Here is a 57,671-nt window from a genome sequence, read left to right as displayed (position 1 = left end):
CCTACCTTGAGCACGGCAGCCGCGAAGAGGTCTTGAGTGAGGCCGGGCTGGATTTAGCGGGTATCGGCCGGGCCATCCGGGCGCGTTTTCCCGAAGCCGTGGCATTGAACTTGGCTAACGCCTGAGCTAGGGATGGCAGTCCCAGCTGTTTTCCCGTGCAGCCCCCTCCCCGGAGGCTGGGATTACATCCCAGCCTACAAGGCAAACCGGCTTGCCCCGCGCGCCCTTTGCCCTCAAACAAAGGGGGAGTTAGCTACGCCTAAGGGAAAGCTGCGCGTTATGCACTATCCTTAACGTTTTTCATACAGACTTGAGGAGCGGCTGAGCCCGTGACCGAGTTCATCGTCCGATTGGTTCAATTCTGCCGACGCTACGCTTTGGCCGTGGTGCTTGCTTTCTTCGCTCTCGCCGGGCTGGGCATCTGGGTCGCGGCCGAACGCTTGAGCGTCGACACCAACACCGACAACCTGTTCGCCAGCACGCTGCCATGGCGCCAACACGCGACGGCCTTCGACCGCGAGTTTCCCCAGTTCAACAATGTGTTGGCCGTCGTGGTGCGCGGTGTAACGCCGGAAGAATCCGACGAAACCGCCGCGGCGCTGGCCAAGGCGCTGGCGGCGGACAAAAAACACTTCATCGACGTGAATCGGCCCGATGCCGATCCGTTCTTCCGCCAGGAAGGCCTGTTGCTGCTGGATCCGAACGACCTGGGCAAAATGCTCAGCTCGCTGATGAACGCACAACCGCTGCTGGGCCCGCTCGCCGCCGATCCTTCGGCGCGCGGCCTGTTGAACGGCGTGTCGTTGATGGCGGCGGGCGTGCGCATCCAGCATGCCGATCTTTCGCCATATAAGCCGGCCCTGGACCAGCTGACCCAGGTACTGAACAACGCAGCCGACGGCCACCCCACACCACTTTCTTGGCAGAGTCTGCTCGGTTCGGACGTGACGCAGCAGCCACAGAACGTGCGTTTCGTGCTGACCCATCCGGTACTCGAAGACGGCTCGCTGCAGCCCGGCCTCGCCGCAACGCAAGCCCTGGAACGCGTAGCCGCCGACCTACCGGACGTGAAAGCCGGCCGCGTGCGTGTCGACTACACTGGTTCCGTCGCCCTGGCCGACGTGCAATTCGGCGCACTTACCAAGGGCATCGTCGCCAGCACCTTGGTCAGCCTGTTCCTGCTCGCGTTGTGGCTATACCTGGCGATGCATTCGTTCCGCCGCATCATTCCGATCCTGCTTACGCTGCTGGTCGGCTTTGCCTTGACCACCGGCTTCGCCGCGCTGGCCGTGGGCACCTTGAACGTGATCTCGGTGGCGTTCGCGGTACTGTTCGTGGGGCTCGCGGTGGATTTTTGCATCCAGTTCGCGGTGCGCCTGCGCGAGCAACGCATGCTGCATGACGACATCAACACCGCTCTGGCCGAAGGCGCACGCGTATCCGGCAGCCAGATCGCCGTGGCCGCGGCTGCCACCGCATGCGGGTTCCTCGCGTTCTCACCGACCAGCTTCGTCGGCGTGGCGGAACTGGGCACCATCGCTGGCGTGGGCATGGGTATCGCGCTGGTGTGCACGCTTACGCTGCTGCCCGCCTTGCTGATCCTGATGAAGCCCACGCGCCAGAGCAAGGAATTGTCGCTGCCGTTCGGCCCGAAGCTGGATTCGGTCCTGCATTGCCACTACAAACCGGTACTGATCGTGTTCGCGCTGCTCGGCATAGCCGGAGTGGTGGCGGGTGTGCGCATGCCGTTCGACGCCAATCCGCTCAACACGCAGGACCCCAATTCCGAACCGATGCGCACGCTGCGCAGCCTGGCTGACAATCCGGTCACCAATCCGTTCAATATCAACATCATGGTGCCCAAGCTGGACGACGCCCGCACGCTGTCGGACAAGTTGTCAAAGCTACCGGAAGTGTCCAGCGTCATTTCCGCAGCCACCTTCGTGCCGGCCGATCAACAGGCATCGCTCGATCAGCTCAACCAGGCGCAAGTGTTGATGTTGCCGTCGCTGGATGTCGACCCTTCGGCGCCGCAGGTGACACCGCAGGCCTTGCGCTCGGCCATCAGCGACACGCTGGACGCCATCAACGACGCCAAGCCGGAAATGACGGCCGATTCGCCGCTGCACAGCATCGAGGCTGCGCTGCAAAAGCTCGCCAAGGCGCCGGACGACCGGCTGATGGCGATGAATGCAGCGGTGAGCCGCTTCCTGCCCAAGCAACTGGACAGCTTGCGCGATGCCTTGAACGCCCAGAGCGTCACGCTTCAATCGCTACCGGAGACGATCAAGCGTGACTGGGTGAGCCCAAACGGCCAGGTGCGCATCCAGGTATCGCCCACCGTGAACGAACAGGACACGGCCGGCCTGCGCAAGTTCGTGGAAGCTGTGCAGCGCATCGCACCCGAAGCAGGCGGCCCCGCCGTGACCACCATTGCTTCGGCCGATACCATCATGGAAGCGTTCAAGCAGGCCGCGACCTTGGCGATCATCGCCATTGCCGTTGTCTTGATGCTGGTGATCCGTCGCGTGAAGGACGCCAGCATCGTGCTGCTCACGCTGGCCATGTCCGCGCTGCTCACGGCGCTGCTCGCACGGGCATTGGGCATGGCGATCAATTACGCCAACATCATCGCCCTACCGCTGCTGTTGGGTGTGGGTGTGTCGTTCAATGTGTACTTCGTGATGAACTGGCGCGCAGGCATGCGCCGCTTTGTGAGCTCCGCCTCCGCTCGCGCGGTGCTGTTCTCCGCACTCACCACCGGCACCGCGTTCGGCTCACTGGCGTTGTCGCATGACTTGGGCATGGCCAGCATGGGTCGCATGCTGCTGGTCAGCCTGGTGGCGGTGTTGCTGGCAACGTTCATCTTCCTGCCCGCCTTGCTTTATGCGATCAAGCCGCCTCAACAGATCAGCGGAAAAGGGCATTAGCTCGCACTTTTGAAATCAATTCCTGCGCAAAACTCATGCGTCACCAGCTGTTGACGCATGTTTTATAAACGCCATGGTATTTGCTCGCGTGCTTGGCGCTTCCGCCCAGCGTCCATCTCGAGGAGAAAACTATGGCAACCAACGCTACGGTTAATCCAAGTCACGCTAAGCCAGGTGGGAAGATCACGCTTACAGGTGAAGACATCAACACCATCCGCGAGATCGATTTCCGACTGAGCAACAGCAACTACCACCAAACCACCATGGTTCAGGCCGTAAGCAACAACAAGCTCGAAGCAACCATCCCCAATGACTGCCCCACCGGTAGCCAAGTGGACTTGGTCGGGCTCGACAAAAAGGGCCATGAAATCGGCAAGCTCGGCCGCATCGTGGTCGATCCTGCCAGATAGCTGAAGACAAAGCACGTTCCGTAGCCGGAGGTGCCCTGATCCGAGGGCAACTCCGGCATTCGCATCAGAACGGCACGTTGAATGCCACCCCTACCGTCCGTGGCGTCGACATCTGCACCAGCATCGGTCCGCCCACCGTAGCGAGGAAATTCACCGCTTCGTCGTTCAACGTACCAATCGGAACTTGCCGGTTGAGCACATTGCGGACGTAGAAATCGATATTGGCTCCGCCACGCAGGTTCACGCCCAGGTTGAGGTCCAGGAACATGAAACCTGGCAATTTGAAGTTCGGGTCGCTGGCATCGCCGTCGAAACCCGCATTGCGGTGGCTGGAAGCGCGAACCGCGGCGCCGACGTAGGCGCCCGTCCCGGCCACCATGAACTTGTACTTGCCGTTCAACGTGCCCGTCCAACGAGCCGAATACGGCAAGGGGGCATTCGGCTGGATTCCCAACTGAGGCGCGCCATTATTGGTAAACGCATCGGTGTAGGCGCCGGACACGCCGACCTGCCATGGACCGTCCGAATAATTAGCCTGCATCTCTATGCCTTTGATGCGCGCATCGCCCGCATTCTGGATGATCGTATTGCCTAAGGTATAGGTGTAAAGCTGCATGTGATGCCATTCGATGTCGTAGCCATCGATCCCGGTAGTCAAATGGCCGTCCAAATGACTGCTCTTGTAGCCCAGCTCGTAACTTTCCAGATTATCCGAACCGAAGGTATTGGTAGCACTGGGGTTCGGCACCAATAACGTGCTTTGCAATGGCGCCTGCAGGCCTCCCGGGCGATAGCCGGTGGAAGCGCGCAAGTACAAGCTGTCTTTTTGTGTAGGCCGCCAGGTCAAGGTAATCATCTTGGTGATGTCCTGGTTGTTGGCATGTTCGCGAAAACCTCCCGGGCTGCCGGCGAATGGCCCATCCTCGAAGTTCGAAAGCTGCTGGCTGTTGCCGCTGGCACGCGCGCCGACGGTGAGATCCAGACTTGGATCGATGTGCCAGGTGAGATCCCCATAGCCTGCGTATTCGGAGAATCGTGCATGCACGGTTTGCCCGATCAACCCAGTGGTGCCCGGTGGCGGCAGGTTATCGCCCTGCAACGCGTATTGCTCCCACACGTCCTCGCGGTTGAGCCACAAACCCAACAGCCAATCGAACGTTTCGTTCTTGCGCGAGGTGAGGCGGATCTCCTGCGAAGACTTGTGCACCGTGTACTGGGAATCGACATACAGCGAACTCAGCGGCTGATTGACGCCGAACAAAGGGCCGATCAGATTGAGCAGCCCGAGAAACGAATCGGGATAATCCTGCACGCTATGATTGACGAAATTCTGGTACGAACTGATCCAGTCCAGCGTAGCCCAGTCGAAGTCATAGCCGGCATGGAACGAGTAAAGCTGAAGAGTCTGCGTGAAAGGTTCACGATGATTGAGAGCGCGCTTGTACGGGCCTCCCGAAATGGTTTGACCCTGCAGATTGAAGTCGCCCATCGATAAACCATCCGCCGCGATCTTCTGCGCCATCACGGTCACGTTCATACTGAGCTTCTCCACCGGATCGACTTCCAGTTGCACGCGCACACCCTTGGTGTGGGTGCGATCGGCACCACCCGCTGGCGTCTCTCCCACTGCCTGATACACGCCAGTGACGTGCTGGTCCACCGCCGATACGCGCAGCGCAGCCTTGTCCTTCAGCAGCGGAATATTGAGCGACGCATGCTCGGAATAGCTGGTGCCGCCGCGATTCGTATTGGATACGTCTCCACCCACACTGCCTGAGAAGCCGCTGAGATCGGGCTTTACCGTCACGTATTTCACCAGTCCGCCCATCGAACCGGCCCCATACAAAGTGCCTTGCGGCCCATACAGGAACTCGATGTGATCCAGGTCGAGCAGGGCCGGGTCAAACACGAACGTGGCCGCAGCGGCGTACACCGTACTGCCGCCCACGGGCACGTCATCGATATACAGCGAAACGGTCGGACTGGTCTGGTTGCCGGTCGATACGCCGCGCATCACCAGTTCGCCCTCGCCTGCGCCCCCTGCGCTTGCGAAGAATACGCCGGGCTGGTACGACACATAGTCATTGAGATTCTTCGCGCCCAGCTGCTGCAGGCTTGACGCCTGCACCGTATCCACGTGCATGGGCACATCACGCTGCGGTTCACGGCGGCGGTTCGCAGTGACCATCACTTCATTGAGCGTCACTACCGGGGCGCCGCTGCTCGACGCGGACGCTGGCGCCATGTTGCTTGAAGATGCCGGTGGCGGCGTGCTGGTTTGCGCAAGCACGGCGGGAGCAGCAAAAGCCAGCAGCAATATGTGAATCGTCCGCGACAACGTGCGCTGCACCAACGGACGGGTAGCAATGACGAAACGGCGATGATTCATGGCGATGTGTCCGGAGCAGACAAGGATCATTGATGCCCGGATGCGCCACATGAATCCGGACATCAGTTACGGCTGGAGTGTACGCCGAATCAAGAACAACCGGCATCGACCGGCCATCGACCGGCGCTGACACGATCCCGTTGCTCCAGATCGCGCTCGGTTGAAAGCTCCACGAAACCTGCGTGACGAAGCAGCTCACGCACCGCCTCTGCTTGATTCCATCCGTGCTCGAACAACAACCACCCACCTGGCACGAGGTGACGGCCAGCATCACGCACGATGCGTCGAATGTCATCAAGTCCGTCTGCTCCCGATGCCAGTGCACGCATTGGCTCGAAGCGCAGATCACCCTGCTGCAAATGCGGATCAAGGCTTTCGATATAGGGAGGATTGGAAACGATGAGATCGAACGGCTGGCCGTCCACAGGCACAAACCAGTCGCCTTGCGCGAACCCGACGTTGGCAATGTGATGGCGCCGTGCATTGCGCTGCGCCACTGCAAGCGTGTCGGCACTGACATCCGTCGCCATCACCTGCGCTTGAGGCCGCTCATGGGCAAGCGCCAAGGCAATGGCGCCCGAGCCAGTACCAAGATCCAGCACGCGACAGGTTCGATCCGTCGGCAGATGCTGCAGCGCGCGTTCAACCAGCAGCTCGGTTTCCGGGCGAGGAATGAGCGTCGCGGGCGTCACTTCCAGATCGAGTGACCAGAAGCCCCTGCGCCCGGTGATATAAGCCACCGGCTCGCCTGCTTCGCGCTGTTCGATCAGCACGGTATAGGCCAATAGATGCTCCACCGGAAGCACATCGTCCGCGTGTGCGATCAGCCAGCTGCGCGGTTTGCTCAAGGCATAGCAGAGCAGTACCTCGGCGTCGACGCGGTCGCCCAGCCGACGCGTGGCTTCAGTCAACGCACTACGCACATCAGACATCACTAGGAGCATCCGTAGCAGGTTCGGCGGGCAAGGAGGGTACCGGGCGCTTCGGCTCGCGTTTACGCCAGTAGCCACCTTTGGTCCACGCCTCGAAACCCCAGCGCAACCAGCCGATCAACGCGTTGGCCAGCCATATGGCCCATGCCAGCATGGCGATTTTGTAGAACCACAGCGATACGCTGATCACGCCCGCATTGGGCAAGGCATTGTGGGTTTGATCCGCAAACCAATTCAGATCCCACGCCGTGGAGTCATTGCCCGCCACGTGCATGTCGGGCAATCCGAGCAGGCCTTTGGGTACGGCTGAAACCAAGGTGATCAGCGCTAGCACGGTCACCACCACCAATGCGGCTTGCAGCAGATTGAATTTCCCCCCCGCAAGCCCTGCTACCGCTGTTTCATGGCGTGCGCGCAGACCCAGCAGGATGAGCCAGAGCACAACGAACGCCAGCGCGCTCCAGGCGAATGCGGAAAAACCAAGCCCCAGCAGCAACCAGTGATGAAAGCGCAGCGGTGTCGGCGCATAGCGACCCAGCAGCCATGCCGCCACCAGCAGCACGATCAACTGCGACCAGTAAAGCACGGCAGGGCCCGAGCGCGGCCCCCACGTCCACAGTACCCAGCGATCCTGAGGCAACTGCAAGTTCAGCGCGATATTGGCCGACGGCGCGCCAAGAGCGACTACGGAAGTGACGGTGCTTACACCGATACCATGCGGGATCCGCAAGCGTAGCGAATAGTCGTGCTTGCCCGGCAACAGGGGCAGGCTGAGCTTGCCATCGCGCACAGCCAGGCTCAGCGATTCATCATCCCGCGTTGCTTCAAGCAGTTCCGTGCCGGCGGGCAGCGTAATTTCGTGCTCGCCACCGCGCGTGCTGCGGGCTACAAGCGTCAGCGTCGTTTCCGTGGCTCGATCGCCAACCTCCGAACTGGCGCCCACGCCGTCGAACGCCAAGCTATCGCCTTCCACCGGCGTGGGGCGATTGATGGCAAGTTGTAGCGTTTCGTTCGGCAGCGGCTCGAAACCAAGCCCATCGTTAACGTCGTTCACCGGCACGCCTTTGGCCTCGACATGCCAAATCGGCGCCGCATGCAGTTGCCAGGTTTCCGCGCGCTCGCCGAGCGGCGGCGCCTTGAGCAGTACGCGATCAGTGTGGTCCAGACGGCTATTCCAGCTCGCCTCCTGCTGGCCGGCGACAAAGGTGACCCGGATACGCCCGTCGTGCACGCGTTCGCCATCGCCCAGCGGATGCTCGCCCGCGAGCAAGGGGATATCGACAGTAAAGCCACCATCATTCGGAGCGATCCGCTCGACCGTATTGATCGTCGTCCAATCCACGCCCAGCACGATATTTCGCTTGACGCGAACATACGGTGGAAATGTCTGCTGCGGCAGGGCGACTTGCTTGCCATCGGTGGATGACCGTACTCGATTAAGCGTCAGGCTGTCTCCGAGCAAACGCCCACCGTCCATGCCGTCGGGCATCCATCCTTCGCCGCTGAAAGCAATCCATTGGGGACGCAGCCCGAAATTCAGGGTAACGCTGTCCACCGGCTGGAATCGATAGCTCAAAACGACGTGATGCACGCCCGGCTCCAGTCGGACAACGGGCAGATCATCGCGCCTTGCGAGCGCGCCATCATTTCTCCCATCGACCTTCACATCGAGCAATTGCAAGCCTGCACGGGTTTGTGGCAGCGGCATGGCGACGGCCGCGCCAACGTGCGTTTCAAGATCCAGCGTAGCCTGATCGCCCGTAGCGTGCAGCGTAGCCGCAGCAACCACCGCACAAGCAGGTGCACATTTCGGCGCTTCCAGCAAGCGATTGCGCAATTCATTCAGCACGTTGGGAGAGGGCGTGGCTTGGGCATGACCAAGATGCGGCAGGCATAGGAACAGCAACGATGCTGCCGCTGCGCGCCAAGGACGCCAGCTCCCAAGCTTGTCCGACGGCTTGAGCAGATCGCGTGCCATTCGGCCAAGCAACAAGACAAGCGATACAAGCATCGCCACGCGCAAAAGGCGCACGAGCCAGGATGGCACGATGATCAGCCGCATGGTTTGCGCCGGTGTAATCGGGCCTGACCAGGCCAGGTGATAGTTGTTGTCGACATTCCAGCTCGGCTCGCCGGCGCCGGCTTGGATGACGCTGCGGGTGTCCGTTTCATTGGCAGCCGAGTTGTCCGATATTGGACTTCCTGTCACGACGACAGAGTAGAGCTTCCGCGGCTCTTTCGCTGCGGAAGGAACAGGAGGTGGAGGAGCGGGTGCCGCGGACTGAACAGGTTCTTCCTGCATCGCCTGAGGTGGCGCGGGCAGTGCCGGCTGTGGCTTCACTTCCTGCTTCTTCGCGCCAAACAGATCGTCCATCGCTTCCACCGCAGCATAACCGCCGCCACCCTCAAGCTGCGGATGCAAGGCATTCTCCAGCTGTGTCTTGGCGAACGGCAATGTCCACAACACCGCCGACGCCAGGGCAACCGATGCAGCTATCTGCGCAAACCGCCGCAACTTCCCTGCAGGCAAGGCGCGCATCAGCAAGGCGAATGCCAACGCCAGGCCCAGCGTCCAGCGCGGGGCTCCGCCTTCATGTTGCGACAAGACGAGGAACAACGCCCCGAGCACCGCCCAGCGCCATCCGAGCAATCTCCCCGCCAACAAGGCGATCAGGGCGACGATGAAAAGATCCAGCAGGCTCCATTGCCCGATCCATGAATCCGGCGAACGATCCACACCGCTCGCGCCAAGCAGCCGATAACCATAGGGAAGGTGCAGCACGGCGTCGATGTCTTCCACCGGCAGCTGCCAGCCAGTGCTTGGCAAAGCGCCGCCGCGATTGTCGATGCGCAGACCTGCGTGTAAATCCAGATCAGCACCGCGCAATTCCATCCCCGTGCGTCCATCCCCCGAGCCGGTGATCAGCAGGGCAGTCTCGTTTTGGCTCGCACGCTGCAGTATCCAGGGCGCAACAACATCCAAACGCTGCGCATGCTGCAGCTTGCCGGTGAGATGATCGCTGATGCTGAAACCTTGCCCGTTGAAATCCAGCCATATGGCTCGCTGCAGATGGATCTGGTCACTGGCTCCGCCCTCGCCGCCCCGCAAGCCCTGCTCAATCGTCAAGCCATTGGCCTGGTCCAGCGCGAAAGCCGGCAGCTCGCGCCACTCCGATGGAACGCCAGCCTGTCCGGCGTCGGTCGCGCGGCCATCGGCGTGCGTACTGCGCAGTTCGGGGTCATCGCTGTAGCTCCATGTTTCCTGCTTCGGCCAAGGCTCCACCGGCGAGCCGAGATTCACCGCGTGCAAAGTGTCGATGCTGCGCGCGGCGAGCGTCACCGTCCATTGCCCGGGACGCAATTGCAGGCGCAAGCGTCCGTCGCTATCCAATTGCGCGGGCAAGTCGCTGTCCAGCGAGGTCGCCACGAAGCCTTTCGGCAAGGCCGGCCCCAGCGATTGCTCGCGCGCGCTGCCGGTCACGTTCAACTGAACTTGCGTCTCCAGCATGGCAGGCATGCCATCGCTGAGATTGCGGTACACCTTCACCGCAATCGCATCCGCCTGGCGCTGCGCCGCGGCGGCTTCGCCCAGCGTCAGCTGATCGCCATTGCGTTCGATACGCTCGATCGTCAGGCCATCCAGGCTCAGCGAAACCAGACCCATGGCCGGCGGCACCCGCAAACGGGCCGGGCGCGAATCCCATGGAAGATTGCCGTGCACCGCGTAGCTGCCAGGCTCCAGCCAGAGCGCAGGGTGACCATCGCGGCTCAGCACCGGCAAAGCCTTGTTGTTCGCCGTCACCTGTTGCGGCCAGCTACGCTCGTCGCCAGGGAGTTCCACCCAGGCCGGCGCATCCACCCGCACGTCGAGGCTGAAGCGACCGCCGTCCTTACCCGCCTCCACACCCAGGCGACCTGGCCAGATGCATTGATAACTGCCCGCAGCCGGGTTGCCATTGGCCAGGAACGGACAGGCATGCTGCGGATGGTCGTGCAGCACCCAGCCCTGCCAATCGCGCAATGCATTGGGTACGTCTTGAGCCTGCAAGGAGGCAGCCACGGCAAACAGCAGACCGAACATCCATTTTCGATGGCGCATACGCCTTTCCCCTGGTCGAGTTCGCAAGGAGTGTAGAGGGAATCGGTCGTAGTGCCTTCTCCAATCCTGCCAGGATGAGGATGCCCAATGCGGCCGCCGGGCTGGGCTTGTATTACCAGGAACAATGGTTAACATAAAGTCCATAGTTCAAGTCTATGGAATGGCGAGCCCTCCCCATGAACCTGCGCGACCTCCACTACCTGGTGTCCCTGGCTGAGCATCGCCATTTCGGCCGCGCCGCCGAGGCCTGCTTCGTCAGCCAGCCCACGCTGTCCACCCAGATCAAGAAACTGGAAGACGAGCTGGGCGTGGCCTTGGTGGAGCGCACCCCGCGCAAGGTGTTGCTGACCGATGTAGGCCGGGAGATCGCCACCCGCGCACGCGAAGTACTCAACGAAATCGAGCAGATCAAGGGCATCGCGCGGCGCACGGTGGACCCGGAATCGGGCACCGTGCGGCTGGGCATTTTCCCCACCCTGGGGCCTTATCTGCTGCCGCACGTGGTGCCGATGGTGCGTGAGCGTTTTCCGCGGTTGGAGCTGCTGCTGGTGGAGGAAAAAACCGAAGTAGTGTTGCATCGCCTGCGCGAAGGCAAGCTCGACGCGGGCATCCTGGCGTTGCCCATTCACGACGACAGCCTGCACACCGAGTTCCTGTTCGAAGAGCCGTTCCTGCTGGCGGTGCCGCAATCGCATCCGCTCGCCAAGCGTACGCAGTTGAAGCTCAACGATTTATCCGACCAGAGCCTGCTGCTGCTGGAAGACGGCCATTGCCTGCGCGACCAGGCGCTGGAGGTGTGTCACATGGCCGGGGCCGGCGAAAAAAGCGGCTTCCGCGCCACCAGCCTGGAAACCTTGCGCCAAATGGTGGCCGCCAATGTCGGCATTACGCTGCTGCCCACGCTGGCGGTAAAACCCCCGGTAGCGCAGGCGCCCAATTTGCATTTGATGGAATTCAGCGGACATGCGCCGAGCCGCCGCATCGCCATGGTGTGGCGGAAGAGTTCGGCCATGGGGAGCTTCCTGAAGCAGCTGGCGGAAGTATTCAGGAGCCTGCCGCACGACCTGCTCGATCCTCACAGCATCAACACTGCTCATGCCAAGCGCCGTCGCACGGCTTGAGCGTGAGCCATAGCCGCAGTCAATCGGCTTCATAAGAACAATCAATTTCATACTTTTCCGGCGCAGCGCTACGCTGCGCTGCAAGGCCCACCATGAGGCCGCTTCTGCATTCCCCTCTCAAGCCCAACGCCACGAGGTGATGTCATGAGCAACTTGAAAGGCTCCAAGACGGAGCAGAACCTGAAAGACGCATTCGCCGGCGAATCGATGGCCAATCGGCGGTATCTGTACTTTGCTTCGAAAGCCGACGTCGAGGGCTATAACGACGTATCGGCCGTATTTCGCTCCACGGCCGAAGGCGAGACAGGCCATGCCCACGGGCACCTGGAATATCTGGAGCAATGCGGCGACCCGGCCACGGGCAAACCGTTCGGCCCCACTCGCGAGAATCTGCAAAGCGCCATCGCTGGCGAAACCCACGAATACACCGACATGTATCCGGGCATGGCCAAGACCGCGCGTGACGAAGGCTACGATGAAGTGGCCGACTGGTTCGAGACATTGGCCAAGGCCGAGCGCTCGCATGCCAATCGGTTTACCAAGGCGCTGAACGAGCTGGTTTGATGCTCAAGCCCGCCGCCCCTCCCCGCCGAACCGGGGAGGGTACGGCGCAGTGGGTCATTGCGACAGTACGGATTCACGCATACGGAAACACTCGGCCATTCACCGGAGAGTATCCATGGCAGAACCTATCGGCAGTACGCGCGAAGGCAGCCTTGAAGCGCCTACGCGCCATCCGCTGGACTGGACCAGCCCCGAATTCTGGGACCGCCAAGCGCTTGATGCCGAAATGGAACGCATCTTCAACATCTGCCACGGCTGCCGCCGCTGCGTCAGCCTGTGTCATGCCTTTCCCACGCTGTTCGACCTGATCGATGCTTCGGAGTCGATGGAAATCGATGGGGTGAAGAAAAGCGACTACGCAAAAGTCACGGAGCAGTGCTACCTCTGTGATCTGTGCTATCTCACCAAATGCCCTTATGTACCGCCTCATCCTTGGAACGTGGATTTCCCGCACCTGATGCTGCGCGCCAAGGCAGTGGACTTCCGTGAGCATGGCGCGCCAATGTCCGCGCGCATCCTTTCCAACACCCGCGCCGTCGGCAAAATCGCCTCCATTCCCGTCGTCGTGCAAACCATCAACGCGGCGAACAAGAACCAAACCGTGCGCAAACTGCTGCAAAAGACTATGGATGTGGATGCGCAGGCACGCGTACCAAGCTATCACACGCCGACTGCGCGTAAACGGCTGCGCAAGCTCGACGGTGAGGGCACAGCGAAACCAGCCGGACGCACGCGCGGCAAAGTCGCCATCTTCGCCACCTGCTACTGCGACCACTCCGAGCCGGGCGTGGTGGAAGATCTCGCCGCTGTACTCAAGCACAATGCCATCCCTGTGCGGCTGGTGGAACAGGAGAGCTGCTGTGGCATGCCCAAGTTCGAATTGGGCGACCTGGATACGGTACGCAAATACAAGCAACAAAATATTCCCGTACTGGCGAAAATGGCACGCGACGGCTGGGATTTCATCGCAACGATTCCTTCCTGTGTACTGATGTTCAAGCAGGAACTACCACTGATGTTTCCGGCCGACGAAGACGTTGCGCTGGTGCGTGACCGCTTCTTTGATCCATTCGAATATCTGGCCGAGCGCCATAAGGCCGGCCTGTTGCTCACCGACTTCAAGCAATCACTGGGTAAAGTCGCCTGGCAGGTTCCCTGCCATCAACGCGTACAGAAGATCGGCCCGAAAACCGCGGAAATCCTGCAACTTGTACCGGATACGAACGTCACCGCCATCGAGCGCTGCTCGGGTCACGACGGCACTTATGGCGTAAAGCATAAGACCTATGCGCTGTCGCGCAAGCTCGCCAAACCCGTGGAAAACCGCGTAACCCAAGCCGGAGCGGCACACTTCACCAGCGACTGCCCGATGGCCGGTGGCCACATAGCACACGGCTTGGACGACAAGCCCGCAGCGGAACATCCATTGAGCCTGCTACGCAAGGCTTACGGCATCTGATCAACCATGAACACACCACTCTCGCCGGTTACCATGAACAAATTGCAGCGCCACGACCTGCTCACGCTCGAAGCCTATGCCGCCCAGCGCAGCGAATTTCGCGCTCGCGTCATGTTGCATAAAAAAAACCGCAACGTTCATATGGGCGAGTATCTCGCGTTGAGCTTCGAGGATCGGCTCACCATTCAATACCAGGTCCAGGAAATGCTGCGCATCGAGCGCATCTTCGAAGCTAGCGGCATCAATGAGGAGCTGGATGCCTACAACCCGCTTATTCCGGACGGCAAGAACCTCAAGGCGACGCTGTTCGTGGAATACCCTGATGTGGAACAACGCAAACGCGAGCTCGCACGCCTGGTGGGGATCGAGCATGGCATCAAACTGGCTGTCGTGGGCCACGCGCCAGTCACCGCTGTGGCGGATGAGGACATGGATCGCAGCACCGACGAAAAGACCGCGGCGGTGCATTTTCTGCGCTTCGAACTGGATGAAGGAATGATCGAGGACTGGAAGCGCGGAGCCATGGTAACGCTCGCCTCGACGCATCCGGAGATGCGCGAAACCGTTACGCTGTCGGAAACGATGCGGCGGACCTTGGCAACGGATTTCACGTAGACTGGGATCGTCATCCCAGCCTACGCGCGGCGACAGTCAGTAATGCAGCAGGCTATGCAACGGAACGTTCTGCGGCCAAATCGCCCTGCCCTGCAAGGCAAGCAGCTCGATCACCACCGACGCGCCCACCAGCTCTGCTCCGAGCTGACCGACCAGATTGCGCGCCGCGCCGAGCGTTCCACCCGTGGCGAGCACATCATCCACCAACAGTACGCGCTCACCCTTACGCAAACTGCCGACACGCGCTTCAAGCCGATCGATGCCGTATTCGAGCTGGTAATCGGCATGCATCACCGGGGGCGGCAGCTTGCCCGGCTTGCGTAGCGGCACGAAACCCGCCCGCAGTTTTTGCGCCATCGCCGCGGCAAAAATGAAACCGCGCGATTCCACACCACACACGGCCTGCACACCGCTATCCAGCCACGGTTCGACCATCGCATCGATGCAGCGCGCGAATCCGGCGCCATCGGCCAGCAAAGGCGTGATGTCGCGGAACGTGACGCCAGGCTTCGGGAAATCCGGCACGGCGCGGATCAAACTTGCAAACTCGGTCATGCAACACTCCAATTCAAGCACGCCGGCTAGCATACCTGCCCGTGCCCCAGCGTCCAGGCTGGGATGACTATCCAAGCATCTGCATGCGTGTGGAAAGCTGGAATTGGCATCCCAGCCTACATTCAAAAGGCAGGCTCATTAGCCGGGCTGCGCAACCAGGTTGTCCGGATCGTCATCCAGTTCGCGGATCGCCAGCCTTGCCTCGGCCAGTGCGTGGTCGATCTCGCGCACGATCGCCTCGGCCGTGTCGACGCTAGAGTCCGGTACCAGAACGGCAACGTAGTCGAGTGCCGGCAACTGCCCGACGCCACCGGTCAGATACTCGCCTGAGATGAAGGCGGGCACTTCCGCGCCCTCCAGGGCGTCCTTCACCAGATGGGCGTCGATCAAATTCTGGGCGCGATAGACGATACGCATCCCCGCACGCTACCGCTGCCTGCGCCGGTCGGCAAGCTCAGTCACCAAAATGAGCCAATACCCGCAACGCCCTGGGCGCCATGCCGACGTGCCTGTTCGGCCAGCGTGGGTGCCATGCCGCCGAGCGCATAGACCGGCAGCGCCGCGGGTTCGGCCAGCCCTTGAAACCGCGGCCAGCCCAGGGCGGGCGCATCCGGATGACTGGCCGTGGGAGCCACCGGCGAAAGCGTCGCAAAGTCGGCCAGATGCACGCTGAGCGAAAGCTGCGCCGCATCGTGGCAGCTGGCGCCGATCAGCTGTGACCAGGGCAATGGGCGGTCGGTCAGCGCATCCAGCTGCGCCGCCTTCAAATGCACGCCGACGCCTGGCCCGAGCCGGCGCGCTCCCTCGATATCGCCGTTGAGCAACAAGCGCGCCCGATGCTGCAGCGCGAGCGGCTGCAAGCGCTCGGCCAGGTCGCGCACCTGTTCGGCCGGCCAGAGCGGAAAACGCAGTTGTATCAATCGCGCGCCACGCTCGATCGCGTCAGCGATGTGCGCATGCCACGCATCGGCATCGCATGGCGATACGTCGGCGGGCGTGATCGCATAGACCGAAGGCAGGCGCAACGCCTGCAGGATGGGGCGATCGGCAGGCGCCAGCGTGGTCAGATCGACCTCCCATGGCATCTGCCAGTTCAGTGCCTGCCCTTCCAGCGGCATCGGCGTACCCCGCCAGCGGGTGAATTGCCAGGCATCGAGCAGAAGGCCGCGATCACCGTAATGCCACGGGATGCGGATCAGGGGAACGCCATCTTGCGGCTCGACCAGCACGCCCAGCTCTTCATTCAGCTCGCGCACCAGGGCCGGCTGCGGCGGCTCGCCGGGTTCCAGCTTGCCGCCGGGAAACTCCCAGAAGCCGGCGAGATGCTTGCCTGCCGGACGCTGCGCCAGCAGCACCCGGCCCTGCGCATCGCGCAGCACCCCGGCCATTACATGCAGCGGTATGCTGTGCGTGTCGTTCATTAAGTCAGCGATTGCGGATGTACTCGACCATGTCGAAGTCATAGCCGTGCTGCGCATCTTTCTTGTGGTGCGTGCGCTTGACTTCGGTCCAGTCGCTGAAGTGGATGCCGGGGAAGAACGTATCCGCACCCTCCACCGCCGCGCCCACCCAGGTGAGATAAAGACGTTGCGCCATCGGCAGCGCATCGTGAAACACCTTGCCGCCACCGATCACCATCAGGCCGGTACCGTCGGCGCGCGCCTGAGCTTCCTCGATCGAGCGCACCGTGATCTGGCCGGGAAAAGGCGCCTCATGCCGATGCGACAGCACCATGTTCACGCGGTCCGGCAGCGTGCGGCCAATCGATACGGCGGTGTTGTAGCCCATCAGCACGTGCTTGCCGACAGTCAGCTGCTTGAACCACCTCAGATCGTCCGGCAGATGCCAGGGGAGCTGGCCCTTGCGACCGATTGCAAAATTCTCGTCGAGGGCGGCGATCAGCGAAATGGCCATGGAAGCTCCGGAAGCGGTGACTGTCACAAAGGCCAGGGCTTGCCCGGCCGACCGCCTATTATAGCGTCGCAGAGCGCTGGCTGGGATGCCAATCGAGCTTATTCCTGGCCCTCTGACGGCGGGATTGGCGTGCCAGCCTTAAACCGCCACCGGCGCCTTGATCGCGGCATGCGGGTGGTAATCCTCGATCACCACATCGTCGAACTGGAAATCGAAGATCGATGCCACGTCAGGATTGAGTTCCAACCTCGGCAGCGAACGCGGTTCGCGCGTCAACTGCAGGCGCGCCTGTTCCAGGTGGTTGTTGTACAAATGCGCATCGCCCAGCGTATGCACGAAATCGCCCACGCCCAGCCCGCACACCTGCGCAAGCATGTGCGTGAGCAAGGCATAACTGGCGATATTGAAGGGCACGCCGAGGAAAATATCGCCGGAACGCTGATAAAGCTGGCAACTGAGCTTGCCGTCGGCAACGTAGAACTGGAACAGCGCATGACAGGGCATCAACGCCATTTTCGGCAGCTCGCCCACGTTCCACGCGCTCACAATGAGGCGGCGCGAATCCGGGTTGCGCTTGATTTCCTCCACCACCCAGCGGATCTGGTCCACCGCATGGCCATCGGCCGCCGGCCACGCGCGCCACTGCTTGCCGTAGACCGGACCGAGATCGCCCTGCTCGTCAGCCCACTCGTCCCAGATACTGACGCCATGATCCTTTAGATACGCGATATTCGTATCGCCCTGCAGAAACCAGATCAGCTCGTGCACGATCGACTTCAGGTGCAGCTTCTTGGTCGTGACCAGCGGAAAGCCCTGGTTTAGATCAAAACGCATCTGCCAGCCGAACACGCTGCGCGTGCCGGTACCGGTGCGGTCGGTTTTCTCCGTGCCGTGTTCCAGCACGTGGCGAAGCAGGTCTAGATACTGTTTCATAAGATCAAGTTTACGCCGACTGCGTCGAATCCGCCTTCGCCAGCGGCAATACAGGCGCTTTGCGCGAAAGCCACAGCAAGCCAAGCCCGATCGCGATCAGCGGCAGCGACTGGATCTGTCCCATCGTGAGCCAGCCCCATGCCAGGTAGCCGAGCTGCACGTCCGGCACGCGCACGAATTCCACCGCGAAGCGGAAGCAACCGTACATCAGCGCAAACAGGCCGGAGATGAGATAGCGCCGGCGTGGCTTCATCGACACCAGCCACAGCACGGTGAACATCACCACACCTTCCAGCGCCAGTTCATACAACTGCGAGGGATGGCGTGGCAGGCCGCCGTATTGCTGCATGAGTTGCGCCAGGTGCGGATCACTTGCGGCAAGCGCGGTGTCCTCATCGCGAGCATTGGGAAAGATCATCGCCCACGGCACGCTGCCCGGCTTGCCCCACAGCTCGCCATTGATGAAATTGCCGAGTCGCCCCAGCCCCAGACCCAGCGGCACCAGGGGCGCCACGAAATCCACCGTATCGAAGAAGTGCAACCGGTGCCGGCGCGACCACCAGAAGCCCGCTACCAGCACGCCGATCAGGCCACCATGGAAGCTCATGCCGCCATCCCACACGCGGAACAGCGCCAGCGGATCGGTCCAGATCCAGCGAGGGCCGCCCGCGTAATAGAACAGCATGTACCAAATGCGGCCGCCCAGGATGATGCCCATCATCACGTAAAAGATCAGATCGCCCAACGCATCGCGGCTGACCGGCAGGCGCCCCTGCTTGCGACGGTATTCCCCCAGCAGCCAGCCCCCGAGGAAGCCGAACAGGTACATCAGCCCGTACCAATGGACCTGTAGCGGTCCTAGATGCACGGCGACCGGGTTGAATTGCACGACTAAGGGCTGCGTCATGGGGTGATTCGATCAAGCCTAAAGCCGGGGAGTTTACCGGCCCAGGGGTGAACTCGTCAGGACACTGCCTCGCCTCGGGCGACTTGGCTACGCTCGGCCGGCGCGGACCATGGGGGAGTGCCGGGTCGCGCCGGACATTGCCTTTGTCATTGGCAGAATCAAAAGACGCACCCCATGAACCGGCTTGCCACCGTTTCCGCCGCTAACGCGCAAACGGTGGCAGCGCTGGATCAACAGCTACAGGTCAGAACGTGTAACGCACGACCAGATTGGTGGTACGCGGTGCTTGCAGCGCGGTAACAGTGAGGAAACTGGGATCGGGCGTCGGCAAGCCATTGCTGCCGAAATTGCCGGTATCTGCCGACACGTAGCGCGTGCGTACAGTCTGGCGATTGGTCACGTTGGTGAAGTTCAAAGCAAGGTCCAGCGAGTGGCCACCGGCCATCGCCCAGTTGTAGCCCACGCCAAGATCCCATTGCCAGCTGAACGGATAGCGGCCCAATCCATTCATGGGAACCAGTACACCGTTGCAATAATGCGTCACCGAAGCAAGGCTGGAATTGTTCTGCACGGCCGTCGCATTCGGATAGGTACCGAAGCAACCGTAGGGCGTCCCCGTCCGCGCGGTCAGCAACGACGACACGCGAAATCCGCTCGGCCAGAAGTAGATGCCGGAGACAACCAGTTTGTGCCGCGTATCGGAGGCCAACGGTCCGGAGGAACCCGGAATCTCCTGCGGATAGTTGAAGTTGCCGCTGCGCCCCGCCGTCTGCAGCACGCTGGAGCTGGTTGCATCGCCGTAAATGACACGCGACTCGCTGGAATAGCCGTCCTCGTTGCCGTAGATGTGCGACCAGGTGTAATTGACCGCCAAGTAGTAGGGTTCCTGCTCCGATTTGGCATGTTCGAGCTGGAAGTTCAAATCGTAGGAGGTGCGCTTGGCTTTCGGCACGCCGAGATAGGAGTTGGGAATCACGATGCTGGCAAGCTGGTTGCCTCCACCCAGGTAATCAGTCAGCACGATGTCACGGCCGGGATTGAACAGCATTCCGCCGGTGCCGAGTCCGGCATAGTTCGGATACCCGTGCGCGTGCACGTAGTTGGTGAGCTGGCCGGCGGAATCGCTGATGAAGTCGACGATGTTGTCCAGATGATTCATGTCGAACTGGCCGAGGAACGACCAGGACGGCGTCAGCTGCTGCTGCACATACAACTGAAAGTTGCGCTGCGAGGTGTTCTTCAGATTCCGGCTCGACAGCGTGACTGGATTGGGCACCGCGCCGTTCTCGTAGACAACGGGATTGCCGACCTGAGTCAAGCCCAACGGAGCGTGCGTCGTCGGATCCAGGCCGGTGTAGGTGTAGTAGGTACCGGAAATGTAGTTGGCACCGCCAACGAAGTAGTTCAGCCCCGAAGGCATCGGCAAGGTGTAAACGCCATAGTTGAAACCAAGCTTGAGCGAACTGTCGCCACGCACATCCCACGCCGCGCCGATGCGCGGCGAAAGCTTGTACAGGTTGAGGAAGGGGCCGCCGCTAGCCAGCTCGCTGACATTGTGATCCCAGCGTACGCCTCCGCTCAGCACCACATTGTCGATGACTTTCCAGGTGTCGTAGAGATAGGCGCCCGATTGCAAGCTGCGGAAATTGCCGCCGAAATACCCTTTCCAGAATTCGGCGTAGTTGCCGCCCGGCGGAACCGGCGAACCGTTCTGCAGCGTACTCGAAGGATCGTTGAGCGTGATCGACCAGTCCGGCCGCCAGTACGGCACGAAGTGGAAATTGTTCATGTAACGGTCACCGCCGAAGGTAAGCGTGTGATCGCCAAGCGTCCAGTTCAGGTCGGCCTTGTAGCCATGGCGGGCGTAGTAGTAGTTGTTCGGTGCGTTGTAGGAGCTTGGACCGTAGTACGAGGTGTTGTTGGTGTTGTAGTCGTAGACAGTCACATACGGCACGTTGGGGCCGGATGCGTCGAATGACGGCACATCGAGCCGGGTGTAGCCGCCCATCACGCGAAATGTAAGGTCGTCGGTGATACGCCAGTGGTAGTTGCCGATCAGTATCTTCTGACGGTGTGCATCACCTGACCAGACCGGAGCGCCGCTGATCGACGACGGCTGATAGCCCTGCGCGAGCTGGTATTGGTTGGTCGATGAGCCCGCCCAGTCCTTGGCGGCAGCAACGTTGAGGCTTTGGTTCGTGGTGATGTTCCACGTGAGATTGACCATCGCGTTCTTGTCGCGACTCGAATAGGCGCTGGCCGTGTTGGAACCGTATGTCCACGACTTCGACAACGATGGCGAATTGCCCAGTAAGGCAAAGAAGAACAGCTTGTCCTTGATGATGGCGCCCGAAGCCCAGACGTCCTGCGTCAGATACGAACCGCTGTGATTCGCCGACTGGTACAGCGAATACGTTTGTTTTCCGCTAGGCGAAAGGTAGGTGGCATTGTCGCCCCGCGAATTGAGCCAGCTCGACGTCGGTGGCGTGAAGATCGCGGTATAGCCGGCATGGAAATCGTTGCTGCCCTGCTTGAGCGTGGCCGAGATGATACCTCCGGTAGTACTGGTCCAGGCCAGGCCACCACTGCCATTGATCAGCTGGGTGTCGGCCACCGCATCCTGCGGGAAGCGCAGGCCACTGAGTCCGGTAACGTCGTAGTTGGTGTCGAATTCGTTGAAATAGGTGCGGTTCTCGGAGACGCTGGCACCGTTGACCTGATAGTAACCACCGAAACTCTTAGCGCTGGATTGCAGTGCATATACGCTGTACAGGTTGTTCTGGTTGATCGGCAGATTGTGCGTCAGTTCCGCGCTGTAGTTGTTGATAAGCTCGGGCGTGGTAACGTCGATCGGCGTGGTAATCGTCAGCAGCGACGACGCCGAAACCGTGATCGTGCCAAGCGCAGTGGCGTGCTCGGCCGAGGCGGCAGCCGCTGCTCCTGCACCGACCCCCGGTACTGTCGCGGTAATGTTCGGTTTGACCTGCACGGACACGCTGCCGATCTCGCTTCCATCCTTGCTTACCTTGATCACATAGGTGCCGGGATTGAGCTGACTGAGGTCGTACTGTCCCTTGCCGTCTACCACCAATGTCTTGCTGAATCCCATGGATGGCGCCGTCACTTCGATCGTCGCGCCTTGCGGAGCCGTACCGTGCAGGCTGCCGGTGATGTTCTGTGCGTAGCTTGGTGCGGCGTAATAGCCGCAGGTAATCATTAGTGCCGCCGCGGTGCATAAAACGAGGCGCTTGCGCTGCACGGCACGAAAGCATTGCGTGTTGTCGCGGCCGGCACGGACGTGCCACCACGATGCATGATTCAACATAACCCCTCCCCTCTCTTTCGAATGGAACTGCTCGAATGGGCGGCATGGCCTTCTAATCGAAGTCGACCGCAAAGAAGCGATTACATTTATTGATTTTTTATTTCTTTTATCTAGAACGATTGCCCGGTATTTGGCGCAGAATTAGGCATACTCCCACCAACGCGCACGACAAGACGCCACGCTCAGTAGGATTTCGTGGCCTATGGAATGCGCTAGTCAGCCTGTAGGTTGGGGGGCATACCCTGAGGTATCCCCACGTTTTTTGCTCTTGGATCCCGTAAAAATCAGGCAGCTGCGTTTTAGCCCGCTGACATCCAAAGAAACGGGCCGTCATTCCCGCGAAAGCGGGAATCCATCTCGCTCTGATGCATCCTGAAAATGGATTCCCGCTTTCGCGGGAATGACGGCATTTGGGGCACGTATGCAGGTAAAGGAAAAACGTGGGGATATCTCAGGGGGCATACCCCAACATCGGCATGTATGTGCGGATAGTGATATCGGGGAAGCCGCACCCCAATCTACATAGCAATGTGCACCGCATTGGCTTTGGCAGAAGCCAGTGCCACCGCCTGCGACGGGGATCTGCCCATCGCCAGCTTCAATTCCTTGTATACGCTCAACACCTGCTGCCCGTAACCGCGTGCCAGCGTGGCGTCATGGCTGTGGTAGTAGCCGATGCGCAGCACAGGGTCGCTGCTTTGGTTCATCGCTTGGCGCAACAAGCGCGTCCCGATCTCGATGTTGCGTGCCGGGTTGAGCAAGGCGATGGGATCGGCTTCGATATCGCGATGCACCGGGTAATACACCTGCATGATGCCTACGTCCTGCACCGGCGCGGCCAACAGGTGCGCCAGTTCGATCGCATGTTCGGTTTCCGCGCGCGAGCCGCTGTGCACGTGCCCGTTGATGCGCACCACCCATGGACTGGGCGCCACCGAACCATCCGGCTGTATGCCCCGCGTTTCCACCAGGGCGATCGCATAGATCAACACCGGGTCGATGCGATAGCGTGCTCCAGCCTTGGCCCACAGGCTAGCGGGTGAAGCGATGTCCAGGTTGAAGCCATCGGTGCGCGCGCCACGTGACTGCGCCACCACTATGATGGTGCCATCGTCGGCCAGTCCGAGCGCGCTCTTCGGTGCGGGCTTTTGCACGGCGGCCAGCTTGCGCGGCACGCTCGCGCTCATAACCGAACCGATTACGCTTGCAAAGGCGTCGGGGTGCGCAAACGCACTCGCCATCCTTGCCGGCGCGGGCACCTTCGCCACCTGTGCAATACGTTGCGCTCGCATTTGCGCATGCCACGCATGCACGCAGATCATCGCCGCTGCCGCACTTGCCGCGACCCCCAGTCCGCCGATGATGGGCAGGCGATACGACTCAACGTATTGCTTGATAAGGGGCAACGCGGTGGGTACGTCGAACGAGTACCTGGCCTGCCACGCAGGCAGTGCCGCCCATCCCAAGGGCGCATCGGCATGCTGCCGCCGTTGCGCGATGCGTCGCTGCCTCGCCCAGTCGCAAGGACGTGCGATCAGAATTCTCTGCCCGCTGCCGCCAAGTCGTCTGGCGCGGAACGCAGCCGGCGCGCACAGATAGACCCGCTGCGTCACTTCCGGTCGGCGCGCGGCGCCATCCCCAGGCAAGGCCGGACCGCTCCCATGTGCGAGAAGCGCCTGGCTGGTGCGTGGAAATGGATTCGTTTGCAGCAACAGCATCTGTCGTCTTCCCTTCAACGCCGGCGGCAGAGTCCGCTAGACAAGCACAAATCGGGCCGAGCGCCAAGCGCGGGGCAGGCCAAACCGGCCGGGCTTCCCGCGCAAGTCTGCAAGCCTTCGCCCCCGGCGACCATCATCGATATGCGCAAATACGAGCTTCGCTGATATGGCTGCCCTGCGCCGCAATGGTCGATTCAGGCCAATGTGGGCGCCATTCTAACGGTGGTTTTCGAACCCTTGCATAGCCTTTCATTGTGCGAAATTCCGCATCAGTACTCAGCAAGCCGCATCTAGACGGTCGTGACGCACAAGGACGAAGATGCCGCCATGCATACCATCGACTTCATCGACTCGCATACCGGCGGGGAGCCCACCCGGGTGGTGCTCGCGGGTTTTCCGGACCTTGGGCCCGGCTCGCTGGCCGAGCGCCGCGACTTGTTCCGCAGCCGCTACGACCGCTGGCGCCAGGCGATTGCCTGCGAACCGCGCGGCTCGGACACCATGGTGGGCGCGCTGCTGTTGCCGCCCAGCGATCCGTCGGCTTGCGCCGGGGTGATCTACTTCAACAACGTGGGTTACCTGGGGATGTGCGGCCACGGCACCATCGGGCTGATCCGCACCCTGCACCATCTCGGACGCATCGCTCCCGGCCGGCACCAACTGGAAACGCCAGTCGGCATGGTGGGCATCGAGTTGCATGCGGATGGACGCGTATCAATCGACAACGTGGAAAGCTACCGCCACGCCAAAGACATCGAGCTGGATGTGCCGGGCTACGGCAAGGTGAAAGGCGACGTCGCCTGGGGCGGTAACTGGTTCTTCATCAGCAACGATAGCCCCCTCCCGCTCACGCTCGCCAACCAGCGCGCCTTGACGCTGTACACCGAAGCGATTGGCCTTGCACTGGAGGCCGCCGATATTCGCGGCGCCGATGGCGAGATCGACCACATCGAGCTCAACGGACCAGCACTGCAAGCTGACGCCGACGCGCGCAACTTCGTGCTGTGCCCCGGACTTGCTTATGACCGCTCGCCTTGCGGCACCGGCACCAGCGCCAAGGTGGCCTGCCTGGCCGCCGACGGCAAGCTGGCGCCTGGCCAGGTGTGGCGGCAGGCAGGCATTCTAGACAGCGTGTTCGATGCGCAGTACACGCCCGGTACACGCGGCGTGTTGCCCCGTATTACCGGCAGCGCACACATCACTGCACAAGGCCAGTTGTTGATCGACGACGAGAACGATCCGCTGGCATGGGGCATTGGCTCGGCGTGAAGAGTTACGACCTGATCATCGTCGGGGCAGGCATCATCGGCACGGCCTGTGCGGACTACGCCAGCCGGGAAGGGCTGCGCGTAGCGATCATCGAACCAGGCCCGATCGGCGGTGGCGCCACCGCCGCGGCGATGGGGCATCTGGTGGCGATGGACGACGATCCGGCCGAACTTGCGCTGGCCAACTATTCGCTTGCTCTGTGGGAAGACTTCACCGGCATCGAGCAGATCGAGTACAGCCGTTGCGGCACCTTGTGGGTAGCCAGCAACGAAGCAGAATATGCACACATTCCAGCAAAAATCGCCCGTCTTGCCGCGGTGGGCGTACAGGCCGAACGCATCGACAGCGATCAGCTTTATCGGCTTGAACCTGCCCTGCAACGTGGCCTGACGGGAGGTATGCGCGTGCCCCGCGAAGCGGTGGTATATCCGCCCGGCATGGCGCGTCACCTGCTCAATCGCGCATGCGCACGTGGCGCCGCGCTTTATCCACAGCGCGCCACCGCCATCACCTCGCACGGCGTGCAACTTGAAGATCGGACGGGCCTGGCCGGTTCCGTGCTGGTCGCCACCGGTTGTGCCCTGCCCCAGCTTTTGCCGCAATTGCCGATGCGCTCGCGCAAAGGCCATCTGGTGATCACCGATCGCTATCCCGGTGTCATCCACCATCAATTGCTGGAATTGGGCTACGCGGACAGCGCACATGGCGATGCGGACAGCAGCGTCGCCTTCAACGTGCAGCCGCGGCCCACCGGGCAGATCCTGATCGGCTCATCGCGCGAATACGGCAGCGATACTTCGGAAGTGTCTATGTCCATGGTCCGACGCATGCTGGAACGGAGCTTTCGTTATCTGCCTGCCTTGCGCCAACTCAATGCACTGCGTATCTGGACCGGTTTCCGTCCAGTCAGCGTGGACGGCCTGCCTTACCTCGGCCGTGTCCCGGAACGCCCGAATGTATGGGTGGCCGCCGGCCATGAAGGTCTGGGCATCACCACCTCGCTAGGCAGTGCACGCCTGGTTATCGATCAGTGGCTCGGCCGCACGACGGCGATCAATGCGCGCCCCTACGATCCCGCGCGGGTGGCTACGTGGGCATGAATCAGGTGCGCATCGCTATCAACGGGCAAGCGCTCGATGTACCGGCCGGTATCAGCGTGGCGGCAGCCATTGCGCGATTGCAATGGCCATTCCGCCGCTCCCCGCGCGGGCAGGCGCGTGCGGCATTTTGCGGCATGGGCGTCTGTTTCGAGTGCCGTGTGCGCATAGATGGAATAGCGCAGCAACGCGCGTGCATGGTGCCGGTGCGCGAAGGCATGCAGGTGATGACCGATGAGTGAGCACTACGATATCGTGATCGTCGGTGCGGGGCCTGCAGGAATGGCCGCGGCGGAAGCCGCGCTCGCGCGTGGCGCACGTGTTGCGTGGCTCGATGCCCAAGCCACGGCTGGCGGCCAGGTTTGGCGCAAGGATGCCAAGTACGGCTGGCCGCATCGCGCCGAGCACATGCTTGCCCATCTGCTTAATCATCCGAATGCGATGTGGATGCCGCAGACGCAAGTGATTGCCGCCGAGCCAAACGCATTGTTATTGCAGAACGAACGGCAGGCATTGAGCATTACGTATAGTGCGCTGATCCTCGCCACTGGCGCGCGCGAATTGCTCTTGCCATTCCCGGGCTGGACCTTGCCCGGCGTAACCGGCGCAGGTGGATTGCAGGCACTGGCCAAGCAAGGCTGGCCACTTGGCGGACGCCGTGTGGTGATTGCCGGCAGCGGTCCGTTGTTGCTGGCTGCCGCAGCCACGGCGAAACGGCACGGCGCTCATGTACTGGGTATTTACGAACAGGCGAGCAAAGCCGCTGTGCATGGTTTTGCCCGCAAGCTGTGGCGTTGGCCCGGCAAAGCCTTGCAGGCAGCAGCACTGCGTTGCCAATTGGCGGGTATTGCATATCGCTACGGCAGCATCGTGGCACGCGCGGTCGGCAGCGACGCGTTGCAGCTGATCGAAGTGGAAGGCCCACACGGGATTGAGCGCATCGAATGCGAGCAGCTCGCCGTGGGTTATGGCCTGGTGCCGAATGTCGAACTTGCGCAGATGCTCGGTTGCGCGATGAAACAGGAAGCTGCGCATCCCTATGTAAGCGTGGACGATTCGCAGCGCACCAGCATCGCCAACGTCTACGCCGCCGGTGAACTCTGCGGCATTGGCGGACGCGATTGTGCGTGGCTGGAAGGCCGCATTGCCGGACTCGCCGCGACCGGAGCCGGCATCGAAGCCCCGCTGCTGTGGCAACGGCGGCATGTGCGTAATTTCGCGGCGGCGCTGCGCGAACACTTCAAGCTCGATCCGGGCATCCATGCGCTGGCCGATCCCGACACCTTGATCTGCCGCTGCGAAGACGTACCCCTGCAGGCGCTGCAGGGCTTCGACGATGCGCGCAGCGCCAAGCTTGCCACCCGCTGCGGCATGGGCGCCTGCCAGGGGCGCATTTGCGGTACGGCCCTGGCGGAACTTGGCCGCTTTCCACGCAGTGGGCAACGCCCACCCCTGTTTCCAGCCCGGCTTTCCACGCTGGGCGACGTCCCCTCTCCCTCCGATACCGAAGGACTCTTCTGATGAGCAACACGACTTCCATGTGGCACGGTGTGCTGCCCGCCATCACCACGCCATTCACCGCCGACGACCAGGTCGACCACGCCTTCCTGGCCAAGCATGCCAAGCAGCTGATCGACGCGGGCTGCCGTGGCATCGTGCCCCTGGGCTCGCTGGGAGAAGCGGCTACGTTGAGCTTCGAGGAAAAGCTCGACATCCTGCGCACCCTGGTGCAGGCGGTGGAAGGGCGCGCACCGGTGATTCCAGGCATCGCCGCACTCTCCACGCGCGAAGCCGTCAAGCTTGCCAAGGAGGCCAAAGCCATCGGCTGCGGCGGCCTGATGGTATTGCCGCCCTACGTGTATTCCACCGATTGGCGCGAAATGGGCGCGCACGTGCGCGCGGTGATCGCTGCCACCGATCTGCCGTGCATGCTGTACAACAACCCGGTTGCCTACAAAACGGATTTCGCGCCGGCGCAAATTGCCGAACTCGCCGCCGAATTCCCCAACCTGCAGGCGGTGAAGGAATCTTCCGCCGATGTGCGTCGCTTTGCCGGTATTCGCGCGTTGCTGGGCGAGCGCCTGCAATTGCTGGTGGGCATGGACGATGCGCTGGTGGAAGGTGTCGCGATGGGCGCAAACGGCTGGATCGCGGGCCTGGTCAATGCCTATCCGAAGGAATCGGTGCGGCTGTTCGAGCTGGCGCGCGAGGGTGGCCCCAAAGCGGCCGAATCGCTGTACAAGTGGTTTCTGCCATTGTTGCGCCTGGACACCGTGCCTACCTTCGTGCAGCTGATCAAGCTGGTGCAGGAGAAAACCGGCATGGGCAGCGAACGCGTACGCGCGCCGCGCCTGCCGGTGACCGGCGCTGAGCGCGAATACGCCCTGAAGGTGATCGACCATGCCATCGCCAACCAGCCGAGCCTCTGACATGAGCGCGCTGGAACCCGTACTGATCGGCGGCCAATGGCGCGCACCGCTGGATGCGCAAGGCAGTTTCCGCGCCGAAGACCCCAGCCGCGCCGAAGCGATCGGCCCCGCCTTTCCGGTCAGCGGCCCGGCCGATATCGAAGCGGCAATGCAGGCGGCAATCGGCGTAGCCGACGAGTTGAATGCCGCGCCGCCCGCGCGTATCGCAGACTTCCTGGAAGGCTATGCCGCCGCGATCGATGCCGATGCCGATTGCCTGGTAACGCTGGCGCATGAGGAGACCGCGTTGCCGGTCGAACCACGCCTGCGCTCGGTGGAACTGCCTCGCACCAGCAATCAGCTGCGTCTGGCCGCCAAGGCGGTGCGCGAGTATTCCTGGACCGATCCGGTGATCGATACACAAGGCGGCTTGCGTGCGCATCGCGCCTCGCTCAACAAGCCGGTACTGGTGTATGGGCCAAACAATTTCCCATTCGCCTTCAACGGCATTGCCGGTAGCGATTTCGCCTCGGCCGTGGCGGCACGCAATCCGGTGATCGCCAAGGGGCACCCCTCGCATCCGTCCACCAGCAAGCGGCTGGCGCAGCTTGCGCATGAGGCCTTGCTGCAGGCAGGACTGCCAGCGGCAGCCGTGCAGATGCTGTATCGCTTCGATAGCCAGCTTGGCATCGCCTTGGCCGGCGATGCGCGACTGGGCGCCATCGGCTTTACCGGCAGCCGCTGGGGCGGCCTGGCGCTGAAGGCCGCCGCTGACAAGGCCGGCGTGCCGATGTATGCCGAGCTTTCCAGCATCAATCCGGTGTTCTTGCTGCCGGGTGCGCTGGCCGAACGTGGCGAGGCGCTGGCGCAGGAATTCTTCGCCTCCTGCACCATGGGCAGTGGCCAGTTCTGCACCAATCCCGGCGTGCTGATCGTGCCCAGGGGCGAGCCTGGTGATGCCTTCGTCGCAGCTGCCCTCAAGCTGTTCGCCGAAGCCGAGCCCAAGGTGCTGTTCTCCCGCGGAGTGCAGCAGGGCCTCGCACAGGCCGTGCATGAGCTGCTGCATGCCGGCGCGCAATTGCTTACCGGCGGTAATGCCGGCGACGCGTATCGCTTCCAACCCACCTTGCTGGAGGTGGACGGCGAGCACTTCATTGCTCACGCACAAGCCCTGCAAGCCGAAGCATTCGGTCCCGCCAGCCTGATCGTGCGTGCTGCGGATACAGCAGCGATGCCGCACATCGCCGCCGCTTTCGAAGGCAATCTCACCGGCACCATCTACCGCGCTTCAGACAACAGCGATGATGATGCCTGGCACGCCACCGCACGCGTATTGCGCAACAAAGTTGGCCGCCTGATCGCCAACAAGATGCCGACCGGCGTGGCAGTAAGCGCGGCGATGAACCATGGCGGCCCCTATCCCAGCACTAGCCATGGCGGGTTCACTGCGGTAGGCATGCCGGCGGCGATTCGTCGCTTCACCGCCCTGCACAGTTACGACAACGTGCCTGAAGGCCTGCTGCCGCCAGAATTGCGCAACCGTAATCCGGGCGGTGTGCAAAGACGGGTCGACGGTCACTGGACCGACGGCGACATCACCGCATAACTGCAGGCGAACAAATGCGAATCTCGACGTTGCCATGCATGTATGTATCCCCGTGTTGGGGTAGCGAGAAGGTTCGCCCCAGGTTCCGCAAACTTGTGCAAACGGTCGCACGGGCAATAACCCTGTGCGGCCTTGTCACCTTCAGCCTGGTTGCACTGCCAGCCAGGGCGACGCCAGCGCCACCGTCTGCCAACAGCAAAGCTTTACAGCAGCTGCTGGCCGCGGAGTGGGAGTACCAGCTCAAGGAAGCGCCGGAAACCGCCACCACCATCGGCGACTATCGCTACAACGATCGCTGGACGGATTACTCGCCAGCACACGCCGCGGCCCAGCGCACCGTCTTGCAAGATTTCCTCGATCGCTTCCAGCAACTAGGCCTCAGCGGTCTGAGCGAACAGGAACAACTCAGCCAGAAGATGATGATCCGCCAGTTGCAGGACGAACTGACATCGATCCGGCTGAAGAACTACGAAATGCCGCTGGATCAAATCAATGGCGTGCATTTGCAGCTGGCCGAGTTCGTCTCTGCCGTTCCATTCGACAGCACGCAGCACTATCAGGGTTACCTCAAGCGCCTGCACGCCCTACCCAACGCGATCGACCAGCTGATCGCCGCATCACGGCTAGGCCTCGCCGACAAGCTGGTGCAACCGAAGTACCTGCTGGAGAAAGTCGCCACGCAGGCGGACGAGATTGCTGCGCCGGCCGGCATTGCCAATGTATTCGGCCAGCCGGCAGCCCATTTTCCCACCAGCATGCCGGCCGCCGAGCAGCAACGTCTGCGCAAAGCCATCCTTGATGCGGTGGACCAGGAAGTTCGCCCGGCCTATCGCAAGCTGGCCCGATTCGTGGCCAATGACTACGCGCCGCACGGACGCACCCAGGAAGGTATCTGGGCGCTGCCCGATGGCGATGAACGCTATCGCTTTGCGATCCATGCGCAGACCACCACTGACTTGAGTCCGGCGCAGATTCATCAGATCGGGCTGGACGAGGTGGCGCGCATCGAAGGGCAGATGCTGAAAATCGCCCGCAGCCTGGGCTATCAGGACCTGGCCAGCCTGCGTGCCGCGGTTGCGAAAAATCCCAAGCTGTATGCCACTTCGCGCGAGCAGATCCTTGATCGCTATCGCGGCTACATCGCCGGCATGCAGCCGGAACTACCCAAGCTGTTCGGCCGCCTGCCTGCCAGCAAGCTGGAGGTCGTGCCGACCGAAGCCTATCGCGAACAAAATGCACCGTTTGCCGAATATCGCCAAGGCACACCGGACGGCTCTAGGCCCGGCCAAGTGGTGGTCGATACCGGCGACTACGCCAAGCGTGCGCTGTATACCATCGAAGACACCGCGTATCACGAAGGGATACCGGGGCATCATCTGCAGATAGCGATTGCGCAAACTTTGCCTTTGCCTCCGTTCCGTCAGCAAGCGCAATACAACGCTTATGTGGAAGGTTGGGCGCTGTATGCCGAGCGCCTGGCGGGGGAAATGGGCTTTTATAGAGATCCCTACAGCCGCTACGGACACCTGGTCGAGGAGTTGCTGCGCGCCGACCGGCTGGTGCTCGACACGGGTGTGCACTATCTGCATTGGAACCGCCAACAAATGCTTGCTTTTTTCCGCGCGCATCCAGCGGAGGACGAAGCGAGCATCCAGGCCGAAGTCGATCGCTATGTCGCATGGCCAGCGCAGGCGCTTGGCTACAAGCTAGGACAGCTGAAGTTCCTCGCGTTGCGTGCACGCGCGCAACGGGAGCTCGGCGCGAAGTTCGACCTGCGCGCCTTCCACGACGAGATGCTTGGCGGCGGCGCAATGCCGCTGGACTTGCTGGATGCGCGCACCGATGCATGGATTGCTACGGCGAAGAAGACCGGCATGGCGGCCGCCCCTTGAACGGAGCCTGTCGATGACCTCACCGCGCTTGCTCATGGGTTGTTTGCTGTTGACCCTGCTCAACGTTTCGACGACCTGTGCGCAGACCAATCCCACGCAGGCTTTTCGCGATCTGTACACTCGTGAATGGCATTGGCGCCAGCAGCAATTTGCCGGCGCCGACGACGAAGACAACAACGGCCAGGCGGCCGATCACCTGCCGAAAGTAGACGCGGCCACGCAGGCGATGCGCGAACGCTATTGGACCGACGTGCTGACGCAGCTGAAGGCGATTCAGACGACGCAACTCAGTGCCGCCGACCAGGTCAACTACGAGGTCTACCGGCAGCAGGTCCAGGTGCTATGGACCGACGAGAAGCTCAAGACCTGGCAGATGCCGTTCAACAGCGACACCGCTTTCTGGAGCGACCTGGGTTTTGCCGCGCGCGGCCACTTTGCCCGCCTGCAGGACTACCAGGACTACCTCGGCAAACTGCGCGACATCCCCCGCTACTTCGACGAACAGATCGCCAACATGCGCCTGGGACTGGCGCGTGGCTTCAGCCAGCCGCGGGTGATTCTGCATGGGCGCGACCAGTCCATCGCTGCCGTGGCGGATGCGCAAGGCGAGCAGAACCTGTTCTACACGCCGTTCAAGCACATGCCGGCAAGCTTGTCCGCCTCGCAGCAGCAAGCCTTGCGGTTGCAAGCGCTGGCAGCGATCCATGATGCGGTGGTTCCCGCTTACGGCAAGCTGCTGCGCTTCATGCGCGAGCAATACCAGCCCCACGCGCGCACCACCATTGCCGCCGAAGACCTGCCCGACGGCAAAGCTTTCTATAAGGCGCAAATACGCCAGTACACCACGCTGGACATGAGTCCCGATGCGATTCACGCCATGGGTTTGAAAGAGATGTCCAGCATCCACTTGCAGATGCTGGACATCCTCAAGCAAACCGGCTTCAAAGGCAGCTTCGCCGATTTCCTGCATTTCCTGCGCACCGACCCGCGCTTCTACGCCAGGACGCCGGACGAGCTGCTGAAGGACGCAGCCTGGATCGCCAAGGAAGTCGACGGCGAGGTAGGCGACTACATCGGACACCTGCCGCGCCGGCGCTTCGCCATCAAGCCGGTGCCTCCGGATCTGGCGCCGTTCTACACCGGCGGCCGTGGCGGGCCGGGCATCTACCTGGTCAACACCTATGACCTGCCTTCACGCCCGCTCTATTCGCTGCCGGCGCTGACCCTGCACGAGTCTTCGCCCGGGCACGCGCTGCAGATGCCCCTGGCGGAAGAATTGCAGGGACTGCCCGATTTCCGCCGCTACGGCTATATCTCTGCCTACGGCGAAGGCTGGGCGTTGTACAGCGAATACCTGGGTCAGGAGATGGGCATCTACCGGACACCCTACGAGCAGTTCGGCTACCTGAGCTACCAGGCGTGGCGCGCGGCACGACTGGTGGTGGATACCGGCCTGCATCACCTGCATTGGACACGCGCGCAAGCGCAGGATTACCTGCGCCAGAACACCGCGCTGTCCGATCACGAGATCGAGACCGAGGTGGATCGCTACATCGCCTGGCCCGGGCAAGCCTTGTCGTACTACATCGGGGAGATGGCGATACGCGAGGACCGTGCGCGGGCGGAAAAAGCGCTGGCCGGGAAATTCGACCTGCGCGCATTCCATGACGCCTTGCTCGCCACCGGATCGGTACCACTACCGGTGTTGCACCAACAGATCGACCGGTTCATCGCCGACGGCGGAAAGTCACCTTACGCATCGCCGTAGAGCAGCTTAAACATTGGGATAACGACCCAAGGATGGCTTACCGAGGGAGGGCAGCAGATGACTTGGTTGACCGACATGATGCGGCGCAAGCCGCTCAGCGTCATGCAACAAGAAGCCGGCAATTCCAGTGGATTGCGGCGCGTGCTAGGCCTGTGGCAGCTCACCGCCATCGGCCTGGGCGGCATCATAGGCGTGGGCATTTTCGTGCTCACCGGCACAGTAGCCGCCACGCAAGCAGGGCCCGCGGTACTGCTGTCGTTCCTGTTGGCCGGCATCGCCAGCGGCGCAGCCGCACTGTGTTACGCGGAGTTCTCCGGGCTGATTCCGGTTTCCGGCAGCGCGTACACCTACGGCTACGCCGTGCTGGGCGAATTCGCCGGCTGGATCATCGGCTGGGACCTGCTGCTCGAATATGCATTGATCGCCGCGGTGGTGGCAGTGGGTTGGTCCGGCTACGTGCAGGCCTTGCTGGATGCGGCGGGACTTTCCCTACCAGTGTGGGCTCAAGGAGCCTACGGCAGCGCGCCGGGGCGCCTGTTCAACCTACCCGCCGTCGTAGTGTCGATCGCCATTACCTTGCTGCTGGCCATGCGCATGCAATGGGGCGCACGCTTCAACACCACGATCGTAGCCATCAAGATTGCCGCTGCCGTGGCTATCGTGATAGCCGGCGTCGCCTATGTAAAACCGGAACGATGGCATCCGTTCATGCCGTTCGGCATGCACGGCGTGGTCACCGGTGCGGCGGTGGTGTTCTTCGCCGTGTTCGGCTATGACCAGCTCACTACCGCAGCGGAAGAATCCCGCCACCCGCAACGCGATCTGCCCCGTGCGGTCTTGTTATCGCTTAGCATCGCCATGGCGCTTTATTTCGCCATCTGCCTGGTGCTCACCGGCATTGTGCCCTACAGCACGCTGGATACTCCCGCGCCGGTTGCCAGCGCCTTCAAGGCAATCGGGCTACCGCAAGTGATGGTGGCGATTTCACTGGCGTCGGTCTGCGGCATCACCAGCGTGATCTTCGCCAACCTGCTCGCCGGCGCACGCATCTGGTTTGCGCTTTCGCGAGATGGCCTGCTGCCGGGCTGGTACGCCAAAGTGCATCCACGCTGGCATACGCCGCATCGAACAACCCTGCTGCTTGGCGCGGTCACGGCAATCGCTTCCGGGCTGTTTCCGCTGAACGAGCTTGCCAAGCTGGTGAACATCGGAGTGCTTGGCGCATTCATCGTAATCTGCAGCGCCGTGGCAGTGCTGCGCTGGCGCCAACCGCAACTGGAGCGTCCGTTCCGCACGCCGCTGGTACCGTTGGTGCCCTTGATCGGCGTGGGCTTCTCCTGCTGGCTGATCTGGGGGTTGCCCAGCATCACATACTGGCGTTTCGGCTTGTGGCTGGTGCTGGGCCTAGTGGTGTATTTCGCGTATGGGCGCCATCACAGCCGCTTGAATGCAGCGGCAGGCACCCCGGAGCCTGCGCGCAATATCGCCACCGGCGGTACCTCGTCCGGCTGATCAGCTGCGATGCCACACATTTGTGCAAAATTCCGCATTGATATGCAGCAATTGGCACAAGACGCCCGATCGACCCTTGCGGCACGATGAAACCGTCCGCTATTTATATTACTTGTATGACCTATTCGTGATTGTCCATCACCAGCGTTCTGGGGAGTGGCATGCAGCACGGGGCAGATCAACGCAGGCGGTTTCTGAAGGGCGCGGCAGCGACCCTTATCGCGACGGTAGTGACGCCTCGCGCAAGCGCATTCGACCTGGCGGAGCCGCTCGCCAATGGCGCGGCAGCCAAGCAGGCCATAGCCGAACAACCGGTGCGCTGCGTGCAGCCATTTGCGCTGAATCAGGTGCGCTTGCTGGAAAGCGATTTTACCCGTGCCGCAGCCACCAACCGGCGCTATCTGCAAAGCCTGCCCATCGACCGGCTGGCGCACAACTTCCGACTACAAGCTGGCCGGACTTCCCACGCAACGCCCCTGGGCGGCTGGGAAAAGCCTGAGTGCGAATTGCGCGGCCACTTCAGCGGCGGCCACTACCTCTCCGCTTGCGCACTAGCCTACGCCAGCGAGGGAGACGAGGCACTCAGAACACGCGGTGACGAGCTGGTAGCGGCGCTCGCCGCGTGCCAACGTCCAGATGGCTATCTCAGCGCTTTCCCCGCAAGCTTCTTTGATCGGCTAAGCAGCGGCCAGAAGGTATGGGCACCGTTCTATACCATCCACAAGATCCATGCAGGCATGCTTGACATGTACCGCCTTGCCGGCAACCAGCAGGCGCTGCAAGTGGCCACCGGCATCGGCAATTGGGTCGTGCGCTGGCTCAACGGCTTTTCCGACGCCGACATGGCACACATGCTCAAGACCGAATACGGCGGCATCAACGATTCGCTGTATGAGCTGTATGCAATCACCGGCAATGAGCGTTATCGCGATGCTGCGCATCGTTTCGACCAGGCTGCGCTGTTCGATCCACTGGCATCCTATCGCGACGAGTTGCAGGGCCTGCACGCCAACACCCAGATTCCCAAGATCATTGGCGCCGCGCGACGCTACGAGTTGACCGGCGAACCCCGCTACCGGCGCATTGCCGAATTCTTCTGGGAAACTGTCACGCAGCATCGCAGCTATGCGACCGGCGGCTCCAGCAACGACGAATTCTGGAAGACCGGCCCCGGCGACCTGCAAGGGCAACTTGGCTTGTACAGCGCCGAGTCTTGCGTAGCCTACAACCTGTTGAAGCTCACACGTCACGTCTATACCTGGAGCGGCGATCCGCGCGCGTTCGACTACTACGAGCGCACGCTCTACAACGCCCGCCTGGGTACCCAGGATGCGGACGGGATGAAGCTTTACTACTACCCGCTGCGCCCGGGCGCGGCCAAGTTCTACAACTCGCCCACTGATTCCTTCTGGTGCTGCACCGGCACCGGCGCGGAAGAATTCGCCCGCTTCAACGACAACATCTATTTCCACGATGGCGAAGATCTCTACGTCAATCTGTTCATTCCCTCTGAACTGAACTGGACGCAGCAACGCGTGACGGTACGCCAGGAAACGCGTTTCCCGCGCGAACCACGCACGCGCATGACGCTCAAGCTGGCGCAGCCAAAGCGCTTTGCGCTGCACTTGCGCATACCTTCCTGGGTCAACGCCAGCGCCAAGCTGCATATCAATGGCCAGATGCAAGAGATGTTCGCGTCGCCTGGCAGTTATTTGAGCGTGCAACGGGAATGGCGCGATGGTGACCGAATCGAACTCGATCTACCCATGCAACTGCACACCCTGCCACTGCCGGGCGACGACAGCCAAGTGGCCATGCTGTATGGACCGCTGGTACTGGCTGCGCGGCTTGGCAACCAGGGTCTGACGCACGCCATGCAGTACGGCGGCTACGGTACCGGCCCGGAACCGGAACCTCCTGCACAGCCCTCCCCGCGCCTGGCGATGACAACCCCAGGCAATACCGATTGGATGCGCATCGTCTCTGCTGGCGAACTGCGCTTTGAAGCCACTACGCGCCAAGGCACGCTGGCTGTCGCTCCATTGAACGAGATCTACGGCGAGCGCTATGCGGTGTATTGGCAGAACGATAGCGACCTGCCCCCTGGCAGCGATTGAAAACATAGCGCATCCGACATCACCGCAAGGATGAAAGCACACGAGGAACGTCCCGCCACAGCGAGCGTTCGTCGGGAGGAATGAATTGGCGCCTGCGCCAAGCCGGCAGGAACGTGTCGGCAGAAAACGTTGCACCTGTTGCCAGCATAGCGGCAGCAAACAGGCTGGGAGCCCTTCCAGCGTGGTCGTCTGTCTGCGCCGCTTGCCGGTGCATGCCCGCTGCTGCGCCTTTCCAGCGTCATCACTGTCGCCACCACCCGTTCCAGTGAGAAAAAAACCATGCCCCACACCACACTTTATCCTGGCACTCATCCGCTGCATCGGCGCCCCTCGTTGATTGCACTCGCTGTTCGCGCCACGCTGGCAATAGGCTTGCTGGGGATCGGCACGTTGCACGCGCAAGACACCGGCACGTCTTCCCAAACGCCAGGCAATGATGCTTCCGCCAGCAAGGCCAAGACCCTGCAAGCCGTGACGGTGACCGGCTCGCTGATCCGGCGCGTTGACGTGGAAACAGCCAATCCCGTCACCACCATCGATGCCGGACAGATCGCCGCGAGCGGCAAGCCTACGCTGGGCGATTTGATGCAAGCGATGCCGTCCGTCGCCGGCAACGCCACCAATCCCAGTATCAATAGTGGCGGCGGCACCGGCGCATCGACGGTTTCACTCCGTGGCCTCGGAGACAACCGCACGCTAGTACTGGTGAACGGCCATCGCGTGGCCTACAACGACGTGAACAGCATTCCCTCCAACATGATCGATCGCGTCGAGGTGCTTACCGATGGCGCTTCATCGATCTATGGCTCCGATGCCATCGGCGGCGTGGTGAATTTCATCCTGAAGGATCATTACCAGGGCGTACAGCTGAGCGCCGACTATGGGGAAAGCTCGCACAGCGACGGCAATCGCCGCAGCTTCAACTTGCTGGCTGGCCTGTCCGGCGAGCGCGGAAAATTCGTCGCCTCGATCACCCACCAGACCCAGAACCCGATTGCCTCCGGTGCCCGCGGCTATTCAGCCTATACGCTGGCGTTACGCAATGGCCGGGTGGTGAGAGTGGGTTCGTCCGCTACGTCTACCGGCTTGATCCAGGATGCCAGCGGCACCAACGTCACACTCAATAGCGGCGTCAGCGGTGCCACTACCCTGGCTGACTATCATCCCTATACAGGAGCTGATTCTTTCAATTATGCGCCCTACAACCTGCTGCTGACGCCGCAGGACCGCACCAATGTCTCCCTGTTCGGCTCCTACAAGCTCACGCCGCAGATCGAGGCCTATTTCAATCTGTTCTACACCAGGACCGTGGCGTCTTCGATCATTGCGCCCGTGCCGATCTTCGCCAACTCGGATGATTTCCTGATTCCAGCGAGCAACTATTACAACCCGTTCGGCCTCAACTTCGGCACCGATCGCACGACCGGCAACGGCTACAACGACTTCGACACACGCCTGACGTCCCTGGGCAGCCGGACCTACGTGAACCGGACGTATGACCTGCAATTCACACCAGGCCTGCGCGGCAGTATCGGCGACAGCAGCTGGCAATGGAACGTGGACTTCAACTACGGCAAGGTCCGGCAGAAAACCCTCAACCAGGGCTTCATTGACTATGCAGCCTTCCAGCAGGCCATCGGCCCCTCGTTCCTGGCCGGCAACGGCACGGTCACTTGCGGTACGCCGTCGGCGCCGATTGCCAACTGCACGCCGATCAACATCTTCAACGTCAACGATCCTTCCACCATCGCGGCCTTGAAAAAGCTGCTGGTCAATCCGGATTCCTTCTACCGCTACACCATCGAGCAAGTCGAAGTGGGCGCCAATGGCGAAGTGTTCGACTTGCCGGCCGGCGCGGTGAACCTGGCGGCCGGCCTTTCCTATCGGCGCGAATCGCAGTCCGACGGTACCGACACACCCAGCGCCATTGCGATCAACGAAGGACCGTATGCCGGACTTTGTGGCGTGATGGAGTTCTGCGCCAGCCAGCTCGGCGGCAGCTATAACGTAAAAGAGGCCTACGCCGAGATCTTCGTGCCGGTATTGGCCGACCTGCCGCTCGCGCATGCATTGAATATCGATATCGGGTCGCGCTTCTCCCGCTACAGCTTGTCCGGCACGACCACCAACAGCAAGATCGCGCTGGAATGGCGGCCCATCGCCGACCTGTTGCTACGCGGTACGGCATCGCAGGTATTCCGCGCCCCAAACATCAACGAACTGTTCGCAGGCACCGCAGGCGGCGCGTATGCCGCCAGTGACGTCTGCGACGGCTACACCGGCGGCCATCCGCAAGCCTGCGCCAACGTGCCTACCGACGGCAGCTTCCAGCAAAGCAATCCGCAAATCGGTGGAAGAAGCTCCGGCTCGGTCGCGGCGGGCTACGACCTGAAGCCGGAATACGGCAAGTCGTTCGATTTCGGCCTGGTTTACGACCCGCACTGGCTGCCTGGCCTGTCGTTGAGCGCCGATGCCTGGCGCATCCATCTGAACGACACCATCGTGGATGGCCTGGACCCCACCACGATCATGAATGAGTGCTATGGCAGCGACCGGCTCTGCAGCCTGATCCATCGCGCCGGCAATGGCCAGATCAGTTACATCAACCTGCCCACCGTCAACCTCGGCGAAACCTGGGCCAGCGGCATCGATTCCACCGTGCAATACACCTTCAATACCCAGCGCTACGGCAAGTTCAACCTCAGCCTGGCCAGCACTTACATGCAGCGTTATGACGTGGACACGGCGCCGGGTGACAGCAGCGTGCCGATCACGCACTGCGCGGGCTATTACTGCCCCGTGTATGGCGAGTTTCCGCGCTGGCGTGGACTGGCCACGCTCAATTGGAGCAAAGGGCCATGGAGCGCCACCTGGACGGTGCGTTATGTGGGGCGCACCCGGGTGGGCAGCGCCGATCTCTCGCAAGGCTACTCCGCGGACGAGAGCATCAATGGCGTTGTGCACCCGATCGGGGCATACGCCTACCACGATATATCCGCTAGCTATGCGCTGGCGAAGTACCACACCACGCTTTCGGCAGGCGTCGACAATCTCTCCAACAAACAGCCGCCGATGTTCTACCAGTGGGGTAGCAACGGTAACTCCGATGCCTATGCCTATGACCTGGTTGGGCGGTATTACTGGATGCGGGCCACGGTATCGTTCTGACTCTGCCCTGGCACCGGCGTCCAGGGGGCAGGCTTGCCGCCATGGGGGCATCCCGTGGCGGATCGAGATCCGCCCAGCACCGCGGACAGCCCTGCAACGCACCGATCAATTCGGCGAGGCCCGACGCCACCGCGAGTAGTAGGGGGCCGCCTTCAGCGATTGACCTCGCCAACGACGACTGCTGCGATCATCAAAGCAGCTCCAGCCCCCCGAGCAGCCCTGTCAGGAGTTCGCCGCCCCCACCCCGTTTGGCATGACATTTGATTGCCATTGGGTGCGACCTTGGATTAATGCGCTCTTTATCACTTTTTTAATGTGATGAACTTCGCTCTTTCAATAGGCCTGCAGGTCAACCTGACAGCAACCTGTCCGTTTAGACTACCGTTGGTATTTATGGCAAGCGGATTGCCACTGACCACGTGGTGAACCGATGTCCAGCCTCCCTTCTGACCAAGCATTTCAAGTGGAGCCGGGACGGCCACGCGATATTTTCTTTTTCATTGCCGAGGTGGTGTCAGGTGCCTGGCGCCGGCACTTCGGCGCGCGGTTCTGCTCGCTACCCATGACCGAAAAGGAGTTCGGCATGCGCTGTGCCAAAGCCATTTTGGCACGCCTTTTGCCCAGCTGGTGCGTTACGTCAACCGATCAATTTGTTGTGGTTAGGCACGGTCGCGGGGTGGTGGGCGCTGCCTTGAGTAGTACCCACACCAGTAGAGCTACCGCCCCCATGACCGCTATTGAAGTGGTGGTCGTGGCCGAAAGATGGCGCGGGCAAGGTATCGGGCGGAGGCTTGTAGTCTATTTCCAAAAACACACCCCGCCAGGCGGACTATTGGAATGCTATTGCACGACTGAATCACGCACCATGGCTCGAGTGTTGAAACGCTTAAAGTTCCATCGTACCCATAAGGTTATCGAAACCAAGATACGGACTGGGCTGAACCTGCGTCATCCGGAGCGATGGGAATGGCAAGCCGGAGCCGTCCATCGGCCACTCAATCATGTGCCGCGGAAGGCAGGCATCGAAGATCAGCTAGCTAACAAGATCGCTGCCATGCGAATGTCCTAGCTTGTGGCACCTACGGAAAAGCAAGGATTGGTCCAGCCACCTTCTTTGCCTACCTGATCAGCAGAGCTGACATTAGTGGTTATTTGACCGCATGGCATGCGAATCGGCAGCTTCGCTCCTCAACGCCATTTCCAACAGCAGCACTACTTTGCGGCCTTGCCCGGACAGGATCAACTCCAAGGCAGTGTGTCCTCCGAGCATCGCGATAGGCGCCTGGCAGATCCATTCCCAAATCGCGCTGCGGTTAGGTTCCAGCCGCTCGGCAAGGATGAAAATCTGACGTGCAATGCCGTAAGCCATGGTTCAAAACAGATAGCTGAGCGCGAAGAAGTAGGTCTGCGTGTGGCTGGAGTCGACCATCGGACTGTCCTTGACGGCCTTTGGCAAGACCGAATAACGAAGGCCGGCATTCGCCAGCCACGAACCCGATACTTGATAGCTGGCAACCACGCCCAGATAGGGAGAGGTGCTACCGCCCGGGCGATAGCTGGGCAAACCGCTGTTTGCTGCCTCCGCTAGGCTGATCCCGTAGTAGTAGTCATTCAGCGCGCGGCTGGTGTAGACAGCGCCCACTTCCGGCGTAATTTGCAGGTTTCCCTGGGCAAGGGGATAGCCGTAGCTGACGTCAAACAGGCTACCGCCGCCGTGGCCGGTAAATTCCTTTTGGGCGCTGGCTTGGAGCGTACCCCACTCGGCATGGTGCCGCCACGCCAGGCCCGCCGATCCCGAGATATCACGATCTGACAGCAGGCGCAGCCGAGGATCGTGGGTGTCTTGGTGCAAGAAGCGCTGCCACAAGGGCGATGCAACCAGGGCGAACTCGTCCTCATGGGTGTTGTAGAACCGATAACCTACGGATGCTCCATGGATGTAAAACGATTTTCCGTCGTACCTGAGCATGGGAACCGGCATTGCCTTGTTGGTGTAGTCCCGATAGGGACTTGCACTGAAAAATGCGCCCAGCCCCGCGGACCAGGTAACGCTGGGCACGGCAGCGGATTGGGCTGCAACTGGCAGGCAAAATAAGCCGCACAGCAACGCAGCGGATAAGCAAGTCAGGCGTAACGACATGATAGGCATGATGGCTGGCCGATGGCGATGGAATCCGCCGCGCATGCTGGATGCGGGACATTGTCTCAACATTGCGCACTTTCCCCACCTGGCGATGTCGAAGCTCACAGCCAAAAGGAGCGTAAGGCGGAGAGCATGGACTATGCGGGTTTTATTGGTTGAAGATGAACCGGAGTTGGCACGGGCACTGCGCGCAGCCCTTCAACAGCAAGGCATGCTCGCGGATATCGCACCAAGCTTGATGCAAGCGCACGAAGCCCTGCGCCTGAACGTGCACGACCTCGTGCTGCTGGACCGCCATCTTCCCGACGGTGACGGCGCCACGTTGATTCCGGCGACACGCAAATGCAGGGCCGATTTGCCGGTGATCATGTTGACGGCGCGCAGCTCCCTCGCAGATAGGGTCGGCGGTCTGGATCTGGGGGCGGACGACTACCTGGTGAAGCCTTTCGCGGTGGAAGAGCTGCTGGCGCGCATGCGCGCCGTATCGCGACGCCCCTCGCGGCCCGCATTGCCGGTAGCCATGATCGGCAACCTCAAGTTCGATTTTGCTAGCCACGAGGCATTCGTCGGCGGAGCCTTGCTGCCCTTGCCAAGACGGCAGCTACTGGTCCTTGAGGCCTTGTTCCTGAGACATGGAAGAACCGTGCGGCGCTCGGTATTGCAGGAGTCGGTGTACGACTTCAACGACGAAATCCAGTCCAATGCGCTGGATGCGCATGTTTCAAAGCTTCGACGAGCGTTGTCCGAAGCCGGAGCCCGAGTAGACATCCATGTGATTCGCGGCATCGGCTATCTGCTCAAGGAGCGAATGGATTGAGATGGGAAGTAAATCGCTCACGGCATTGTTGACGCGGCGCCTCATCTTCATCCAGGCAGCGATCATCCTGGTTACGATGATCGGCATCGCCTACCAACTTCGCGACAACTACGTTTCCTACATCGATTCCAACGTCCCGTTGACGATCGCGCGCGCCATGGTGGTTGATCATGACGGGGAGCTCACGCTAAGGGTCGATAAGAAACTGAACAAGCTCCTGGATGGCGCGGCAGGCCTATGGTTCGTCGCTGAAGACGAAGCTGGACGTCGGCTGGAATACGGTGAAATACCCGCGGCATACCGAGGATTGGCGGCATCGGTATCCCAGTTGCAGCAAGCCAATGCCCATAGCAATCGCGCTCCTTATGCGCTTACGATGATCGCCGACGTTGTGAATACCTCCTTCGGCCGCATTCACATCCTCTGTGGCGGCGCTCCTACTGCCGATCCCGAGGGTATCTTCCTGGTCATCGTCCATTATCTTGGATGGCGCTTGGCACTTCCGCTTGCGCTGCTTACGCTGATCGTTATTCCATGGGTTATCCGCCGATCCATGTCCGGCGTTGAAGGGGTCGCGCGCCAGGCTCAGGCCATTGATATTAATGACCGGGAAGTGCGCCTCGCCAAGCACGCAGTGCCGCGCGAACTACAGCCCTTGGTGACAGCATTCAATGCAGCGCTGGAACGCCTCAATGAGGGTTATGACGCTCACGACCGCTTTCTTGCCAGCGCCGCGCACGAACTACGCGCCCCCATCGCCATACTCGGGGTGCAAATCGAAACACTCGATGCCGGCGCCGACCGTGCCCGGCTCTTGGCGGGCATAGTGCGACTGTCCAATCTCGCCGAACAGTTGCTCGACCTGCAGCGACTGGGCAAGCATCCCGGCAAATTCGAAGCTCTCGACCTGGTCGCCCTGTCGCGGGAGGTCACTGCGGACGTTGCCCCCATGGCGATCGACGCCGGCTATGAACTGGCGTTGGATGCGCCTGGATCGGCGGTCATGGTGATGGGCGACCGACTTTCTCTTTCACGCGTCTTGACGAACCTGCTGCAGAACGCCATCGCCTATGGTGGCCGCCAAGGACTGATCACGATCGACGTCAAGGCGGACGGCGTTTTTGGTGTGCGTGACCAGGGCCCGGGTATTCCCGTCGCGGAACGGCAGCGCGTGTTCGAGCCCTTCCATCGCCTGCGCCCCAGCAGCACGGGTGCAGGCCTTGGCCTGCACCTCGTGCAAGAAATCGTCGCCTTGCATGGCGGTCGGGTCGAGCTTACCGAAAGCCCCGAAGGCGGCGCCTGGTTTCGAGTGAAACTTCATCCGGCGCCGGGCAGACAAGGCGGAGCCAGTCCCGGATGAAGCGACGTCAGTCTTCCGTCGGGTCTTCAAGCTGAAGATGATCGCCGATAGCGCGATTGATGCCCAGGCGCTCGCGCTGTTGGTCGCTGATGCGCTTGCCCGAGGTATCCAGGACGCGGTCCCAATTGCCCGATTCGTCTTCCTCCTTGCAAGCGGGACGCTCAGGGCTGGGGGTGCAGGTGTAGGCGAGAAAAAAATAGTGCTTACCACTGCTCGTCTTCAGGCAAGTCCAGCCGAGTACGACGCTGTCCAGTGCGGTCCCCTGGGGATAGTAAGCAAGGTGCAGGGGTTTGCTCTCCAGCGCGAGCGGAACCGAGGTAGCGCTGTGGGAATTCCTAAGGGTGATGGCTTGCGCCGTCCAGACCACTTTTTGCACGTCAGGGAGCGTGACGTAGTCGGTCTGGGCGGTCAACTGCGCATCACCGCAGGTGAGTTTCTTCTCCACGCGATGGGGCGTAGCAAGCGTGGAGGTATCTGCCAGCACCACGCCCATCGCCAGCGCGCAAAGTCCCGTCGTGAGTAGGATCCGGATTTTCCGCATGGTCGCTCCCTTTACAACGCGCATGGATGGCCGCAATAGATCGGTGTCTCAGCTCTTTTATATCGCTCGCGCTACTTCTTTGAATACTCGGCGACGTAGCGATCGAATCGCGCCTTTGCATCTGCTGCGCTGACATGCGATTGCGTGGCACCAGGCAATGAAGACCAGCGGCCTTTCAACTTGCCATAGGCGGCTTCAAGACGTCCGGCCTTGACGTCGTCCAGAGCGCCCTCGCCGTCGATGAGCCATACGGCCAACTTATCCTGCTGAGCGGGGGTAAAGTCGGAAACCACACCAAGCTTCTTCGCACCGGTCCAGGTCACATACGTAATCTGGTACGCCCCTGCAGGGGTATGAGGATTTTTCTTGGCTTTGTCGCTCTTATCGAACACAACGATATGCGGGTGCGCTTTCGTGTCGGTAAAGCGAGCGCCTCCGTACACGATGTAATAGACGCCGTCGTCTTCTTTGCGATGCTCGCAATAGCGGAGCAGTTTTAGAAACGCTTTTACGTTGACGTCGTTGAGATCACTCTGCAATACGGTCCTGGTCATATTCCAACATCCTGGTTGAATGGAGTTCCCCAAGGCGCCATCTGGCGCCGCACCGTGACCTGTCTGGGCACGGTTCCTATTGTTACGATGGAGCGGCATTAGGTTAGTAGAACGTCTCGTTCACTGCTAGCTGGCCGCGCTGCCTTACTGGGCTGGCTACCGGTTTATGTTGCTCGTCGCCTGTCCATAAGTACCAGGGCCGCACGCAGCTGACAACCAAGCTTCCCTAGAGGCTCAGCCCCGCTGATATCGCATTCTGAACAGCTCGTGGTTGGTACGTAAGCCCAGCTTGCGGAAGGCCGAATGCTTCTGCGCGCTAATCGTAGTGGCCGACCTGGAAAATTTTTTAGCGATGGCCGTGATCGACATGCCTTCAAGCATGCAGCGCAGCACCTCATGCTCCCGTGCGGAAAGCTTGGAGGTGTCCAGCAGCTCGTCGCCAATATCCGCACGGGGCTCGTCACTCGGGCGGATAGAACGGTTAAAATCGGTCAGGTGCCGGCTAAAATAGGTCCGGCCCGCGGCAACCGTTCGAATGGCCACATACAGTTCGGACTCGTGCTCCGTCTTGCCAATAAAACCGTGGGCGCCAGCCCTCATCGCCAGAGCCATCGTAGCGGGGTTGCAGTGGGACGACACCACCAAGACCCGCACATGCGGATAGTGCAGATGCAAGGAGCGTAGCAACTTGGTGCCATCGACATCCGTCGAACCCAGGGCGTAGTCGGTAACGACCACGTCGGGCCGAGCTTCCTTCAATGCCTCGAAGAGTTCCCGAGAAGCGCGAAAGCTTCCCGTTATATCCAGCCCGTAGTCATGCTTGAGCAGCAGCTCCATGCCACGGCGCACCAGCAAGTGGTCTTCGAGCAACATCACGCGCAAGCGCTGCGACATGAAATCGGACATGGCCAACCTCCTTTCGAATTAGACTGGACTGCCCTGCTCTTCTCACTTCGCGCGCATCTTCTACGGGACTAGAGATGGGCGCAGCGCCGGACGTCAAAACGCTTTAATCTGTGCTTATTCAAAGTGGCGGGCGATAGCCACTTTCAACGCGGCGAGCGTGTGCTCTATCTCATCCGGCGCCAGAGGTGCATAACCCCTCGCTGCGAGTTCTAGCCTGTCAGCCAACTCGGCTGCTCGATTCGCATGCAGCGCAATCGCCGCACCCTTCGCGCGATGGGCAAAGCGCACCATGTTTGAAGTGTCCTGTCTTGCCAGAGCCCGCTCATACTCCTGGATGTCCACTTCGATAAAAGCTCGGCACCACCGCGGCGGAAAGGGTTCATCCTGCGCTTGGCCAGTGAGAGGCGGGAGCGTGAGCCACCGCGCGAGGGTGGCATATAGCTCTTCTGGGCGTAGGGGTTTACGCAGGACACCATCCAGCCGGCTATCCAACGCGCGTCGCCAAGTTTCGCCACCCTGCCCCACGATGGCAACGAGGGGAATGCGGGCGCGCATTGCGAGGTTAGCCCGCGTAAAACGCAGCACGGCTTGGTAGACGGCTGCGTCCTGCCCTTCCAAGGCCATCAGGATCACGTCGGGCGCCTTAAAATCGGTCGCGTTCAAGGCCGCCAGGCTGTCGGGCACGGTGAGCGGGTCCAGGCCAAGCGCCTTGAGTTGGCCTGCAAGCATGTTTCGGCCCTCGGGATCTTGGGCTACCACCAGAATACGTGCAGGCACACCAGGCGTCCCGGGGGCCGGGCCGCGAACCCTGGAGGCTTCATCTAGTTTCCAATGGCGGAAAGGTATGGCAGCGCGCGAGCCGCGCGTAAAGGGTTTTCGCAATGGTTTCATCACAGGTACTCCAGGCAGTCGGACCATATGTTGTGGGCGGCGCGGGCGGCGCTCTGCTTCGAAGTCACTTGTAGCTCTATGTCATGTGACAGCTTGCCCACCACACATGTCGCGGTGCGCAATGCAAAAACGATATGTGCATCCATCCTCGTGCCTCTGTCTGCGTGTAGGCCGTGCCGTCGAACCACCGAGGGCTAAAGAAAAATATCCCTTTTACACATAAAAATGTACAACTAGCATACCAAGGGGTCAAGGCTACGGTGCGTCCATGCCTAGACGCGAGCCAAAACCATCATCTGTCCATCGGCCAGAGCACGCGGTCCTGGCCGCTCTACTGAGAGAGCTTCGACTAGCCGCTGGACTAACTCAGGTTGAAGCCGCAACAGAGATTGGCCTCGATCAAAGCAGCATCAGTGATTTCGAGACAGGTGACCGCGGACTGGAACTCTTGGTAGTAAGAGATCTCGTCCACGTCTACGGTGGCGACTGGCTTGCTTTTGTAGCTGAGCTTGAGGCACGGCTCAGCGCAGGAATGAAGCCGGCAAGCAGCCTATTGCGGAAATCAACGCTAAAAGGTCCCCGCTCGCGAAAAGTGTAGGGCTCCTTCCACCTTCCAAAAACGGAGACATCAAAAAAATAAGCCCTAGTCAGCCGGATATCGATGTCAAACAGGGCGCAATCGTGGACACCCAAGAAGCACACCTAGCCAACTTGACGCTAAAGTCAGATCACGCACCGAAACTCGTACGCAAGCCGATACTTCGCAAGCGTTTTGGTGGATGCCCCTAATTCCCACGACTACGGAGGTTGCCGGACCGCTGTTCAGAAACCACAGGAATCCGCACAAAAAACTGTGCGTTCGTTAATTGGTCAAAATGCAGCTCTACTTCAGGGGAAATCAATGAGGGACTTCAATTGGATTTGCCCACACTGCGAACACGCTGTGACCATCACTGGAGAACGCTTTTCAGCAAATCGTCACACGCTCTATCTAGATAACGCGGATGGCCGCAGAACACTAGCCACGTCATACGCTGTATGTCCGAATCCGAATTGTCGTAAGTTCACTCTTACAGCCGACCTCTTTGAAACCGAGCCGTCGTCGTCCCCTCATGGTGGCGAAAAATACTTAAAGAAACTAAATGCTTGGTCGCTAGTCCCTTCCGCAGCAATGAAATCATTTCCCGACTACGTTCCAGAGGCGATCCGCGAGGATTATCGCGAAGCATGTTTAATAAAAGATCTAAGTCCAAAAGCATCTGCAACCCTATCACGCAGATGCCTTCAGGGGATCCTTCGAGACTTTTGGAAGGTTAAGCCTGGTCGCCTCGTCGACGAAATTACACAAATCAAAGATAAAGTCGACTCGATCACATGGGATGCGATCGAAGCGGTGAGAAAGTTAGGAAACATCGGCGCCCATATGGAGAAAGACATAAACTTCATTGTGGATGTTGATCCTAATGAGGCCACTCTACTAATAGGCCTCGTCGAAACACTACTCAAAGAGTGGTACGTGGCACGAGCTGATCGACTGGCACGCATGGGAGCTGTAATTTCAGCTGCAGCAAGTAAGAAAACACCTTGAGTAAAACCACCAACTCCATGTCATGGAGAGACAGCATATTGCCAATCGAATGAACTAACTACGACAGCCCCCAAAAAAGCTGTTAACTGACCACATTCAATCAAGCGGGGAAAACGAGATGGACCCATCCAAGATCCTGGACTTCATCAAGCTATCACCACGTTACCTCGCCGCAATCGCATTAATCACCGGCGCGATGATCTTTCTTCCCGAAAGTGCCTTAACGCGCTTAGGGATAGCAAGGATAGCTGGGGACTACAAGGGATGGCTTGGCATCGGTTTTTTAGCCAGCGCGGCACTCCTGAGCGTCTCATTGGCCACAATAATTTTAGGTAAACTTACTCAAGGCCTTGCCAGCAGACAGCGAAAAGAGCACATTGAAGAACGACTGCGAAGCCTTACAGAGGCTGAGAAGCAAATTCTTAGGTATTACTTTGCGAAAAGAACACGATCAAACCGCCTACGAATTGACGACGGAACAGTACGCGGCCTTGTATTCAGCGGAATTATTTTCAGATCCACCGATGTTGGAAATATACTTAGTGGATTCGATCACAACATATCGGATACAGCTTTGAATTATATATGCGATCACCCTGAAGTACTGAATGGTGAAACAAACTCGTACAGGACTGACAGGAGTCAATGGGATAATTAATATCGGTCATAAAAACGGCTCGATTCCGTCTTAGTGAATCGAAATGCATCATCAAATGCCTGTTAATGAAATAACACACCAACCCATCAACGTCGCCGACAGGAAAGCACAAGTGACAGCGATCTACAATGAACTCAGTTTCGATACTCCACTTCACGCGCGATGGGCCGCCTTCTTTGACCTAGCAGGCTGGCACTGGTCCGCTTGCGTTGCAAGGGTGGATAACTGGAAGCCAGATTTCCGAGTCACATTCGCGTGCGGACACTCTGAATGCTCTGATTCGCACACACTTCTCGTTTCAATTCTTGATGTTGCCGACATAAGCGGTGTAAAAGACCATCCCGCTCTCAGCCATCGTTATGGAGTAAAAGGAACAAGCGCGGACGCTGGAGCGTTATTTGGTGCCACACCGAAAGCCACCCAATGGGAGATGAGCCACGGCGCAGGCGGCGGCTTAGACGACGTAGTCGCCTGGACGCCTAATGCCGAGCAGCTCTGGAAAGAAGCGAAAACTTTGGTACACGAATAAGATGACGTCACGACCAAATTTTTATCTCTGGATTGCCGCTCTGTTTGCAGGATCTTTGGTCACGTACCTCGCGCTACCGCGAGGCGAATTAATCCGGCAAATTGCTGCATTACCTCTTGTTGGCTCACTATTCGGCTTACTTGTAAAAATCGCGCTTGATGAAGCCTCTCACCAGCGCGATTTAATCAAGATTGCCGTACAAAACAATTTTTCCCTAGCCGCCAACTCACACATGGCCTCTGTTGCTTTCGACAAGCACGCTGAATTCAGCGAGAAATATGCAATTGAAACTCAAGCAACGCTTGTGACTCTGTTCCGTAAAGGGCCAACTGACGAGGCATTAGAGCACGCGCATAAGCTCTACCTCATCCGCAGTGACTTCGCAGTTTGGCTAACCAGAGACATCGACACCAAACTTGAAGAATTCGAGGCGGCATTGCGCGAAGTAGGGGCAAGTGCCCATTATGTGTATAACAACGTCGATGCACGAGATCGCCAGGAAAAGCTCGACGGAATGTATCGAACATTTGCCCAAATTATTGGCATGAAAGCCTGGAACGATGAACGGTTAACAGATGAAAAGGCGATTGCAAGTGTATTTCAACACCTGCGCGTAATTCTCGGCATGGAGGAACTAACCAAACTCCGACAAGCAATTGTTTCCAAAGCATTCGAAGAGGTTGAGAAAAAATAACGGCCTAACCATATAGTGTCGGCCTCACGGGTCTACGATAAAGACATGTTCACCATGCCTGAAGGCCGGCGCCAACTATGCCGTAAACAGCCTGCTACCCAAATTGATGCCGTGGCGAAATCAGCTTCGCCGTTTCAAACTACTAACCGTAGCGTCCATTCTTTTCAAATGCTGGTCAACGGACCGATCTTCCGAAGTATCTCTGCGCTTTCGACAGACAGGCCTTTCGCTTCGATCAATTTTACAGAGATCATCTTGACTACCGCCTCCCATGACTTCTTGAAAACCTCCCCAGCAGCCACGGAAGCGTCTACGACAACACGGCTCGGAAGTTTCATGTTCAGGAAGATCTCGCGACAACGTTCGAGATTGTCTTCCGTTTCGAAGTGGTTGGGCTTGTCGCCACGCGCCCGAATGCGCTCCAACCCTACGGCCGGCTCGACATCCAAGATAAGCGTGATATCCGGCTTGGGCGCAAAAGCGTTCTGAAACAGAATCTCGCTGACGGAAATGCCGCGAGCCCCCTGATAGGCAGCAGACGAGGGATAGTAGCGATCGAGAATGACGACATCGCCCCTGTCGAGCGCCGGCTTAATGACTTCATCAACGTGCTGCCTGCGATCAAGCAACAAAAGACGGATTTCCTCTTCCGGAGACAGACGCCCTTCCGCTGCACTCGCACGTAGCTGAGCACCCCAGGGACCGCTCGTAGGTTCCTTACCCACCGCTACCGCAATATTCCGTGCACGCAACTGCTCCGCTAATTTCTGCGCGAGTGTCGTCTTGCCTGCTCCGTCGATGCCTTCCACCGCGATCAGCAGGCCTCCGGGAATAAGGCCAGTCGTCATGTTCGAACTGTACACGATTCGTCACAAACAAAATGGGCAACCAGGAGCGCCCCATGAACTTCTCTAGGCATGCAGTTCTAGGTAACGCCCTTAAGAAGGAATGACTTTCCACGGCGCAAATAATAAGGGCCTGCGGAAGCCGCAAGCCCTTGATATATCTGGCGCCCGAAGTTGGACTCGAACCAACGACCCCCTGATTAACAGTCAAGTGCTCTAACCGGCTGAGCTATTCGGGCGGGGAGCTGCGTAGTTTGGGGAAACGGCCCAGAGCTGTCAAGCTGCGTGGGCCGCCTACCCTGCCTGTTCAGCTGGTGAGCACGCGGTAGCAGGGCACGTAGGCGCTGCCGCCGGGAAGTTTCATGCGGTGCTGCTGGACGAAGGCCTGCAGCAGGCGGTCCAGGGCGCGCATGATATCCGGCTCGCCATCGATTTCGAACGGGCCGTGCTGCTCGATGGCGCGCACGCCTTCATCCTTCACGTTGCCCGCGACGATGCCGGAGAAGGCTCGGCGCAGGTCGGCGGCGAGTTCGTGGCGTGGGCGGTTGCGATGGATGGCAAGCGCGCGCATGGCTGTGTGCGTAGGGATGAAGGGCTGCTGGAATGCCTGGGGAATGCTCAGCGACCAGTTGAAGAAGAAGGCGTCCTTGTTGTCCAGGCGGTGGTTGCGCACCTTGTCGACACCGTGCACCGCCGCATGCGCCACGGCAATCGGGTCGTCCACGATGACCTTGTAGTGCTGCGCCACCTCGTCGCCCAGCGCCAGGCGCAGGAAGGTGTCGATTTGCTCGAAGTAAGCGGCGGACTGCTTGGGACCGGTGAAGATCAGCGGGAAGGGAATGCCCGCGTTGTCCGGGTGTAGCAGGATGCCAAGCAGATAGAGGATCTCCTCGGCCGTGCCAACGCCGCCCGGGAACACGATGATGGCGTGCCCCATGCGCACGAAGGCTTCGAGGCGCTTCTCGATATCCGGCATGATCACCAGCTGGTTCACGATCGGATTGGGCGATTCGGCCGCGATGATGCCAGGCTCGGTCACGCCGATGTAGCGGTTTTTGCGTCGGCGTTGTTTTGCATGCGCGATGGTCGCGCCCTTCATCGGCCCCTTCATTGCGCCCGGGCCGCAACCGGTGCAGATATCCATGCTGCGCAGGCCGAGCTGATAACCGACGGACTTGGTGTATTCGTATTCGTCACGCGAGATCGAGTGGCCGCCCCAACACACCACCAGGTTAGGATCGATTTGCGGCTTCAGAATGCGCGCATTGCGCAGGATTTCGAACACGGCATGGGTAATGCCCACGGTATTGTCGAGTTCGAATACCCCCTGTTCCAACTGGGTGGCCACGTAGACGATGTCGCGCACCACCGCGACCAGCAGTTCGTTGATACCGCGGATGATGTGGCCATCGACGAACGCCTGGGCAGGCGCGTGGGAGAGTTCGATCTTGATGCCGCGATCCTGCTGCAGCACCTGGATGTCGAAGTTCGGGTATTGCTCGAACATGCCGCGCGGATCGTCGCCGACTTCACCCGAGGTGAGCACCGCCAATGCGCAGCGGCGCAGCAGGCCATGCAGGCCGGAGCCGCTGGCATCGCGCAAACGCGCCACTTCGTTGCGGGAAAGTATGTCCAGGCCACCGGCAGGTGAAATGCGGGCGCTTACCGTAGCGGGCTTGCCGGTCTTGTCGAGCTGGGTGTCGTTCATGATCCATCGTCTCCTGACAAAAGCTTTCCGCCATGCGGGCCGCCATTCGCTTAAGGCGGCCGCCTAGCATCCCGCTTCTGGTGCGGTGCGGTCAATGTCATGCCACTGCCCCACAAAAAAACGCCCTGCTGGTGGCAAGGCGTTTTGATGTCCCGGGCTTGGAGTTCAAGCCAAGGTTGGCCCTCGCCCCGGGGCCTTCCCCAGTAGGGAAGGCCGGGGCCGGGCGCTTTTTAGAAGAACGAAGCGCCAATCGTCACCATGTACGTACGCGGCTGCAGCAGGCCGTAGGTCGGCGCACTGGAGAACAGCGACGGGAACAGCTTGCCCGAGGCTGCGGCGAGGAACTGCGCCGAGCCCACGTACGAGAAAGCACGCTTGTCGGTGAGGTTGGTCACGTTCACCTTGATGTACGGCTTCTTCAGCCAATCGAAATCGCCGAAGCGATAGCCGCCGCTGAAGTCGAACGTGGTGAAGCCGCCAACGCGCTCGGTGTTCATGTAGTCACCGTACAGCGAGCTGGTGACGCGCCCATTGAGTTCCGCCCACAGATGCGTATCGTCGTAGCTCAGGGCCACGTTGCCGATGTGCTTGGCCGTGTCCGGCATGATCCGGCCGTTGGCCGGATAGACGCCGTCGCCGCCGCCATCGATGCCGCCGACGATTTCGGCCTTGGTGTAGGTGTAGGAAGTGTAAACCGTCCAGCTCGGCGCGAACTTGTAGCTCACTTCACCGTTGAAGCCGCGCATATGCATGCGATGGATCGCGGTGTAGTAAGTCTGGCCGTTGGCGTTGTCGTACGCGCTTTCCTGCTTGTTGTTGTAGTTGCTGTTGTAGAGGTCCGCGTTGGCCGAGATCTTGTCACCGTAGTAGCGCCAGCCCAGGTCGGTGTTCCAGGTAGTTTCCGGCTTCTGCAGGTCGTTGCCCGAGAACGCGTTCAGCAGCACCACCGTGTTGGTCGGAACGCGGAAGGTCTTGCCGCTGCCGAGGTAGAACTGGTTCTTCTCGTCGAGCTGGAACTTGATGCCGGCGGTCGGCAACAGCTTGTTCCAAGTCCGGTCGATCGTGGTGTAGGTCTGCTGCTTGCTTATCGGGCCGCTGGTCGAACCCGGGTAGTCATAGCCCCAGCCGCTGCGGCTGGCACGCAGGAACGCCGCACCGGCGGTGAAGGTCCACTGGTCGCTCGGCGTCCAGTTGTCGGTGACGAAACCCTTCTCAAGCTCGGTGTTGGTGTACTCGTGGTAGTACGTCATCGGCATACCGTTGGGGTATGTGATGTAGTTGCTGTTGGCCCACAGACTGACCGGCTGGCCCTGGTTGTTGGCCTGGAAGTAGCTGTTGTCCTGCGTCTTGCGCGAATCTTCGTACCAGAAGCCGTATTCGAGGCTGTTGTCCAGGCCGAAATCCTGGTTGAACTTCACCAGCACGCCCGGACGATAGGTCAACGCGGCGGAATACGAATACACGATGCCCTGCTGGCCGGTGACGACCGCGCCGCTGTTGTTGGCGTCCACGTTGGTGAAGCCGAAGCGGTCGGCTGTTGCGGTGGTTTCAGTCACCGTGGCCGCCGAACCACCACCGCCGTTGCCGTACCAGAAGTACGGAATTACCGACAAATGCAAGCTGTCGGCCAGCTTGAACTCGCCGTCCAGGCTGAACATGAAGCTGCGGAACGGGTTGGTGCGCAGGCCGTAGTAATACGTGTCGTTGCTGAGCGCATTCTTTAGCGCGGTACCGGTCAGGCCGGCCAGCGGAATCCATGAGGTGGTGTAATCGGTGTAGTAACCGTTCTGCGCCACCTGCTGCTTGGTGACGTTTTCGTAGTTGATGTTGTTCTCGCGGTTGTACTGCAGCGAGGCACTGATCGAGTTGTCGTTATCGATCGTCCACACCGACTTGCCGTCGACCTTGGTGACGTCCAGCTTGCCCTGGCCGCGCCACTTGTCGGCAGTGTTGTGCGAGTAAGACAGCCAGGAACGCACCGGGCCCATGTCGCCCGTGTTCAGGCGGAAGAAGGTGCGGCGATAGTCGTTGCCGCCGATGGTCTGGGTGACGTCGAAGCCGCCCTTATGCGATGGATCGATGGTGGCCCAGCCGATGTGACCGCCGCTGGCGCCGGAGTCGGGCATGTCCACGTCCGGAATGCCCTGCAGCACAGTGATGTCGCCCATGTTTTCCGAGTCGCCGTATTCGGTGGCGTACACGGAGTAGCTACCGGTATCGGTGATCGGCGCGCCGTTGACGGTCATGCCGATGTCGGACGAGTCATAGCCGCGCAGGCTGTAGTGGCCGTTGGCCAAGCCCGTAACGTCGTCAGTCGCTGCGTTCACACCCGGAATGGTGCGGATCATCTGCGTGAAGTTGCTGCCGGGACTGGCCTTTTCGATGGCGTCGCGCGTGATCGTCGATACCGCCTTGGGTGCAATCTGCACGGACATCAGTCCACCGCCCAGCGACAGCGACTGGCCCTGCACCGTCACTTCCGACATCTGCTTCACGTCACGCTGGGTGGCGTTGGACGTGGTGGTGTTGGAGGTGCTGGATGCATTGACGCGCTGCTGCGATTCCTGGCTTGTCTGGGCCTGGTCGTTGCTGGCGGTCTGTGCGGCCGCAACGCCGGCGGAGAGGTAGACAGCCATCGCAATCGCTGCGGAAAGATGCGTACGTTTCATGTAGAGGCCCTTAAGTCCGATTATTGATTTGAATTTCTCTGGTATTGCTGGTGCTACCGCTTGAATAAAAGCTTGCGAGCCAAGCGAATCAGCCGTCCCTGCTGGCATTTGCCACACACAAAGAGGCTCAGGGCCCATTTACTGGATGAGCCGAGTGGCCTCTTTGGAACCCTAGGTTTTGGTTTTTCATGTGGGACGAAGTACAACGACTCCGGCCCTAAGACACATTCCCTGGATGACACACGTGTAAGCTGATTCGCGTTTCGCCCCCAGCCATTCATAGACGCTGAGGTCAGAAGAAAGCGGTGCACGTATCCTTAGCGATACCTTAGCACAATCGCATACTTTCTTTACATCATCTTTACAGATGCATCCCATTTGTGAAGATGGCGCCCATGGCCTCGCTTAGGCCGGGATGTCAATCCCTGCATCGCGATGGGCATGCATGACAATGCTGGGGTTTGCACCCCAGCCTACGATTGTCATCCCAGCCTACGCTCCCTTGCCGAGATAACGGGCGCGCTTGGCCGGCTTCAGGCGGGACAGATCCAGCATCACCAGGCCGTCGACGCAGCCGGAGAAGCCCGGGTCTTCGCCGAAATCCAGAAACTGCACGCCGTCGGGCTCGACCAGGTCGACGTATTGGCGATACAGCACCGGCAGGCTTACGCCCAGGGCATCCAGGTGATTGCGCAATTTGCCCAGCCCGCTGACCGGGTCCAGGCCTTCCAGTTCACGGCGTACGCCTTCGAGCACGTCCGCGGAAACCTTGAATGGCTGGCGGGCGGAAGCCAGGCCGGGGGCGCCGAAATAGTGCTGATGCGCCGCGGCGATCCACTCACGCGCCTGGCGTGGCAGGCTCACCGACATGCTCACCGGACCAAACAGATAGTGCAGATCCGGATGGCGTTGCAGGTATAGACCGATGCCCTGCCATAGCTGATCCAGCGCGCGGGACCGCCAATAGGCAGGCGCGATGAAGCTGCGCCCCAATTCCAGCCCTTGCGCCAGCCGCGATTCCAACGCCGGCGAATAGTTGAACAGGCTGGCGGTGTAGAGG

47 protein-coding genes and 1 tRNA gene (2 of these 48 cut by a window edge) are annotated in these 57,671 nt (G+C 60.5%); 26 read left to right on the top strand and 22 right to left on the bottom strand.

Features of this window, described 5'->3' with window-relative positions; genetic code table 11:
• The 3 genes from dxs to QQJ96_RS11070 all read left to right on the top strand — a co-directional run.
• Nucleotides 1–125, top strand: the final stretch of a protein-coding gene (gene dxs, locus QQJ96_RS11080) for a 1-deoxy-D-xylulose-5-phosphate synthase (protein WP_284332057.1). Its footprint begins 1,666 nt before the window's first position; the window shows 125 of its 1,791 coding nt (coding positions 1,667–1,791); the start codon falls outside the window, past its left edge; its stop codon occupies nucleotides 123–125.
• Between the two features lie 204 nt (nucleotides 126–329).
• A complete protein-coding gene (locus tag QQJ96_RS11075; protein ID WP_284332056.1) occupies nucleotides 330–2,930 on the top strand; it encodes an MMPL family transporter in 2,601 nt (866 codons plus the stop codon).
• A 131-nt stretch (nucleotides 2,931–3,061) separates the two neighbouring features.
• The gene (locus tag QQJ96_RS11070) at nucleotides 3,062–3,340 is read left to right on the top strand and encodes a hypothetical protein (protein ID WP_284332055.1); all 279 of its coding nucleotides are present in this window, start codon (nucleotides 3,062–3,064) and stop codon (nucleotides 3,338–3,340) included.
• 64 nt (nucleotides 3,341–3,404) lie between these two features.
• On the opposite strand, the gene QQJ96_RS11065 is transcribed toward QQJ96_RS11070, so the two are convergent.
• The 3 genes from QQJ96_RS11065 to QQJ96_RS11055 form a co-directional block, all read right to left on the bottom strand.
• Entirely contained in the window at nucleotides 3,405–5,729 is a 2,325-nt protein-coding gene (locus QQJ96_RS11065; RefSeq protein ID WP_284332054.1) for a TonB-dependent receptor, read from the bottom strand.
• A gap of 89 nt (nucleotides 5,730–5,818) precedes the next feature.
• Entirely contained in the window at nucleotides 5,819–6,661 is an 843-nt protein-coding gene (prmC, locus tag QQJ96_RS11060; protein ID WP_284332053.1) for a peptide chain release factor N(5)-glutamine methyltransferase, read from the bottom strand.
• Nucleotides 6,654–10,760, bottom strand: coding sequence for a hypothetical protein (locus tag QQJ96_RS11055; protein ID WP_284332052.1), 4,107 nt, complete (start codon nucleotides 10,758–10,760; stop codon nucleotides 6,654–6,656). Before QQJ96_RS11055 ends, prmC begins: the two co-directional genes overlap by 8 nt.
• A gap of 176 nt (nucleotides 10,761–10,936) precedes the next feature.
• Between QQJ96_RS11055 and oxyR the strand changes: the two genes are divergently transcribed.
• The 4 genes from oxyR to QQJ96_RS11035 all read left to right on the top strand — a co-directional run bounded on the left by oxyR (nucleotide 10,937) and on the right by QQJ96_RS11035 (nucleotide 14,519).
• Nucleotides 10,937–11,881, top strand: coding sequence for a DNA-binding transcriptional regulator OxyR (gene oxyR / locus QQJ96_RS11050; protein WP_284332051.1), 945 nt, complete (start codon nucleotides 10,937–10,939; stop codon nucleotides 11,879–11,881).
• A 144-nt stretch (nucleotides 11,882–12,025) separates the two neighbouring features.
• Nucleotides 12,026–12,445 carry a rubrerythrin family protein gene (locus tag QQJ96_RS11045; RefSeq protein WP_284332050.1) on the top strand — a complete coding sequence of 140 codons (420 nt, stop codon included), beginning with the start codon at nucleotides 12,026–12,028 and terminating at the stop codon, nucleotides 12,443–12,445.
• Between the two features lie 115 nt (nucleotides 12,446–12,560).
• A complete protein-coding gene (locus QQJ96_RS11040; RefSeq protein ID WP_284332049.1) occupies nucleotides 12,561–13,904 on the top strand; it encodes a heterodisulfide reductase-related iron-sulfur binding cluster in 1,344 nt (447 codons plus the stop codon).
• Between the two features lie 6 nt (nucleotides 13,905–13,910).
• Nucleotides 13,911–14,519 (top strand): DUF3501 family protein, encoded by a 609-nt coding sequence (locus QQJ96_RS11035; protein WP_284332048.1) that lies wholly within the window; start codon nucleotides 13,911–13,913, stop codon nucleotides 14,517–14,519.
• Between the two features lie 36 nt (nucleotides 14,520–14,555).
• Here the strand turns inward: QQJ96_RS11035 and QQJ96_RS11030 are convergent, their stop codons facing one another.
• From QQJ96_RS11030 to QQJ96_RS10995, 8 genes are all read right to left on the bottom strand, one after another.
• Complete coding sequence (locus QQJ96_RS11030; RefSeq protein ID WP_284332047.1) at nucleotides 14,556–15,074, bottom strand: adenine phosphoribosyltransferase; 519 nt, start codon at nucleotides 15,072–15,074, stop codon at nucleotides 14,556–14,558.
• A gap of 138 nt (nucleotides 15,075–15,212) precedes the next feature.
• On the bottom strand, nucleotides 15,213–15,491 hold the full coding sequence (locus tag QQJ96_RS11025; RefSeq protein WP_284332046.1) for a putative signal transducing protein: 279 nt from the start codon (nucleotides 15,489–15,491) through the stop codon (nucleotides 15,213–15,215).
• Between the two features lie 41 nt (nucleotides 15,492–15,532).
• Nucleotides 15,533–16,495, bottom strand: coding sequence for a Nudix family hydrolase (locus tag QQJ96_RS11020; protein ID WP_284332045.1), 963 nt, complete (start codon nucleotides 16,493–16,495; stop codon nucleotides 15,533–15,535).
• Between the two features lie 4 nt (nucleotides 16,496–16,499).
• Nucleotides 16,500–16,988: a dihydrofolate reductase gene (locus tag QQJ96_RS11015; RefSeq protein ID WP_284332044.1), complete on the bottom strand. Its 489-nt coding sequence runs from the start codon at nucleotides 16,986–16,988 to the stop codon at nucleotides 16,500–16,502.
• A gap of 138 nt (nucleotides 16,989–17,126) precedes the next feature.
• Nucleotides 17,127–17,921 (bottom strand): thymidylate synthase, encoded by a 795-nt coding sequence (locus QQJ96_RS11010; RefSeq protein WP_284332043.1) that lies wholly within the window; start codon nucleotides 17,919–17,921, stop codon nucleotides 17,127–17,129.
• Nucleotides 17,922–17,931: 10 nt separating this feature from the next.
• Entirely contained in the window at nucleotides 17,932–18,828 is an 897-nt protein-coding gene (lgt, locus tag QQJ96_RS11005; protein ID WP_284332042.1) for a prolipoprotein diacylglyceryl transferase, read from the bottom strand.
• A 244-nt stretch (nucleotides 18,829–19,072) separates the two neighbouring features.
• Complete coding sequence (locus QQJ96_RS11000) at nucleotides 19,073–22,153, bottom strand: TonB-dependent receptor (protein WP_284332041.1); 3,081 nt, start codon at nucleotides 22,151–22,153, stop codon at nucleotides 19,073–19,075.
• A 518-nt stretch (nucleotides 22,154–22,671) separates the two neighbouring features.
• Nucleotides 22,672–23,871, bottom strand: coding sequence for a transglycosylase SLT domain-containing protein (locus tag QQJ96_RS10995; protein WP_284332040.1), 1,200 nt, complete (start codon nucleotides 23,869–23,871; stop codon nucleotides 22,672–22,674).
• Nucleotides 23,872–24,198: 327 nt separating this feature from the next.
• On the opposite strand from QQJ96_RS10995, the gene QQJ96_RS10990 reads away from it, so the two are divergent.
• From QQJ96_RS10990 to QQJ96_RS10935, 12 genes are all read left to right on the top strand, one after another.
• Entirely contained in the window at nucleotides 24,199–25,140 is a 942-nt protein-coding gene (locus QQJ96_RS10990; RefSeq protein ID WP_284332039.1) for a 4-hydroxyproline epimerase, read from the top strand.
• The gene (locus QQJ96_RS10985; RefSeq protein ID WP_284332038.1) at nucleotides 25,119–26,240 is read left to right on the top strand and encodes an NAD(P)/FAD-dependent oxidoreductase; all 1,122 of its coding nucleotides are present in this window, start codon (nucleotides 25,119–25,121) and stop codon (nucleotides 26,238–26,240) included. Before QQJ96_RS10990 ends, QQJ96_RS10985 begins: the two co-directional genes overlap by 22 nt.
• Nucleotides 26,237–26,479, top strand: a complete 243-nt coding sequence (locus QQJ96_RS10980; RefSeq protein WP_284332037.1) for a (2Fe-2S)-binding protein — start codon at nucleotides 26,237–26,239, stop codon at nucleotides 26,477–26,479. Before QQJ96_RS10985 ends, QQJ96_RS10980 begins: the two co-directional genes overlap by 4 nt.
• Nucleotides 26,472–27,758 (top strand): NAD(P)/FAD-dependent oxidoreductase, encoded by a 1,287-nt coding sequence (locus QQJ96_RS10975; RefSeq protein WP_284332036.1) that lies wholly within the window; start codon nucleotides 26,472–26,474, stop codon nucleotides 27,756–27,758. Before QQJ96_RS10980 ends, QQJ96_RS10975 begins: the two co-directional genes overlap by 8 nt.
• The gene (locus QQJ96_RS10970; RefSeq protein ID WP_284332035.1) at nucleotides 27,758–28,666 is read left to right on the top strand and encodes a dihydrodipicolinate synthase family protein; all 909 of its coding nucleotides are present in this window, start codon (nucleotides 27,758–27,760) and stop codon (nucleotides 28,664–28,666) included. The genes QQJ96_RS10975 and QQJ96_RS10970 overlap by 1 nt, the downstream gene beginning before the upstream one ends.
• 1 nt (nucleotide 28,667) lies before the next feature.
• Nucleotides 28,668–30,251: an aldehyde dehydrogenase family protein gene (locus QQJ96_RS10965; protein ID WP_284332034.1), complete on the top strand. Its 1,584-nt coding sequence runs from the start codon at nucleotides 28,668–28,670 to the stop codon at nucleotides 30,249–30,251.
• A gap of 38 nt (nucleotides 30,252–30,289) precedes the next feature.
• Nucleotides 30,290–32,143 (top strand): DUF885 domain-containing protein, encoded by a 1,854-nt coding sequence (locus QQJ96_RS10960; RefSeq protein ID WP_284332033.1) that lies wholly within the window; start codon nucleotides 30,290–30,292, stop codon nucleotides 32,141–32,143.
• A 34-nt stretch (nucleotides 32,144–32,177) separates the two neighbouring features.
• Nucleotides 32,178–33,911, top strand: a complete 1,734-nt coding sequence (locus QQJ96_RS10955; protein WP_425605335.1) for a DUF885 domain-containing protein — start codon at nucleotides 32,178–32,180, stop codon at nucleotides 33,909–33,911.
• Between the two features lie 57 nt (nucleotides 33,912–33,968).
• Nucleotides 33,969–35,423: an amino acid permease gene (locus QQJ96_RS10950; protein ID WP_284332031.1), complete on the top strand. Its 1,455-nt coding sequence runs from the start codon at nucleotides 33,969–33,971 to the stop codon at nucleotides 35,421–35,423.
• A gap of 161 nt (nucleotides 35,424–35,584) precedes the next feature.
• Entirely contained in the window at nucleotides 35,585–37,540 is a 1,956-nt protein-coding gene (locus QQJ96_RS10945) for a glycoside hydrolase family 127 protein (protein ID WP_284332030.1), read from the top strand.
• A gap of 279 nt (nucleotides 37,541–37,819) precedes the next feature.
• On the top strand, nucleotides 37,820–40,708 hold the full coding sequence (locus QQJ96_RS10940; protein WP_284332029.1) for a TonB-dependent receptor: 2,889 nt from the start codon (nucleotides 37,820–37,822) through the stop codon (nucleotides 40,706–40,708).
• A 430-nt stretch (nucleotides 40,709–41,138) separates the two neighbouring features.
• Nucleotides 41,139–41,777: a GNAT family N-acetyltransferase gene (locus QQJ96_RS10935; RefSeq protein ID WP_284332028.1), complete on the top strand. Its 639-nt coding sequence runs from the start codon at nucleotides 41,139–41,141 to the stop codon at nucleotides 41,775–41,777.
• A gap of 72 nt (nucleotides 41,778–41,849) precedes the next feature.
• Here QQJ96_RS10935 and QQJ96_RS10930 read toward each other — a convergent pair whose 3' ends face one another.
• Together QQJ96_RS10930 and QQJ96_RS10925 are read right to left on the bottom strand one after the other, a co-directional pair.
• The gene (locus QQJ96_RS10930; protein WP_284332027.1) at nucleotides 41,850–42,077 is read right to left on the bottom strand and encodes a hypothetical protein; all 228 of its coding nucleotides are present in this window, start codon (nucleotides 42,075–42,077) and stop codon (nucleotides 41,850–41,852) included.
• A 3-nt stretch (nucleotides 42,078–42,080) separates the two neighbouring features.
• A complete protein-coding gene (locus tag QQJ96_RS10925; RefSeq protein ID WP_284332127.1) occupies nucleotides 42,081–42,848 on the bottom strand; it encodes a MipA/OmpV family protein in 768 nt (255 codons plus the stop codon).
• A gap of 142 nt (nucleotides 42,849–42,990) precedes the next feature.
• Here QQJ96_RS10925 and QQJ96_RS10920 point away from each other — a divergent pair, with 142 nt between their 5' ends.
• Together QQJ96_RS10920 and QQJ96_RS10915 are read left to right on the top strand one after the other, a co-directional pair.
• Complete coding sequence (locus QQJ96_RS10920) at nucleotides 42,991–43,668, top strand: response regulator (protein WP_284332026.1); 678 nt, start codon at nucleotides 42,991–42,993, stop codon at nucleotides 43,666–43,668.
• Between the two features lies 1 nt (nucleotide 43,669).
• Complete coding sequence (locus tag QQJ96_RS10915) at nucleotides 43,670–45,028, top strand: sensor histidine kinase (protein WP_284332025.1); 1,359 nt, start codon at nucleotides 43,670–43,672, stop codon at nucleotides 45,026–45,028.
• 7 nt (nucleotides 45,029–45,035) lie between these two features.
• On the opposite strand, the gene QQJ96_RS10910 is transcribed toward QQJ96_RS10915, so the two are convergent.
• The 4 genes from QQJ96_RS10910 to QQJ96_RS10895 form a co-directional block, all read right to left on the bottom strand.
• On the bottom strand, nucleotides 45,036–45,569 hold the full coding sequence (locus QQJ96_RS10910; RefSeq protein WP_284332024.1) for a hypothetical protein: 534 nt from the start codon (nucleotides 45,567–45,569) through the stop codon (nucleotides 45,036–45,038).
• A 71-nt stretch (nucleotides 45,570–45,640) separates the two neighbouring features.
• The gene (locus QQJ96_RS10905; RefSeq protein ID WP_284332023.1) at nucleotides 45,641–46,123 is read right to left on the bottom strand and encodes a lysozyme family protein; all 483 of its coding nucleotides are present in this window, start codon (nucleotides 46,121–46,123) and stop codon (nucleotides 45,641–45,643) included.
• A 234-nt stretch (nucleotides 46,124–46,357) separates the two neighbouring features.
• A complete protein-coding gene (locus QQJ96_RS10900; RefSeq protein WP_284332022.1) occupies nucleotides 46,358–47,029 on the bottom strand; it encodes a response regulator transcription factor in 672 nt (223 codons plus the stop codon).
• A 114-nt stretch (nucleotides 47,030–47,143) separates the two neighbouring features.
• Nucleotides 47,144–47,920: an Hpt domain-containing protein gene (locus QQJ96_RS10895; RefSeq protein ID WP_284332021.1), complete on the bottom strand. Its 777-nt coding sequence runs from the start codon at nucleotides 47,918–47,920 to the stop codon at nucleotides 47,144–47,146.
• A gap of 268 nt (nucleotides 47,921–48,188) precedes the next feature.
• Between QQJ96_RS10895 and QQJ96_RS23605 the strand changes: the two genes are divergently transcribed.
• From QQJ96_RS23605 to QQJ96_RS10875, 5 genes are all read left to right on the top strand, one after another.
• Nucleotides 48,189–48,518: a helix-turn-helix domain-containing protein gene (locus QQJ96_RS23605; protein ID WP_404649240.1), complete on the top strand. Its 330-nt coding sequence runs from the start codon at nucleotides 48,189–48,191 to the stop codon at nucleotides 48,516–48,518.
• A gap of 345 nt (nucleotides 48,519–48,863) precedes the next feature.
• Nucleotides 48,864–49,508, top strand: a complete 645-nt coding sequence (locus tag QQJ96_RS10890) for a DUF4145 domain-containing protein (RefSeq protein WP_284332020.1) — start codon at nucleotides 48,864–48,866, stop codon at nucleotides 49,506–49,508.
• Between the two features lie 118 nt (nucleotides 49,509–49,626).
• Nucleotides 49,627–50,166, top strand: coding sequence for a superinfection exclusion B family protein (locus tag QQJ96_RS10885; RefSeq protein WP_284332019.1), 540 nt, complete (start codon nucleotides 49,627–49,629; stop codon nucleotides 50,164–50,166).
• A gap of 43 nt (nucleotides 50,167–50,209) precedes the next feature.
• Nucleotides 50,210–50,695 carry a hypothetical protein gene (locus tag QQJ96_RS10880; protein WP_284332018.1) on the top strand — a complete coding sequence of 162 codons (486 nt, stop codon included), beginning with the start codon at nucleotides 50,210–50,212 and terminating at the stop codon, nucleotides 50,693–50,695.
• Nucleotide 50,696: 1 nt separating this feature from the next.
• Nucleotides 50,697–51,389: a hypothetical protein gene (locus QQJ96_RS10875; RefSeq protein ID WP_284332017.1), complete on the top strand. Its 693-nt coding sequence runs from the start codon at nucleotides 50,697–50,699 to the stop codon at nucleotides 51,387–51,389.
• Nucleotides 51,390–51,553: 164 nt separating this feature from the next.
• Here QQJ96_RS10875 and tmk read toward each other — a convergent pair whose 3' ends face one another.
• The 5 genes from tmk to olsF all read right to left on the bottom strand — a co-directional run.
• On the bottom strand, nucleotides 51,554–52,237 hold the full coding sequence (gene tmk / locus QQJ96_RS10870; RefSeq protein ID WP_284332016.1) for a dTMP kinase: 684 nt from the start codon (nucleotides 52,235–52,237) through the stop codon (nucleotides 51,554–51,556).
• Nucleotides 52,238–52,396: 159 nt separating this feature from the next.
• A tRNA-Asn gene (locus QQJ96_RS10865) sits at nucleotides 52,397–52,473 on the bottom strand.
• Nucleotides 52,474–52,541: 68 nt separating this feature from the next.
• On the bottom strand, nucleotides 52,542–53,942 hold the full coding sequence (gene ppnN, locus QQJ96_RS10860) for a nucleotide 5'-monophosphate nucleosidase PpnN (RefSeq protein WP_284332015.1): 1,401 nt from the start codon (nucleotides 53,940–53,942) through the stop codon (nucleotides 52,542–52,544).
• A gap of 230 nt (nucleotides 53,943–54,172) precedes the next feature.
• Nucleotides 54,173–56,611, bottom strand: a complete 2,439-nt coding sequence (locus QQJ96_RS10855) for a TonB-dependent receptor (protein WP_284332014.1) — start codon at nucleotides 56,609–56,611, stop codon at nucleotides 54,173–54,175.
• A 492-nt stretch (nucleotides 56,612–57,103) separates the two neighbouring features.
• A protein-coding gene (gene olsF, locus QQJ96_RS10850; RefSeq protein ID WP_284332013.1) for a bifunctional ornithine lipid synthase OlsF crosses the window boundary here: on the bottom strand, nucleotides 57,104–57,671 show its 3' portion. Its footprint extends 1,145 nt past the window's final position; the window shows 568 of its 1,713 coding nt (coding positions 1,146–1,713); its start codon lies off the right edge, out of view — the gene reads right to left on this strand; it ends in the stop codon at nucleotides 57,104–57,106.

The organism is Dyella flagellata (assembly GCF_030160275.1).
Taxonomy (GTDB): Bacteria; Pseudomonadota; Gammaproteobacteria; order Xanthomonadales; family Rhodanobacteraceae; genus Dyella_B; species Dyella_B flagellata.
The sequence above is the reverse complement of the archived record's forward strand: the minus strand, read 5'-3'. Positions and strand labels throughout refer to the sequence as shown.

Excerpts from the sequence above, each read along its gene's own strand:
- QQJ96_RS10980 (WP_284332037.1), top strand. The coding sequence starts at position 26,237 with ATGAATCAGGTGCGCATCGCTATCAACGGGCAAGCGCTCGATGTACCG.
- QQJ96_RS10995 (WP_284332040.1), bottom strand. The coding sequence starts at position 23,871 with ATGCTGTTGCTGCAAACGAATCCATTTCCACGCACCAGCCAGGCGCTT.
- QQJ96_RS10875 (WP_284332017.1), top strand. The coding sequence starts at position 50,697 with ATGACGTCACGACCAAATTTTTATCTCTGGATTGCCGCTCTGTTTGCA.
- QQJ96_RS11030 (WP_284332047.1), bottom strand. The coding sequence starts at position 15,074 with ATGACCGAGTTTGCAAGTTTGATCCGCGCCGTGCCGGATTTCCCGAAG.
- ppnN (WP_284332015.1), bottom strand. The coding sequence starts at position 53,942 with ATGAACGACACCCAGCTCGACAAGACCGGCAAGCCCGCTACGGTAAGC.
- QQJ96_RS10885 (WP_284332019.1), top strand. The coding sequence starts at position 49,627 with ATGGACCCATCCAAGATCCTGGACTTCATCAAGCTATCACCACGTTAC.
- QQJ96_RS10935 (WP_284332028.1), top strand. The coding sequence starts at position 41,139 with ATGTCCAGCCTCCCTTCTGACCAAGCATTTCAAGTGGAGCCGGGACGG.
- QQJ96_RS10905 (WP_284332023.1), bottom strand. The coding sequence starts at position 46,123 with ATGACCAGGACCGTATTGCAGAGTGATCTCAACGACGTCAACGTAAAA.
- QQJ96_RS10930 (WP_284332027.1), bottom strand. The coding sequence starts at position 42,077 with ATGGCTTACGGCATTGCACGTCAGATTTTCATCCTTGCCGAGCGGCTG.
- QQJ96_RS11010 (WP_284332043.1), bottom strand. The coding sequence starts at position 17,921 with ATGAAACAGTATCTAGACCTGCTTCGCCACGTGCTGGAACACGGCACG.
- QQJ96_RS10915 (WP_284332025.1), top strand. The coding sequence starts at position 43,670 with ATGGGAAGTAAATCGCTCACGGCATTGTTGACGCGGCGCCTCATCTTC.
- QQJ96_RS10970 (WP_284332035.1), top strand. The coding sequence starts at position 27,758 with ATGAGCAACACGACTTCCATGTGGCACGGTGTGCTGCCCGCCATCACC.
- QQJ96_RS10990 (WP_284332039.1), top strand. The coding sequence starts at position 24,199 with ATGCATACCATCGACTTCATCGACTCGCATACCGGCGGGGAGCCCACC.
- QQJ96_RS10960 (WP_284332033.1), top strand. The coding sequence starts at position 30,290 with ATGTATGTATCCCCGTGTTGGGGTAGCGAGAAGGTTCGCCCCAGGTTC.
- QQJ96_RS10900 (WP_284332022.1), bottom strand. The coding sequence starts at position 47,029 with ATGTCCGATTTCATGTCGCAGCGCTTGCGCGTGATGTTGCTCGAAGAC.
- QQJ96_RS10855 (WP_284332014.1), bottom strand. The coding sequence starts at position 56,611 with ATGAAACGTACGCATCTTTCCGCAGCGATTGCGATGGCTGTCTACCTC.
- QQJ96_RS10975 (WP_284332036.1), top strand. The coding sequence starts at position 26,472 with ATGAGTGAGCACTACGATATCGTGATCGTCGGTGCGGGGCCTGCAGGA.
- QQJ96_RS11035 (WP_284332048.1), top strand. The coding sequence starts at position 13,911 with ATGAACACACCACTCTCGCCGGTTACCATGAACAAATTGCAGCGCCAC.
- QQJ96_RS11040 (WP_284332049.1), top strand. The coding sequence starts at position 12,561 with ATGGCAGAACCTATCGGCAGTACGCGCGAAGGCAGCCTTGAAGCGCCT.
- QQJ96_RS11065 (WP_284332054.1), bottom strand. The coding sequence starts at position 5,729 with ATGAATCATCGCCGTTTCGTCATTGCTACCCGTCCGTTGGTGCAGCGC.
- QQJ96_RS23605 (WP_404649240.1), top strand. The coding sequence starts at position 48,189 with ATGCCTAGACGCGAGCCAAAACCATCATCTGTCCATCGGCCAGAGCAC.
- prmC (WP_284332053.1), bottom strand. The coding sequence starts at position 6,661 with ATGTCTGATGTGCGTAGTGCGTTGACTGAAGCCACGCGTCGGCTGGGC.
- QQJ96_RS11000 (WP_284332041.1), bottom strand. The coding sequence starts at position 22,153 with ATGTTGAATCATGCATCGTGGTGGCACGTCCGTGCCGGCCGCGACAAC.
- QQJ96_RS10895 (WP_284332021.1), bottom strand. The coding sequence starts at position 47,920 with ATGAAACCATTGCGAAAACCCTTTACGCGCGGCTCGCGCGCTGCCATA.
- QQJ96_RS11015 (WP_284332044.1), bottom strand. The coding sequence starts at position 16,988 with ATGGCCATTTCGCTGATCGCCGCCCTCGACGAGAATTTTGCAATCGGT.
- QQJ96_RS10950 (WP_284332031.1), top strand. The coding sequence starts at position 33,969 with ATGACTTGGTTGACCGACATGATGCGGCGCAAGCCGCTCAGCGTCATG.
- QQJ96_RS11020 (WP_284332045.1), bottom strand. The coding sequence starts at position 16,495 with ATGAACGACACGCACAGCATACCGCTGCATGTAATGGCCGGGGTGCTG.
- QQJ96_RS10920 (WP_284332026.1), top strand. The coding sequence starts at position 42,991 with ATGCGGGTTTTATTGGTTGAAGATGAACCGGAGTTGGCACGGGCACTG.
- QQJ96_RS10925 (WP_284332127.1), bottom strand. The coding sequence starts at position 42,848 with ATGTCGTTACGCCTGACTTGCTTATCCGCTGCGTTGCTGTGCGGCTTA.
- QQJ96_RS10955 (WP_425605335.1), top strand. The coding sequence starts at position 32,178 with ATGGGTTGTTTGCTGTTGACCCTGCTCAACGTTTCGACGACCTGTGCG.
- QQJ96_RS11070 (WP_284332055.1), top strand. The coding sequence starts at position 3,062 with ATGGCAACCAACGCTACGGTTAATCCAAGTCACGCTAAGCCAGGTGGG.
- QQJ96_RS11055 (WP_284332052.1), bottom strand. The coding sequence starts at position 10,760 with ATGCGCCATCGAAAATGGATGTTCGGTCTGCTGTTTGCCGTGGCTGCC.
- QQJ96_RS10985 (WP_284332038.1), top strand. The coding sequence starts at position 25,119 with ATGGGGCATTGGCTCGGCGTGAAGAGTTACGACCTGATCATCGTCGGG.
- QQJ96_RS11045 (WP_284332050.1), top strand. The coding sequence starts at position 12,026 with ATGAGCAACTTGAAAGGCTCCAAGACGGAGCAGAACCTGAAAGACGCA.
- QQJ96_RS10880 (WP_284332018.1), top strand. The coding sequence starts at position 50,210 with ATGCATCATCAAATGCCTGTTAATGAAATAACACACCAACCCATCAAC.
- tmk (WP_284332016.1), bottom strand. The coding sequence starts at position 52,237 with ATGACGACTGGCCTTATTCCCGGAGGCCTGCTGATCGCGGTGGAAGGC.
- QQJ96_RS10965 (WP_284332034.1), top strand. The coding sequence starts at position 28,668 with ATGAGCGCGCTGGAACCCGTACTGATCGGCGGCCAATGGCGCGCACCG.
- QQJ96_RS10940 (WP_284332029.1), top strand. The coding sequence starts at position 37,820 with ATGCCCCACACCACACTTTATCCTGGCACTCATCCGCTGCATCGGCGC.
- QQJ96_RS10945 (WP_284332030.1), top strand. The coding sequence starts at position 35,585 with ATGCAGCACGGGGCAGATCAACGCAGGCGGTTTCTGAAGGGCGCGGCA.
- QQJ96_RS10910 (WP_284332024.1), bottom strand. The coding sequence starts at position 45,569 with ATGCGGAAAATCCGGATCCTACTCACGACGGGACTTTGCGCGCTGGCG.
- lgt (WP_284332042.1), bottom strand. The coding sequence starts at position 18,828 with ATGACGCAGCCCTTAGTCGTGCAATTCAACCCGGTCGCCGTGCATCTA.
- QQJ96_RS11025 (WP_284332046.1), bottom strand. The coding sequence starts at position 15,491 with ATGCGTATCGTCTATCGCGCCCAGAATTTGATCGACGCCCATCTGGTG.
- oxyR (WP_284332051.1), top strand. The coding sequence starts at position 10,937 with ATGAACCTGCGCGACCTCCACTACCTGGTGTCCCTGGCTGAGCATCGC.